The sequence below is a fragment of the Cobetia sp. 14N.309.X.WAT.E.A4 genome (assembly GCF_030397495.1).
GTDB classification, from domain to species: domain Bacteria; phylum Pseudomonadota; class Gammaproteobacteria; order Pseudomonadales; family Halomonadaceae; genus Cobetia; species Cobetia marina.
Map to the genome: position 1 here is coordinate 57672 of NZ_JAPNXT010000001.1, position 56680 is coordinate 114351.

Consider the following 56680-nt stretch of genomic DNA (forward strand, 5'->3'; position numbering starts at 1 on the left):
TCCTTGGCAGAACTGGTAAGGCTTCACGATCACTCAGGCCATCGTGAAGCGGAAATCGGGGAGAGAGGATTCGGCGCATGCAGGGGTGCGCTCACTGATCCTGGGCCGGCGCGGCATCGAAGGTGCTGGAGACGCGGCCATCATCGTCACGGGTGGTGTCATTGCCGGTGTCGAGAGTCTCGGCTTCCCGGGCGGCATCGCTCTTGCCCTTGCCGGGTTGCAGGGTACTGCGGACGCGGCCTTCCAGCTGGGCGGAATCCTGAGAGAGGTCAGCGCTGAAGCGGTCACTCTCGACGCGTTGACCATTCTGGGTGATCACCACCGGCACGTCACTCCAGGCACGGTTCTGCTCACGACTGTAATGCAGCACGTCGGTGTCCAGTGTCCAGGCGTCCGAAGGCTGGCGCAGCCTGGCATTGCCCTCGAGGGTGAAGGTGTCGCCGCCGGCACTCAACACGCCACTGTCACCCGTGGCGTACCAGCGACGGTCTTCGCTGTCGTTGGTCCGGATCTTCGGTGCCTGCGCACGCGTCACGTCATCGCCTGGCGTGTGTTCGATGTGCGGGGAGGTCATCGACTGGATCGACACTCCCCGCGCATCGAAGCGCGTCATGTCAGCCCCCTCGAGATAGTAATCCGGCTCATCACTGCTGGCGTCGACATCCACTGTCGACTCCAGACTGTTGCGCTGCTCGATCAGGGCCATGACGCCGCCGACCAGCAGGAGCAGCAGCATCAGCCACAGGCGCGGAGAGGGACGGGGCAGACGTGGCATCAGGCGCGCGACTCCTGCAGATAGGTATCCAGCACCGAGGCCCAGTGGCCCTGTGCCTTGAGCAGCAGATCACAGATCTCGCGCACGGCACCATCACCGCCCTGACGCGTGGTCACCCAATTGGCTTCACTCATCACATAGGGCATGGCGTTGGGAACGCTGACCCCCAGACCGACGCGACGAATGGCTTCGCGATCCGGCAGGTCATCTCCGCAGTAGGCCACGTCATCCAGCGCGATATCGTGCTCGCGACACAGGTTGGTCAGCGCGACCAGCTTGTCCTCGCGGCCCTGAATGACGTCCTGGATACCCAGCTCCTTGGCGCGACGTTCCACCATCGGCGAGCTGCGACCCGTGATCAAGGCGACCCGGATACCGCTGCGCAGGATCAGCTTGAGGCCGTGGCCATCCTGGACATGGAAGCTCTTGGTTTCCACGCCATTGGCATCGTAGTGCAGCCGGTTGTCCGTCAGCACGCCGTCCACATCCAGCGCCAGCAGGCGCACGCGACGTGAGCGGTCGATGATGTCCTGGGGGTAGTCCTCCGCCAGGGAAGTGATGTCATTCATGGTCTTTCTCCTCGCATTCCGTGCATGCGTGACGCATTCCTGTAGGCGACGACCGCCAACGGCTGCGTGCTGCCCTCGCCAGACTCACGGGACTGTCGTGCAGAGACAGCAATCCCGCGGGGGAGTTCAGATCACGCCGCTGGCCAGCAGGCCGTGCATGTGGATGGCGCCGATCGGGTGCTCATCCTCGTCACAGACTACCAGAACGCTGATGCGGTTTTCTTCCATGATGCGCACCGCCTCGGCGGCCAGCATGCTGGAGCGGATGGTCTTGCCACCGCGCGTCATGACGTCATCGACCTTGAGCGCACGCAGATCGCCGTGCTGGTCCAGGGTGCGGCGCAGATCCCCATCGGTATAGACGCCGACCAGATGCTCGTCCTCGTCGATCACGCAGGTGAACCCCATGCCCTGGCGGGTGATCTCGAGCAGCGCATCGCGCAGCGGGCTGCCCAGCGCCACGCGTGGCAGGGCATCGCCTTGATGCATGACGTCCTGGACGCGCAGCAGCAGTCGCCGCCCCAGACTGCCACCGGGATGAGAGAGTGCGAACTCCTCGGCGGTGAAGCCGCGGGCTTCCAGCAGTGCCACGGCCAGCGCATCCCCCATCACCAGTGCGGCGGTCGTGGAGGCCGTCGGTGCCAGATTCAGCGGACAGGCCTCCTGGGCGACGCTGGTGTCCAGGTGTGCGTCTGCATCACGCGCGAGCGTCGAGCCGGGCTTGCCGGTCATCGAGACCAGCGGCGTCCCCATGCGCTTGAGCAGTGGCAGCAGGGCGGTGACTTCGGCGGTTTCACCGGAATTGGACAGTGCCAGCACCGTGTCCGACGAGGTGATCATGCCGAGATCCCCATGGCTGGCTTCGCCGGGATGCACGAAGAACGCCGGCGTGCCGGTGCTGGCCAGAGTCGCCGCGATCTTGCTGGCGATATGGCCGGATTTCCCCATGCCGGTGACGATCACCCGACCCTTGGTCGCCATCATCAGCTGGCAGGCACGATCGAACTCTGCATCCAGCTGGTGCTCCAGTGCCGCGATGGCGGCGCCCTCGATCGCGAAGGTGCGTCGGGCGCTGGCGCGGAAATCCGCCTGCATGGCGGCGTGATCGCGGCCGCTGGAGGGCGAATCATCGGCAGTGGAAGACATGTCGGAGGTGGCGGGCTGGATTCTGGAGGACTTGGTCATGTTCAGATTGTTGCCTGTGTGTGGCCAGGACTCAAGGTACGTGAGAGAGGCGTCACTCACGCGCTGCAACGCCTCGGGCGTGATGCTGACACGGGGCGGATGGCCTGATCGTTCCGGCCTGTCCGCCCACAGGCGTCAGCGAGTCAGGCTGATGGCAAGCCAGGCCGTGTAGCCGAGGTAGCAGGCCAGCAGCACCAGCCCCGGACCACGGCCGATGCGGCCGCGACGCTGCCAGATGAGCAGGGCGGCCAGCATCAGGGTCAGACCGAGCATCACCGGGTAGTCGCGACTGATGGCGCTGCCATCCACCGGCCCCGGTGCCAGCAGGCCCGGTACCGGCAGGACGGCCAGGATGTTGAAGAGGTTGGAGCCGATGACGTTGCCGATGGCGATGTCGTGATGGCGCTTGAGTGCGCTGGCCACGCTGGCCGCGAGCTCCGGCAGGCTGGTGCCGATGGCGATGACGGTCAGGCCGATGATCAGTTCGGGGACGCCGAGTGCCTGGGCGATATCGGTGGCGCCCCAGACCAGCGCGCGTGAGCTGGCGATCAACACCGCCAGACCGAAGAGCAGCCAGAAGATGGCGCGTCCGGCGCTCATCTCAGGGACGTCATCCTGACTCTCGGCGTCACTCGGCGAGTCGACCTTGAACAGCCAGACAAGCGTGAACACCAGCAGTGCCAGCAGCAGGATGCCATCCAGACGCTCGAGCCCGCTGTTGGAGAGGGCATAGCCCCCCAGTGCCGTCGCGGCCAGCAGCAGCGGCAGTTCACGGCGCACCAGGCCGAAATGCACTGGGATGGGAGCGATGAGCGCCGTGACGCCCAGCACCAGACCGATGTTGGCGATGTTGGACCCCAGAGCATTGCCGGTGGCGATGTCGGGGGTGCCGTCAAGTGAGGCCATGATCGAGACCACGATCTCCGGCGCCGAAGTGCCGATGGAGACGATGGTCATCCCGATGAGCAGCTTGCTCATGCCAGCTCGCCATGCGGTAGCGGCGGCGCCTTCGACGAAGCGATCGGCGCTCCAGACAAGACCTATCAGGCCAAGGATGACAGCGAGGATGGGATATAGCATCGGAACTCTCGGGGCAGGAGGCAGGGCAGCGGCTTGTCGCCAGTGACCGCGCCATTAAACGCATCCCCCCAAGGCATTGCAAGGCAAGGGATCGCATCTGCGGGATGCGATGGACCCTGCAACGGACTGGTAGTGAGGGGGCGGGTTCGGATACGATGTTCGCTAACTAACTTGATTCCCGAATGACGTGATCCATGAACTCCAAGATTCGGACTCGCGGCACAGTGCCAGGCGACGGATTGCCCATGGCCAGTGTCGTGACTCCCTCACAGCGGATGCTTCTATGACTGAATTACCCGGTCAGGCTGCTACAGCGACCGCTGCGGCCGGCGCTGATGCATCGCCATCCTCTCGCCGTGGCTCCGCTGACATCGACCTCGACGACGCATTGATTCGTGTCGAAGGCCTGCGCTTCACCCGTGGAGAGCGCGAGATCTTCTCCGGGATAGACCTGAAGATTCCGCGTGGCAAGATCACCGCCATCATGGGGCCCTCCGGTACCGGCAAGACGACGCTGCTCAAGCTGATCGGGGGGCAGTTGACCCCGTCCGCCGGGCGTGTGGATATCGCCGGTCACCATGTGCATGCCCTGTCGCGGCGCGAACTGTTCCGCATGCGGCGTCGCATGGGCATGCTGTTCCAGAGTGGTGCGCTGTTCTCGGATCTCAGCGTGTTCGAGAACGTGGCCTTCCCGTTGCGGGTCCATACCAATCTCCCCGAGGCGATGATCCGCGACATCGTGCTGATCAAGCTCGAGTCCGTCGGGCTGCGTGGGGCGCGTGAACTGATGCCCGCCGAGCTCTCCGGTGGCATGACGCGGCGTGTCGCGCTGGCACGCGCCATCGCACTGGATCCGGACCTGATCATGTACGACGAGCCCTTTGCCGGTCAGGACCCCATCTCGATGGGCGTGCTGGTCAATCTGATCCGCCGCCTCAACGATGCGCTGGGCATGACGGCGGTGGTGGTCTCCCACGATATCAAGGAGACGCTGACCATCGCCGATTACGTCTATGTGATCGCCGATGGCAAGGTCATGGCGCAGGGCACGCCACAAGCCCTGAACGCCGAGGCGGACCCGCGCGTGGCCCAGTTCATCCACGGCAAGCCGGATGGACCGGTGCCGTTCCACTATCCCGCGCCGGATTTCGCCGGCGACATTCTCGATGGCAGAGAAGCGGTCAGTGGCACTTCACAGAGAGGGCAATCAGCATGAGCGGTCTGAATCGTGGCCCGCTGGGGGCCATCACCTCGCTGGGGCGCAGCACCATCGAGGTGATCTCTGCCATCGGCCGCGCCGGCATGCTGTTGGCGCAGGCGGGCGTCGGCCTGCCATCCCGTGAGGGGTTCTCCCTCTGGGTGCGTCAGATGCACTTCGTCGGCGTACTGTCACTGGCGATCGTGCTGGTGTCGGGGTTGTTCATCGGCATGGTGCTGGCCCTGCAGGGCTATACCATTCTGGTCGGGTTCGGTGCTGAGGAGGCGCTTGGCCAGATGGTGTCGCTGTCGCTGCTGCGCGAGCTGGCCCCGGTCGTGGCGGCGCTGCTGTTCGCCGGGCGCGCCGGCTCTGCCCTGACGGCCGAGATCGGCCTGATGAAGGCGACCGAGCAGCTCACCAGCATGGAAATGATCGGCGTGGATCCCCTCAAGCGGATCGTCGCTCCGCGGCTGTGGGCCGGTTTCGTGTCCCTGCCGCTGTTGACCATCGGCTTCAGCGTCGTGGGGATTCTGGGTGGCAAGCTCGTGGGTGTCGATTGGCTCGGCATCTACGAAGGGGCCTACTGGAGCAGCATGCAATCGAATGTCGACTTCGTCGGGGATGTCATGAACGGCGTCGTCAAGTCACTGGTCTTCGGGCTGGTGGTGAGCTGGATCGCTGTCTTCCAGGGCTATGACCTGATCCCGACCTCGGAAGGCATTTCACGCGCGACCACACGTACTGTGGTTTATTCATCGCTGGCGGTGCTGGGACTCGATTTCGTCCTCACAGCCGTCATGTTTGGAGATATTGGATGAAACGTACCCGCATGGTCGAGTTCGGCGTGGGCCTGTTCGTACTTGCCGGTTTTCTGGGCATGGTGTTCCTCGGGCTGCGCGTCAGTGGCGTCACCTTCCAGCAGGCGGATGACACCTTCGTGCTCAATGCCAACTTTTCAGGGATAGGAAGCCTCAAGCCGCGGTCCAAGGTGACCATGGCGGGCGTGGCGATCGGCAGTGTCGAGAAGATCGAGCTGGATCCCAAGTGGTTTGACGCCCGTGTCACGATGAAGCTGGACAGCAGCCTCAAGGGCAAGTTGAGCAAGGACACCACGGCTGCCATCCTGACCTCCGGTCTGCTGGGCGAGCAATATGTCGGCCTGACCACCGGGGGGGATCCGGAAACGCTGGAGGATGGCGACACCATCCGGGATACCCAGTCGGCACTGGTACTGGAAGAGTTGATTCAGCAGTTCGTCTCCAATTTCTCGAAGAGCTGACGCAGACCTGACTCGCCGTTGGCGCGATGCACATTTTCAAGGAGCAAATCCGATGACCCATATCCTCAAGCAGCTGATTCGCCCACTGAGCGTATTGAGCCTGTCTGCCATGATGGCGATGAGCCCGCTGGCCTCTGCCGCTTCCCAGGAGCCGGACGTGCTGCTGCGTGATACCGTCGAAGGCCTGACCACCAAGATCGACAGCCGCGAAAGCTATTACAAGGATCACGTCGACGAGCTGGAAGCGCTGGTCGACAACTCCCTCGAGCCGGTCGTGGATTACCGCTACATCGCGGCAAGCGTGATGGGCAAGTACTTCAAGGGTGCCTCTCCGGAACAGCGTACCGAATTCTCCAAGGTCTTCCATGACACCCTGATCGGTACCTACGCGAAGGGCCTGGTGAGCTTTGACTACGCCAAGCTCGAAGTGAAGGACAGTGAAGGCGAGCGTCGTTATGAAGATCAGGACACCGTCTACATGGACGTGATCGACACCAAGGGCAAGGTGTACCCGGTGGCCTATTCCATGCGTCTGCGCAATGACGAGTGGAAAGTGGTCAACGTGATCGTCAATGGCGTCAATCTGGGCCTGACCTTCCGCAATCAGTTCGACCAGGCCATGCGTGACAATGGCCGTGATATCGATGCCGTCATCAAGGGCTGGCAGCCGGATGTCGACCTGGAAAAGGACAGCGGGGAGAGCGCGGGCGACAGCGACAGCTGAGCCTGACCACTGGCGATATGACCATGAAAACACTCTTCGATGATGATGACGTGACCCTGAGTGCCGGCGATGGCTGCCTGACGCTGAGCGGTCAGCCGGATTTCGATCACGCCTCCGAGCTCGCCGAAGTGGGCTGCAAGTGGCTCGGGCAGCATGCAGAGGGTATCGAGATCGATCTCTGTGGCGTCGGTGGCGCAAGCACCGCCACGTTGAGTGTCCTGCTGGAGTGGCAGCGTCATCTGGCGCGCCATTCGGGGCATGTCACGCATCTGCGTCTATCGCCTGCGCTCAAGCGTCTGGCCTCCGTCTCTGGCCTCGATGTCCTGTTGCCGGGACTGGAGGTCACGGATCAGGCGTCGGATTCGGCGCCTCGCCCTGAGGTCGATGCTGTCTGATCGTGCTCCGGCCAGGCTGCCCAGCAGCTCGATCACCACCACTGCGCGCGGGAACGTGGGAGGCAGGAGGCTGCCGCCAATCGCGTTCCCGCGCGCTTTTGATTACCATGTGCGGTCATATCGCCCAGGTCGAAGCGCAGCGTAATGTGCCTGGCCCGGACATGCACCGCGAAGGAGTCATCGCCCGTCATGCAACCGAATGATGTCAAGGCCCTGCTCGAGGCTCGAATCGAGAACGTCGATTTTCATATCCAGGGTGAAGGATGCAACTTCCAGGTCGTCGCCGTGGGCGAGGTCTTCGCTGACCTCAGTCGCGTCAAGGCCCAGCAGTTGGTCTACGCCGCACTCAATGACGAGATTCGCTCTGGCGCGCTTCACGCCATCAGCATTCGTACCTATACCCCGGCGCAGTACGATGCTGCCGTCGGCAACGCCCAGAGCTGATCGGAACATTTCATGGACAAGCTGATTATCACCGGCAACGGGCCGGTCAACGGGGAAGTCTGGGCCAGTGGTGCCAAGAATTCGGCCCTGCCCATCCTGGCAGCGACACTGCTGTCCGAAGGTCCCGTGACCATCAGCAATCTGCCGCACCTGCAAGACATCACCACCAGCCTGGAATTGCTCGGGCGCATGGGAGTCGAGCCGGTGATGGGCGACAACATGACCGTGCAGCTGGACGGCTCCAAGGTCGAGCACTGTCATGCGCCCTACGAGCTGGTCAAGAAGATGCGCGCCTCGATCCTGGTGCTGGGCCCGCTGCTGGCGCACTTCGGCAGTGCCGAAGTCTCGTTGCCGGGCGGTTGCGCCATCGGCTCGCGCCCGGTGGATCTGCACATCCGTGGCCTGGAAGCCATGGGCGCGGAGATCTCGGTCGAGAACGGCTACATCCGTGCCAAGGCGCCGGGTGGCCGCCTCAAGGGCGCTCGCATCGTCTTTGACGTGGTGACCGTCACGGGTACCGAGAATCTGCTGATGGCCGCGACCCTGGCCGATGGGCGTACCGTGCTGGAGAACGCGGCACGCGAGCCGGAAGTCGTCGATCTGGCCGAATGCCTGATCGCCATGGGCGCCAGGATCACCGGCCACGGCACCGATACCATCGTCATCGAAGGGGTCGAGAGACTGCACGGTTGCGAATACTCCGTGATGCCTGATCGCATCGAGACCGGTACCTTCCTGGTCGCGGCAGCGGCCTCGCGTGGCAAGGTGCGCGTCACCCGCACGCGCGCCGATACCCTCGATGCGGTGCTTGCCAAGCTGGAAGAAGCCGGTGCCACCATCACCACGGGGGATGACTGGATCGAGCTGGACATGCAGGGCAAGCGTCCGAAGGCGGTCAATATCCGTACGGCGCCGTATCCGGCATTCCCCACGGACATGCAGGCCCAGTTCGTGGCGCTGAATGCCGTGGCCGAAGGCACCGGTACCGTGATCGAGACCATCTTCGAGAACCGCTTCATGCACGTGCAGGAGCTCAACCGCATGGGCGCGCACATCGCCCTGGAAGGCAACACGGCGGTGGTGACCGGTACCGAGCGCCTGTCGGGCGCCCCGGTGATGGCCACGGACCTGCGTGCCTCGGCCTCGCTGGTGATCGCGGCCATCGTCGCCGATGGCGAAACCATGGTGGATCGCATCTACCACATCGATCGTGGTTATGAATGCATCGAGGAGAAGCTCTCCGGGCTGGGCGTGATCATCCGCCGCTCCGCCGGTTGAGCCGAGTCCTGCCTCCATGCGCTGCCGGCCATCGCAGGTCGGCAGCGTCTGCTGAATTCTTACGCACAAGCACGGGCGAATACCCCATGAGCAAGCAACTGGTCGTCGCCCTTTCCAAGGGGCGTATCCTCAAGGAAACCCTGCCGCTGCTGGCGGATGCCGGGATCGAACCGCTGGAAGATCTGGACAAGAGCCGCAAGCTGCTCTTCGATACCAATCTGCCTGACGTCAAGCTGGTCATCATTCGCGCCACCGATGTGCCGACCTATGTGCAGCTGGGAGCGGCTGATCTGGGCATCGCCGGCAAGGACGTGCTGCTCGAGCATGGCGCCGAAGGTCTCTATGAGCCTCTGGATCTGGAGATCGCGGCCTGCCGTCTGATGACGGCCGGGGTCGTCGGTCAGCAGCAGCAGGGCGCGCGACGTCGCGTCGCCACCAAGTTCGTCGATGTCGCGCGTCGCTACTACGCGGAACAGGGCATCCAGGCTGAAGTCATCAAGCTGTATGGCGCGATGGAGCTGGCCCCGTTGATGAATCTGGCCGATGAGATCGTCGATATCGTCGATACCGGCAATACCCTGCGTGCCAATGGCATGGAGCCGCGTGAGCTGATCACCGACATCAGCACGCGTCTGGTGGTCAACAAGGCCGCCATGACCATGAAGCATGATCGCCTCAAGCCGTTGATCGACCGCCTGCGTCAGGCGGTGGAAGCACGTCGCGACGCATGAATGACCAGGTCCCGGCCTCGTGTCACGCGGCGGGACTCGTCAGCAACGACATCACTCAAGATCGCAGAGACGATCTGGCAGCAGCGCCCGTCCGGCTCAGCCCTCACTGCCAATGACATGACAAGAGGTTCGCATGGATACCCTGATCAACCGGCTCGATAGCCGCGATACCGATTTCACTGCCCGCCTGGATGCATTGCTGGCCTGGGAGGGGGTGTCCGATGCCGAGGTACAGCATCGTGTCACCGACATCCTTTCGCGCGTCAAGCAGGAAGGCGATGCCGCGCTGGTGGAGTTTTCCAATCGCTTCGACCGTCTGAGTGTCTCCAGCATGTCGGAGCTGGTGATCGACGCCGAACGTCTGGCAAAGGCCTACGCCGATCTGCCGGGGGATCAGCGCGAGGCACTGGCGGTCGCGGCGGAGCGTGTGCGCGTCTATCACGAGCATCAGAAGCCGGAAAGCTGGTCCTTCAAGGATGAGCATGGCAGCTTGCTGGGGCAGAAGGTCACGCCGCTGGATCGCGCTGGCATCTATGTCCCGGGAGGCAAGGCCGCCTATCCCTCTTCCGTGCTGATGAATGCGATCCCCGCGCATGTCGCCGGTGTGCGCGAGATCATCATGGTCGTGCCGACCCCCGATGGCGTGGTCAATGAACTGGTGCTGGCCGCGGCTCACCTGGCGGGTATCGATCGGGTCTTCACCATCGGCGGCGCCCAGGCCGTCGCGGCACTGGCCTATGGCACCGAGACGGTGCCGCGCGTCGACAAGATCGTCGGTCCCGGCAACATCTATGTGGCCACTGCCAAGCGGGCGGTGTTCGGTCAGGTCGGCATCGACATGATCGCCGGACCGTCCGAGATTCTGGTGGTCAGCGATGGCGTGACCGATCCGGACTGGCTGGCGATGGACCTGTTCTCGCAGGCCGAGCATGACGAGGATGCCCAGGCGATCCTGATCAGCTGGGATGATGAGCACCTCGCTGCGGTCGAGGCGTCAATCGAACGTCTCGCGCCGACCATGGAGCGTGCCGAGATCATCAAGACCTCGCTGCGCGAGCGTGGCGCCCTGATTCGCGTCAGCGGGCCCGAGCAGGCGCTGGAACTGACCAACCGTATCGCGCCGGAGCACCTGGAGCTGTCGGTGGCGGATCCGGAAGCATGGGTCGAAGGTGTCCGCCATGCGGGCGCCATCTTCATGGGCTCCCACACCTCCGAGGCACTGGGCGATTACTGTGCCGGCCCGAATCACGTGCTGCCGACGTCCGGTACCGCGCGCTTCTCCTCGCCGCTGGGGGTCTATGACTTCCAGAAGCGCTCCTCGCTGATCCAGTGCTCGGCCGAAGGTGCCTCCATCCTCGGGCGTACCGCATCGGTGCTGGCGCGGGGTGAGTCGCTGACCGCTCACGCCCGCAGTGCCGAGAATCGCATCATCGAGTGAGCATGGTGAAGTTCATGAGCATGGTGTAGTTCATGAGCATGAAAAAGCCCGCCACGGTTTCCGTGGCGGGCTTTTCTGGTTCTGGTTCTGGCTCTGGTTCTTGCGTGAAAGCCGTTTGCCAGTCCGGCGGCCATTGTCAGCCGGGGGATGAGACGCCCGGAGCTGCGGCGGCAGGAGAGGGCGTGCTGTCGGGAATCGGCCGTTCACCGACCTTGACGCTGACCTCCATGGGCTTGCCATCCCGCAACAGATTGAGTTGCAGGGTGTCGCCCGGCTTGACCGCAGCGATGTCGGCCATGGCAAGGCGCGCATCGATCAGGCGCTTGCCGGCGACTGCCGTCAGGATGTCACCGGGACGCAGGCCGGCCTGCGCCGCGGGGCCATCCCGCAGCACGGCGGCGACCACCACGCCTTGCGGAGCGCTCAAGCCGAAGGAGTGCGCCAGCGACGGCGTCAGCTCCTGGACTTCCAGGCCCAGCCAGCCGCGAATCACCCGGCCGTGATCGACCAGTGATTCGAGGATGTCACGTGCCAGGTTGGCGGGGATGGCGAAACCGATGCCCTGCGAGCCACCGGAGCGGGAGTAGATGGCAGTATTGATGCCGACCAGTGAGCCATCGGTATTGATCAACGCTCCACCGGAGTTGCCGGGATTGATCGCGGCATCGGTCTGGATGAAGTCCTCGTAGGCATTCAGGCCAAGATGGTTGCGTCCGGTGGCCGAGATGATGCCCATGGTGACGGTCTGACCGACTCCGAAGGGGTTGCCGATGGCCAGCGAGACATCCCCGACGTGGACCTGGGTCGAGTCGGCGATCGCCACCGTCGGCAGATCTTCAAGATCGATCTTCAGCGCCGCGAGATCGGATTCGGGGTCGACCCCGACCACCTTGGCCAGTGTCTCGCGGCCATCACGCAGGGCGACCTGTATCTGGTCCGCGCCCTGAATGACATGGTTGTTGGTCAGGATATAGCCGTCGCTCGAGAGAATGACGCCGGAGCCCAGGCTCGACAGCATGCGCTGGCTGCGCAAGGCATTTTCCCCGTAGAACTGGTTGAAGAAGGGGTCGGACATCAGCGGGTGCTTGCTGTCGTCCTCGATCTTGCGCGAGGAGTAGATGTTGACGACGGCGGGGGCAGCGGCGTCCACGGCGGTCTGGTAGCTGGCCGGCCCGCTGTTGCGCTGCAGTGGCGGCGCTTCGCGTAGTACCGGATTGGCGGATTCCTCGCGCTGTTCGGCGGAGAGGGTCAAGGCGGGAGATGGCAACACCTGCTGATCTCGAGAGACGATCGCGCCGCCCTGTTGGCCGCCCTGTTGGCCAACCTCGGGCGCCGGCTCGGAATGTCCAAGTTCAGGGAAGCGATCCAGCACCACGATGGCAAGCAATACCCCGGTGACCACTGGCCAGAGAAGGGGGAGCAATGAACTGCGAAGGGGGCGTCGCGTCTGAGGCATCAGGAGTCCTGGTGAATGATCCGTGGTCCTGCCGGGCCGTCAGCTTTCCTGAGGGCAACCGCCGTGGGGCGGTCGCCATCCGCAGGGTTGCTGCTGGCAGGCGGAGGGTGAAGAGGAAGATTGATGACGTGCTCAAGACGTGTCACCCATGTCTCGGTACCCGGCGAAGGTGCCATGCGCTTACATGGTGAGGCTGCGCCGTTACAATGGCAGCCAGTGTAACACTCGATGAATCTGACTGCTGGAGGCTCAATGGCTGATCGTGACGTGCTGGTCGAGGCGCTGGATGGCTGTCTGGAGGCGCAGGCCTTCAAGGATTACACCGTCAATGGACTTCAGGTCGAGGGGCGGCGCGAGGTCCGCAGAGTGCTGACGGGCGTTACCGCCAATCAGGCGCTGCTGGATGAAGCCGTGGCATGGCAGGCGGATATGGTGCTGGTGCATCACGGCTATTTCTGGAAGAACGAACCCGCTCGGATCACGGGCATGAAGCGCCGTCGTCTCAAGACACTGCTGGCGAACGACATCAATCTGGCGGCGTATCACCTGCCGCTGGATGCCCATCCGACGCTGGGCAACAATGTCCAGCTGGCCGAGCGCCTGGGGTTGGTCAGTGAAGGATGCCTGGATGGCGTCCCCGGGCGTGGACTGGTGCATGTCGGGCGTCTCGCAGATGAGCTTGCGGCAGGCGGTGAGCTGGAAAGTGCCGCGTTGGGGGCCGAGTTCAGTCGCCGTCTGGGGCGAGAGGTGCTCGTGATCGCCGGGCATGATCGGCCGATCAAGCGCATTGCCTGGTGCACGGGAGGGGCGCAGGACTATATCGGTCTGGCCATCGAGGCGGGAGTCGATGCCTTCCTCTCCGGTGAGATCTCGGAGCGGACCACGCACAGTGCGCGCGAAGAGGGGGTGACCTACCTGGCGGCAGGGCATCATGCGACCGAGCGCGATGGGGTTCGGGCGCTGGGCGAGTGGCTGGCGGCCGAGCATGGCGTCGAGCATCGCTTCGTGGATATCGACAACCCTGCTTGAGTCAGCTCATGGTCGCCCTGTGACGGCCTGAGTGATCCTTGCCAACGACAACGGCCACCCCTGGAAGGTGGCCGTTGTCGTGTCCAATGGCCGTGAGGGAACTCACGGCAGAAGGAGGTTGCTCAGATGCGCGGCGGGTTGGCGCTCTGCGCTTCGCCTTCCGCGGGTTGTGGCTTGAGACCGAAATCCTCTGACAGCGTGCCGCGATTGTCGGCATAGTCACGTGGCAGGTCGACCTTCTCGCCCATGTCTTCTTCAAGCGTGGTGTCAGTATCCAGCAGGCGGCGCTTGAGCTGGCTGTCATCGCACAGTGAAGAGGCACCGCTGGCCAGGTGCTGGCGCAGCTCGTTGCCGGCACGTTGGATCTGATCCGTCAGATCACTGGCCTTGGAGAAATGATCATTCAGGGCGTCACGGAACTGGGTCAGTTCCAGCTCACGCTCCGCCAGCTTCTGGCGGGTCTTCTGATTGCGGGCCACGTTGGCATTCAGGAGGTGGTAGCACAAGGCGCCGATACCGATGCCAGCCAGAAAACAGGCGATGGCCAGGATCCAGTCAATATTGCTCTCGTTCACGTCGCTCTCCTTGTGTCACGACTGCGGTGATCTTCACCGCCGGGGCAGGCCATCACGATGATGTGCTGCCAATGTCCAGACTCTTGCAGTGTGTCCAGCGACGCTGGCCATGAGGCAAAGAGTGCCTGTATTTCAAAAGCGTACGCACTCCATTATATCGATGGGTTGGCGCGTCACGTCAATTCGTCATGAGAGAGACCTTGGTCGCCCCGAAGCAAGGGCGCCATTCGCCATCGAGGCGCGTCATGTCACTGAAGGGCCTGGGAAGCAGGACTTCCCGTCGGGTGTGGTGGGTAAAGTTGCACTCAGGGCGTATAATGCCGCGCAATTTCGTTCTTGCCTGATTGTCAGCCATGCTGGCGCAGGCGTGACCTCGTTTCACTTCGCGCCAGATGCAGCCCAGTGCTGAATCTGGCCTGCACCGGGTTTCTCCATGCCAGCACCTACGCCCCTCGAGAAGTACCAGGCAGACCTCAAGCGTGATGACTTTGCCTACGATGCCGCCCAGGAAGATGCCGTTCGTCACCTGCAGCGCCTTTATGACGATCTGGTGCGTACTCCGCGCCAGACGCCTGACAAGGTCGAGGATGTCACGGGCAATGGCGGGCTTGGCTCCAAGGTGCGTCGATTGTTCGGCAAGCCGTCGCGGCCGGCCGCCGTCGACAGGACCCCGGACATCATGGGGCTGTATTTCTGGGGTGGCGTGGGGCGCGGCAAGACCTATCTCGTCGATACCTTCTACGAGAGCCTGCCCTTCGCGGACAAGATGCGGACGCACTTCCACCGCTTCATGCAGCGCGTCCACAACGAGCTTGGCCATTACAAGGGCGAGAAGAACCCGCTGACGCTGGTGGCGGCCAAGTTTGCCGTGGAAGCGCGCGTGATCTGCTTTGACGAATTCTTCGTCAAGGACATCACCGATGCCATGATTCTCGCCACCCTGTTCGAGGAGCTGTTCAAGCAGGGCGTGGTACTGGTCGCGACCTCGAACATCGTGCCGGATGATCTCTACAAGGATGGCCTGCAGCGTGCGCGCTTCCTGCCGGCTATCGACCTGGTCAAGCGTCATTGCACCGTGGTCAATGTGGATTCGGGTATCGATTATCGCCTGCGCGCTCTGGAGCATGCCGAGCTGTTCCACAGTCCGCTGGGTGACGAGAGCGGTGCCAGACTGGCGCGTGAGTTCCGCTCCATTGCCGGAGCCGAAGGTCATGCCGATGAAGGCTTGAGCATCAATCACCGCGTGCTGCATGCCTTGCGTCGCCACGAGGATGTGGTGTGGTTCCATTTCGATGAGCTGTGCGATGGCCCGCGCAGCCAGAATGACTACATCGAGCTTGCGCGCGAGTTCCATACCGTGCTGGTGTCGGAGGTGCCGCAGATGGGGCGTGACAGCGATGATCAGGTGCGCCGCTTCATCAATATGGTCGATGAGTTCTATGACCGTGGCGTCAAGCTGCTGATGAGTGCCGAGACACCGGTCGAGCAGCTCTACACCGGCGGCAACCTCGACTTCGAATTCGAGCGCACCCTGTCACGCCTGCAGGAAATGCAGTCGCGTGAATACCTGGCGCTGCCTCACAAGCCATGAGGCGATGTCGGAAGACGAAATAGCCTTTGTGGTGCGGGCGTCTGGCATGTACAATGCGCGCTCGCTCGAATTGTTGTCCGGTCCACGAGTCGTCCTGGGTCAATCACCCTTGATGGGCGTGGGCAGTCTGGAGTCGAGTCGGCGGTGACCGCGCAAGCGGCCTGCCACTGACTGCCAGGCGTCGGACAACCAAGAAAAATAGGGATTGGTCGCGCACTCAAGTGCAAGACCCGACTATAGGTGATTCATCCATGAAGACGTTTACTGCCAAGCCGCAGTCCGTCCAGCGTGACTGGTTCGTCGTCGACGCAGCCGGCAAGACGCTGGGCCGTATGGCTACCGAAATTGCTCGTCGCCTGCGCGGCAAGCATAAAGCCGAGTACACTCCGCACGTTGACACTGGCGACTACATCGTCGTCATCAACGCCGAGAAAGTCGCTGTGACTGGTCGCAAGGCAGAAGCCAAGACCTACTACCGTCACACCGGTTACCCGGGCGGCCTGCGCTCCATGAACTTCAACCAGATGATCGAGCACAAGCCTGAGCGCGTGATCGAGCTGGCGGTGAAGGGCATGCTGCCGAAGGGCCCGCTGGGTCGTGCCATGCAGTCCAAGCTGAAAGTCTATGCTGGCGCCGAGCATCCGCACGCTGCGCAGCAGCCGCAAGAACTGAACATCTGAGGGAAGCATCGCCATGACACAGCAGCACTACGGTACCGGGCGCCGCAAGACTTCTACCGCGCGCGTCTTCCTGAAGCCGGGCACCGGCAAAATCACCGTCAACCAGCGTGACCTGAACGACTACTTCGGTCGTGTGACAGGTCGCATGGTTGTTCGCCAGCCGCTCGAGCTGACCGAAACTACCGAACAGTTCGACGTCTACGTCACTGTCGCCGGTGGTGGTGGTTCCGCTCAAGCTGGCGCCATCCGTCACGGCATCACTCGTGCCCTGATGGCTTACAACGAGGACTTCCGTCCGGCACTGCGTGCCGCCGGCTACGTCACTCGTGATGCTCGTGAAGTCGAGCGTAAGAAAGTCGGCCTGCGCAAGGCCCGTCGTCGTCCGCAGTTCTCCAAGCGTTAAGAGAACAGGCGTCGACCACAAGAACGTCCAGTACCCGAAAGGGTGCTGGGCGTTTTTTTTGCGATCTTGATAGGGGCGTCAAGCGCATGGCGCGAGCGCAATTGAAGAAAGCCGCTTCTGGTAAAGTGATTTTCTTGAGTTGTGAGCGGTGGGTTCTTGCCCTTTAATACAGTCAAGCGTCAAGTGCCCGGCAAGGGAATGGTCTGGCAGCATGCGGTGGTGTTCGGGAGACAATAACAATATGGCTAATCGAGGTGTGAATCGAGGGCGGCGCCGCTTCCTCGTCAGTGCGACCAGTGTCGTGGGGGCGATAGGCGCCGTTGGCATCGCGACGCCCTTTCTGGCTTCCTGGCAGCCGAGCGCACGGGCAAGAGCGGCAGGTGCACCTGTCACGGCGGATATCTCGCGCCTGGCACCGGGTCAGCAGATGACCATCGAGTGGCGCGGCAAGCCGGTATGGGTGGTGCGTCGCACCCCCGAGATGATTGATGACATCCGGGCCATCCCGCACGCCGAGTTGCAGGACCCCGAATCACGCCGTCCCCAGCAGCCAGCCTATGTGGATGCTGTCCTGCGCTCCATCAAGCCTGAGTACGTGGTACTGGTGGGAATCTGCACCCATCTGGGCTGCTCGCCGGGTTATCGACCCGAGATGGGGGCCGCGGATCTTGGCGCTGACTGGCCGGGTGGCTATCTGTGTGCCTGTCATGGCTCGAAATTCGATCTCGCGGGTCGCGTGTTCACCGGAGTGCCGGCACCCTCGAATCTCGAGGTGCCGCCGCATCATTATGAAAGCGAGCAGGTGCTGGTGATCGGCGTCGATGAGGAGGCTGTGTGATGGGGAATCCAGAACGTGCCAAGGCGTCGCGAGGCATCATGCGCTGGATCGATGATCGCTTTCCGGCCACCCAGATGCTGCAGGACCATCTGACAGGCTACTACGCGCCCAGAAACTTCAATTTCTTCTATTTCTTCGGCTCGCTGGCGCTGCTGGTGCTGGTCAATCAGATCATTACCGGTATCTGGTTGACCATGAGCTATACCCCGACCGCCGAAGGGGCCTTTGCCTCGATCGAATACATCATGCGCGATGTGGAATATGGCTGGCTGATCCGTTACATGCATTCCACGGGGGCGTCCGCATTCTTCGTCGTCATCTATCTGCACATGTTCCGGGGGCTTATCTACGGCTCCTACCGAGCGCCGCGTGAGCTGGTGTGGATCTTCGGCATGTGCATCTATCTGGCGTTGATGGCCGAGGCCTTCATGGGGTATCTGCTGCCCTGGGGGCAGATGTCCTACTGGGGGGCGCAGGTGATCATCTCGCTGTTCACGGCGATCCCGGTCATCGGAGCGGATCTGGCGCAGATGATCCGTGGCGACTACCTGGTGTCCGGCATTACCTTGAATCGCTTCTTTGCCCTGCATGTCATCGCCTTGCCACTGGTCATCGTCGGGCTGGTGGTGCTGCATCTGGTGGCGCTGCATGAGGTGGGGTCGAACAATCCGGATGGCATCGAGATCAAGAACAGGAAGGATGAGGCGGGCCAGCCGTTGGATGGCATTCCGTTCCATCCCTACTACACGGTGAAGGACCTGGTGGGTGTCGGTGTGTTCCTGTTCGTGTTCTGTGCCGTGATCTTCTACTTCCCGGAAGGGGGTGGCTACTTCCTCGAGACGCCCAATTTCGAACCGGCCAACTCGTTGAAGACACCTGAGCATATTGCCCCTGTCTGGTACTTCACGCCGTTCTACGCGATGTTGCGGGCCGTGAACTATCCCTTGTTCGGGGTCGATGCCAAGTTCTGGGGCGTGGTGGTGATGGGGTTGGCGATCGCCATCCTGTTCGTGTTGCCATGGCTTGATCGTTCTCCTGTGCGCTCCATCCGTTACAAGGGCTGGCTATCGCGTATCGCGATACTCGTGTTCGTGGTCAGCTTCGTGACCTTGGGGGTGCTTGGCGTGATGCCGCCGACGTTCGAGCGCACGATCATCGCGCAGATCGCGACGGTGGCGTACTTCGCCTTCTTCATACTGATGCCGCTGTATACGCGATTCGAGAAGACGCGAGCGGTGCCGGACAGGGTGACAGGCCGATGAGCGGGCAAAAGGGTGGGTCAAGGGACTGGCTGAGGCATGTACTGGCTGCAGGCGTGGTGGTGGCCGGCCTGCTGGGGGCGGGAGCTGTCAGCGCGGCAGGGGGCGAGGCAGTGCGTGAGTCTATGCAGCCGGATCTGTATGACAAGCCCTCGTTGCAGCGCGGCATGCAGCTCTACACCAATTATTGCCTCGGCTGTCACAGCCTGCAGTATCAGCGCTATTCGCGTGCCGCAGAGGACCTGGAGATGCCCGAAGATCTGGTCGAGCGATATCTGATTTTCTCGCCAGAACTCAAGATCAATGACACCATGCGCATCGGGATGAAGGCTGAGGACGCCGCGAGCTGGTTCGGTACGCCGCCACCGGATCTGTCTCTCGAGGCGCGTCTGCGCGGGACGGACTGGATCTACTCCTACCTGAAGAGCTTCTATCGCGATCCCGAGCGCCCCTGGGGTGTCAACAATGCTGTCTATCCGCTGGTGGCGATGCCCAATGTGCTGGAGACATTGCAGGGCGTTCAGGAAAAGGTCTGCGCCCAGAGCGACCTGGTGCCTCCGGGCGCGGAGCTGAACCCGGCAACGGGGCACTATGACTCCTGCGACGTGCTGGAGATCACCTCGCCGGGCAGCATGACAGCAGAGGAATTCGACCAGGCCGTGTGGGATCTGACCAACTTTCTGGCCTATGTGGGCGAACCATCGCGACTCAAGGCTGAGAGCATGGCCCCCAAGGTGTTAATATTCATCCTGATCTTTACTCTGCTGGCATATCTTCTCAAGAAGGAATACTGGCGCGACATTCATTGATGGCTCCCGGAGTGGCGCTCATTGATAATGGCGTGCAGGCAGTGACGGGCGCACGGCTGATCGGTCGTGCGCCCGCTTGCGTCGCTTGCGGGTGACGCAAGGTTGACCCTCTGGGCGCGTCACGCAGTTGATGAGGCGCCCAGAGGAAACTTATTCCCGTTCGTCAGGCCAAAAGCTGACGCGGGCATGGCTCGAACAGATGCGAGGACAGTTTCATGGGTGTTGTGGCCAAGCGTTCATCGATGACCTTCTACTCCGGTGGTGACGACCACTTCAGCCACCGTGTACGGATCGTGCTGGCCGAGAAGGGTGTAGCAGTCGATGTCATTGATGTAGATGATGACAACCGTCCGGCCGAGCTGGCTGATCTGAACCCGTACAACAGTGTGCCGACGTTGCTGGACCGTGACCTGGTCCTCTACGAGTCCAAGGTGATGATGGAGTACCTGGACGAGCGCTTCCCGCATCCGCCGCTGTTGCCGGTGTATCCGGTGGCGCGCGCCCAGAGCCGTCTGTGGATGCACCGCATCGAGCGCGAGTGGGTGCCGATGATGGAAACCATCCAGAACGGCACCAAGAAGGAAGCCGACAAGGCGCGCAAGGAATTGCGCGAGAGCCTGATCGGAATCGCGCCGATCTTCGATGACATGCCGTTCTTCATGAGCGACGAGTTCTCTCTGGTCGACACGTGCATCGCCCCGATTCTGTGGCGTCTGCCGACATTGAACATCGAGCTGCCGGAGAAGCAGGTCAAGCCGCTGCTGAACTACATGGAGCGTCTGTTCGATCGTGATGCCTTCAAGGCGTCTCTCTCCGAGGCAGAGCGCGAGATGCGTATCTGATTCGCTTGAGCAATCCCGAAAGGGGTGCTTGAGTCGCTGGAACCCACCCCGGGGTGGGTTCCGGGCTCGGATCATGAGGCGGGGAGGGGCCGAGGTCAGGTGTCTCGACCGTCACGTGGTGTCAGTGCCCGCAAGCTGTAGCTCGGCGTCTCAGGACGTCGGTCATCGTGACATCCATTGCAGTTCAAGAGGTTCTCTCATGCTTTCCAGTCGCCCTTATCTGGCACGTGCGCTCTACGAGTGGCTGCTGGATAACGACAATACGCCGTACATCGTGGTGGATGCCGAGCAGGATGGCGTTCAGGTGCCGCGTCAACACGTGCAGAATGGCCAGATCGTGCTGAACATCGCGCCGGGTGCCGTGCGTGATCTGCTCATCGCCAATGAGGGTGTCAGCTTCAATGCCCGTTTCGGTGGTCAGCCGATGCACGTCAGCGTGCCGACACCGGCGCTGGTGGCGCTGTACTCTCGCGAGAATGGCGTTGGCATGGTGTTCGGGCATGAGCCTGTCATGCCGGGTGCGGATGACCTGGCCTTCGGTGAGGCAGCCTCGGATGAGGCGACCTCCGGTGAGGAGGCTCAGGCGCCTTCACGTCCGACTCTGGCCAGTGTCGGTGGTGCCAGCAGCGCTGCTGATGATGAGCAGAGTGAGGAGGCGTCACGGGGTGATGCGGCGGCCGATGAGGTCGCGAGTGCCGAGGAGCAGGAGGGCGGCAGCATCTCCTCTTCCGATGAGGATGGCGGCGATGATCAGCCGAAGCCTCCCCGCAAGGGGCGTCCGTCGCTGCGAGTCATCAAGTAAGTGGACACTCCTCTTCAGTCCTCTTGGGCTGATAACGACGACGCCCCACAGGCCAGGCCTGTGGGGCGTCGTCGTTTTCACCCATACGTCAGAGAGTGCGGTCTACGTCAATCAAGATACTCGAAGACCTTGGCGATACGCTGGATGCCACCGACTTCCGAGACCTTGCTGACGATCTGGTCGGCCTCCGAGCGGGTCACGATGCCCATCAGGTAGACGCTGGCATTCTCGGTCAGCACCATGATGCGCCCGGAATCGATGTTGGCATCGGCCGCGAGAGTCGCCTTGACGCGGGTGGTCAGCCAGGTGTCCTGGACGCGCTGGCTGGTAGGCGCATTGGCGCTGACTTCCAGGGCGTTGTGTACCTGGCGTACGCGACGGACATCCTTGGCGACTTCCGCGGCGCGTTGCTTGAGCTCATCGCTGGGCACTTGCCCGGTCAGCAGGACCATGCCGTTGTAGGCATTCACGTTGACATGGGCGTCATTGAAGCGCGCATCGATCTTGCCGAGATTGACTTCGATCTTGGTCTCGATGCTCTCGTCTTCCACTTGAGCGCCCAGAGTGCGATCACCGTAGTCCTCGTCAATGGGACCACTGTGAGTCAGGTCGGCCACGGTGGTACAGCCCGCAAGGGATAGAAAGCCGGCGGTGGCCATGAGGGAAAGCAGGTACTTTGGCGTCATGCCGTAATCTCCTGGTGAGCGCCGTGTGTCGCAAGGCGTTATTCGTTGCTGCCGAACAGCTGGTGATCGATCAGATCACACAGGCAATGAATGGCCAGCAGATGGACTTCTTGAATGCGCGCGGTGGAGGTCGCCGGTACGCGGATCTCGCAATCTTCGCTGCCCAGCAGGGAAGCCATGTCGCCACCGTCACGACCGGTCAGTGCCACCACGCGCATGTCGCGGTCATGGGCCGCCTGGATGGCCTGTACCACGTTGGCGGAGTTGCCGCTGGTGGAAATGGCCAGCAGGATGTCGCCGGGCTGGCCCAGGGCGCGAATCTGCTTGGAGAACACCTCGTTGTAGCTGTAATCGTTGGCGATGGACGTCAACGTCGAGGTGTCGGTGGTCAGGGCGATGGCCGGCAGGCTCGGGCGTTCACGCTCGAAGCGATTGAGCAGCTCTGACGAGAAGTGCTGGCTGTCACCGGCGCTGCCGCCGTTGCCGCAGGCCAGAATCTTGCCGTCATTGACCAGGCTCTGGACCATCATCTGACTCGCCGCTTCGATGAAGGGCGGCAGCACTTCACTGGCGTATGTCTTGGTGTCGATGCTGGCGTTGAAGTGGCCGAGAATACGAGATTGGAAATCCATGATGGCTCTTGGTCGTTGGCTTCAGAACGCTTCGAATGCGTGGCGTATCCAGTGAATGGCGAGAGGGGGAGGACCCTCCACGCCGACCACGTCGAAGCGGCAGGAACATGATAGCCCGTGATGGGCCAGATAAAAACGCGCGGCCTTGATCAGCCGGCGTTGCTTGGTGGCGGTCACGCTTTCCAGTGCGCTGCCGAACCGGGAGCTGGCGCGGTAACGCACTTCGATGAACACCAGGGTGTCACCATCACGCATGATCAAGTCGATCTCGCCGCCCTTGGCATGCGAATTGCGCGTGACAGGCACGAGACCTCTGGCTGACAGCCATTTCTCGACCTCGGCTTCGACCACGGCGCCGCGCGCTCTCGCGCGACGCTGTGGTGGCTCCTGCCCGGTCGTTCCAGGGCGCGCCATGTCAGGGCGTGTAGGCTTCGACGGTGCGGCTGCTGGCGCCTTTCAGCGGCGGGCGTGGTACGCCGCCTCTGAACTCCGCCCACGGCAGCGTGCGTTCGATGCGTCCATCATGACGCGGGAATAGACTGCCGGTCGCTCCGAAGAGTTCCCCGCCGGCACCGGCCAGCATCAGCGGAACGCGCTGTGCCAGGCGATAGGCATCGACGCCCATGGCATTGAGCTTGAGCATGCGCGGAGAGGCATCCGACAGGGCGCGATAGGTATCGGCTTCCGGCAGAGTGGCCTTGCCGCCGGAGGAGGCCTGCGGCACTTCCCAGGGGATGTCGACGAAATTGACGCCATTGAGGTCGCCATCCTGAGCGGGCTGGGGGGAGCCTTCATAAAGGTGTGAGGTGCCGTAGATCGGCAGGTTGCCCGCGTAGTAGAAGTCCAGCATCGGCGGCACCTGACGAGCGTAGCTTGGCAGCGCCAGCAGGAAGATCATGTCGATGTTGCCGGAGTGGGCGCGGCCATACTTGCTGCCGGATTTCTTGGCGGATTTCATGCGCGCCTGATCCTGGCTGGAGACGGAAAGCAGATCCTTGACCGCTTCACTGACCGGGCTCTTGGGGTTGTAGCGCTCGATGGAAACGATGTCGCCACCTTCCTGCTCGAAGCGATCACGGAAGGCGCTGTAGACGCGCTGACCCCAGGCATTGTCGGGAATCATGGCCGCGGCACCACGATGACCGTCAAGTGAGGCGCGCAGTGCGACCTGGCGCGCTTCGTCTTCGGCGGACAGGCCGTACTGGAAGAGATTGTCGGCCTGATTGCGCTCATGGGTGCCGTAATTGAGGGCCAGGGTCGGCAGCGGCAGACTGCTCTGGGTCTCGAGCTGGCTGACCAGCTGCTTGTCCAGCGGGCCGAGCACGACCTGAGCCCCCTCCATGGTCGCGCGGGCATACAATGTCTTGAGATCGGCGCTTGAGGTATCGAAGAAGCTCAGCTGTGGCGTGGCTTCGGCATTGTCGATGGCGCTGCGATGGCGTGCCTCGATGCCTTCACGAATTGCCTGCGCGATACGCTTGAGTGGGCCGGACTGCGGAAGGAAGACCGCGATCTTGCGAACTTCCTGGCCGGAGAGCTCGCGCAGATCGAGGATGCCCTGCGGCATCTGGCGTGCGGCCGGATGCTGCGGATTGGCATCCGCCCAGTCGTTGATGGCGGAAAACATCTGGTCGATGTTGCCGCCGAAGCGCCGCTGCAGACGCAGCAGGTCCGTCCAGCCGCTGGCAATGGCGTTGGCGCTGGCCAGCTCGCCGAGCTGGCTGGGAGACAGGCGCGTGAGCTGTTCCCACAGGGTATCATTGATGCTGAGGTCATCAGTGTCCGCCTGCAGGGCAATCAGCGTCTGGGCACTGGCCAGAGGTTCGCCGACCATGCCGAGCGCCAGTCCGCGACGCTTGCGCAGCGTGCGCTGATCGTCGCTGGACATCGTGATGTCGTCTTCCAGCACGGACGTGGCGAGTATCGTGTTCCAGCCATCCTGCTGCTCGAGGGCGATGCGCGACAGCAACAGGGCCCATTGCACGCGTTGCTGGGGTTCCAGACTCGCGGGGTCGATGTCCGAGGTGATGGTGATCGCCTGCGCGTTGTCGCCGCTGCGTGCTAGGATATCGGCGGCCTGCAGTCGGGTGCCGGCGGCCTGTTGGCCCTGTTGTTGCTCCGCTTGAGCCAGCAGCGCGTCCGCCCCCGGTCCGCTGGGACGGGAGGACTGCCCGGCACACCCGGCCAGCAGCAGTGCCGCGATGGCCATGCCGGCCAGTCCGCGCAGGCTGGTGCGTGGGAGGCGCAAGCTCTTGTGCCGAATGGTTGACGCAGTGCGCAGCACGTTGTCAGGCGCACGATTCCATGTCTGGCCCATGTACGACGGTCCCTTGGCTGATGGGCGAGGAGGCCGTGGCCCGCGTCGCCGCTGCTGTAATGACGGATGAATACTGCAATGACGAATGAGACGGGTCTCGGAGTGGCTGCTCGTGCGGGCATGTCTGCCGCAGGTGGTCAGGCCACTCAGCTGTCTCTGACGTCCATATCTACCACTGAGTTCAACGAGTCGAAGCATTGAATGTCTGAGTCTTCTGAAGGCGTATTGTACGTGGTCGCCACGCCGATTGGTAACCTCGATGACCTCAGCCCACGTGCCGCGCGGGTGCTGGGCGAAGTGGATCTGATCGCGGCTGAGGACACCCGCCACAGTGCCCGTCTGCTGCGCCATCTGGGGCTGGAAGTCCCCATGATGTCACTGCATGACCACAATGAGCGCGGGCGGGTCGATCAGCTGTGCCAGGCCCTGGAGGCGGGGCGGCGTGTCGCGCTGGTCTCCGACGCCGGGACGCCGCTGATCTCTGATCCCGGCTTCATCGTGGTGCGGGCGCTGCGGGAGCGCGGCTTCAAGGTAGTCCCGCTTCCCGGCCCCTGCGCGTTGATTACCGCGCTCAGCGCTGCTGGCCTGCCGACGGATCGCTTCACCTTCGAGGGGTTTCTCGCTCACAAGGGTGGACCACGTCAGGCGCGCCTCACGGCACTGCGTGAGGATAGCGCGACGCATGTGCTTTATGAGTCGCCTCACCGTATCCAGGCGTTGTTGAAGGATATCCACGACGTTCTCGGGGCGCGCCGAGTCGTGTTGGCACGTGAGCTGACCAAGACCTTCGAGACCTTCCTGGACGGGACGGCTGCTGAGCTGCTGGCGATGATGGAGGCGGATGGCGATCAGACGCGCGGTGAATTCGTGGTCATGATCGAGGGGGCTCCGGCAAGTGAGGGCGACGAGGCTGCCAGCGTCGAGGGTGATGCGCTTCTCAAGGTGCTGTGGGAAGAGGGGGTCGGCGTCAAGCAGATGGCGGCGATTGCCACTCGTCTGGTCGGCGGGCGCAAGAAGGCCTGGTATGCCAAGGCACAAGCCCTGAAGGATGCGGCGGAACCACGAGAAGCGTAAGCGAGAGGTGTTTTCCAAGTGCTTGGCATATCTGGCTTTTCGGCGTTCCTCCGAGCCAGGTGCACTGCAGCGCCAGCTTGTGGAAACGATGTGACACTGATAGTCTTGCGCGCTTGGGAGATGGCCAGACAGTCGCCGCCAGCGTGAGCTGGGGGAGGAAAGTCCGGGCTCCATAGGGCAAGGTGCCAGATAACGTCTGGGCGGCGTGAGCCGACGGCAAGTGCAGCAGAGAGAAGACCGCCTACGTCAGCTTCGGCTGGCCGGTAAGGGTGAAAGGGTGCGGTAAGAGCGCACCGCGCGTCTGGTAACAGTTCGCGGCGAGGTAAACCCCACCTGGAGCAAGACCAAATAGGCCCCCTATGCTGCTGCCCGCAGTGGGGGCGGGTTGGTTGCTTGAGCCCTGAAGTGATTCAGGGCCTAGATGAATGACTGTCCACGACAAGACCCGGCTTATCGGCCGTCTCCCGCCTAATATTGAAGATGTCAGCCCTGTGATGCGAAACGCGCAGTTCAGGGCTGACATGTGACACCGCATGACCGGCGCCGTCCGCTCCGTGCTCCGTGGCTGGCCATTTGCAATGGCGGCGGACATGAAGTCGTGACCGGCGCCGGTTGTCGATTGTGCCATCGATAATCATGCGAATGTCTCTGCTTTCCTGCGGTCTACCGCCAGACGACTGGCGTCCGCCTTTACTGCCCGCAACGCGTGCCAAGGTCCCGAATTTCGTCATGTCCAAGCCCAGCGCTCCCTCCGTTCCCGAATCAGCCGCTGCCATGTCAGCCGCCGAATCCGAAGCTGCGGATCGCTTCGCGCATGTCAGTGTCATGCTCGATGGCGCGGTGGATGGGCTGATTCAGGACGTCTCCGGTGTCTATTTCGACGGTACTTTCGGGCGCGGCGGTCACTCACGCCTGATCCTGTCGCGTCTCGATGACGGTGGACGTCTGATCGCCTGTGATCGCGACCCCCAGGCATTGGCGGAAGCCGCCACCATCGAGGATTCTCGTTTTTCCATTCACGCCGGTGAATTTGCCCGCCTGGGCGAATATGCCGAGCGGGAAGGCGTGCATGGTCAGCTCGATGGCATTCTGCTGGATATCGGCGTGTCCTCGCCGCAGCTGGACGATGCCGAGCGTGGCTTCAGCTTCATGAATGATGGTCCGCTGGACATGCGCATGGACCCCACCAGTGGCGAGAGTGCCGCTGAGTGGTTGTCACGTGCCAGTGCCGAGGACATGGCGTGGGTCTTCAAGACCTACGGTGAGGAGCGCTATGCCAAGCGTCTTGCACGTGCGGTGGTCGAGCGTCGCGCCGAGCGTCCCATCACGCGGACCGGTGACTTCGCCAGCCTGATCAAGGACGCGCATCCCAACTGGGAGAAGCACAAGCACCCGGCGACGCGTGTCTTCCAGGCGATCCGCATCCATGTCAACGGCGAGCTGGATGAGTTGACCCGCGCCCTGGATGCTGGCCTGGAAGCCCTGAAACCGGGGGGAAGGCTGGTGGTGATCAGCTTCCATTCGCTGGAAGACCGCATCGTCAAACGCTTCATGCGCGACAAGGCGCGTGGCGATCAGGCGCCGCGTGGCATGCCCATTCGCGAAGATCAGCTCAACAAGCGCCTCAAGCTGGTCGGCAAGGCTCAGAAGGCCTCCGAAAGCGAGGTGCAGGCGAACGTACGCTCACGCAGTGCCGTGATGCGCATCGCCGAGAAGCTGAAATAACGCCCGGTTCGTGGCGTGTATCGTGGTCATCCCAGCGCCTGCCTTTTGGCAGGCGCGCTCGCAAGGGGACGCAGCGTTGTGCGACATGTGTGTCGGTGCCTCGCAACGCTTAACGACCAACGCCACAAGCTGACATAATGCGCCGGTCGTCGCCTGATGGTACCGCTGGTCATCACGAGTGATGAGTGGCCGGCATGTTGCGGCGATGAACAGGGCAAGCCGTCAGCCATCGGGTGTTGCATGCCTGACACGCATGGATTGACGGGTCGTCCCGCAGGGATAAATCGTGGTGCAGATCACCGCGTTCAGAGTGATAAGGGAGTCAGCATGGCGGGACGCAAGCAGCAGGGCAGCTGGAGAGGGAACTGGCCGATCAGGTTCCAGATGCGTTGGCGTCATCTGTGCTTCGTGGTGCTGATGATCTGCCTGCTGGGATCCGCCGCTGCTGTCGTCGTTAGCTCCCATCTCTCGCGCGGCCAATACGCGCAACTCCAGAAGCTCGAGGCGGCGCGTGATGATGCGCGTGCTCGCTGGGGGCGTCTGCTGCTTGAGGAAAGTGCCTGGTCCGCCCCTGCGCGTATCGAGAGCATCAGTACCGAGCGTCTCGAGATGCGCGTACCGGATGTCCATGATGTCGAGGTCATTCGCTGATGGCCACACGTCGACCTCCTTCCTCGGACCCCAAGGCCCCTCGCTCCCGCGGCGCACGCACTGCGCCACCCGGCGCGGCCAGTCGCGGCAAGACGGCTGGTTCTGCCGCCGCCGGGGCACGCAAGAGTGCGCGTGGGCCCATGGGGTCCGCCCGCTATCGCATCATGCTGGGTATCGTGTTCGCAGGGCTCCTGGCCCTGGTGGGGCGTATCGGCTATCTGCAGCTCTTCGATCAGCAGTTCCTTCAGGATCAAGGGGATGCGCGCACCCTGCGCGTCGACAGCATCAACGCGCACCGTGGCATGATCACCGATCGCAGTGGCGAGCCGCTGGCCATCTCGACGCCGGTCATCACGCTGTGGGCGGACCCGCGTCTGGTGCCGGATGATCCGGTGCGCCTGTCACTGCTGGCACGCGCGCTCGGCCAGCAGCCTGACGACCTGATCCGCCGTGTGCGCCAATATCGTGATGCCGGCAAGGGCTTCATGTACATCAAGCGTCAGATGACCCCTCCTCAGGCGCAACCCGCCATCGACCTGGATGTTCCGGGTGTCCACCACAAGCAGGAATACAAGCGTTACTACCCCTCGGGCGAGGTCTCCGCACAGCTGGTCGGCGTGACCAATGTCGATGACAAGGGCCAGGAGGGGCTTGAGCTTGCCTACAATTCCTACCTCTCCGGTACGCCGGGCAAGCGTCGCGTGCTCAAGGACCGCAAGGGACGCCTGGTGCGTGACCTGCATCTGATCAGCGAAGCCAAGCCTGGTGGTGATTTGACCCTCTCCATCGACCTGCGTCTTCAGTACATGGCCTACCGTGAGCTGAAGGCCGCCGTGGCCGAGCACCGTGCCGACGGTGGCACCCTGGTGATGATGGACGCGCGCACGGGAGAAGTGCTGGCGATGGTCAATCAGAAGTCCTACAACCCCAACAATCGTGCGGGGCTTGACCCAGCCGGTCTACGCAACCGTGCGATCACCGATGCCTTCGAGCCGGGCTCGGTCATGAAGCCTCTGGCGATGAGTGCAGGTCTGGCCTCCGGCAAGTATCAGCCGGACTCGGTGATCGACACTACGCCGGGTTACATGCGGGTCGACCGCTTCACGATTCGCGATTTCCGCAATTACGGCAAGCTCGACATGGCCGGCATTCTCTATCACTCCTCCAACATCGGCATGAGCCGCATGGCGCTGAGCCTCGAGGATGACGCGGTATGGAATCGCTATTATGAGCTGGGTCTGGGGCAGGCGCCGGGTACCGGCTTCCCGGGCGAGACGACGGGCGTTCTGCCGGCCCCGACCAACTGGTCGCGCAGCAAGCGGGCCTCCATGTCCTACGGGTACGGGATCAGTGTCTCGGCCTTGCAGCTGGCCAGCGCCTACACCGCGCTGGCCAATGATGGTCGCCGGCTGGCGCCGTCGCTGCTCAAGGTGAATACCCCGCCGGTGGGGGATCAGATCATCTCGCCCGAGAATTCCCATGCCCTGCTCGGGATGATGGAGAAGATCGTCCAGCCCAATGGTCCCGCCAAGCGTGCCGTGGTCGAGGGCTACCGTATCGCGGGCAAGACGGGTACGGTGCGTAAGGTGACCTCCGGTGGCTATCAGAAGACGGCCTATCGCTCCTTGTTCGCCGGCATTGCGCCGGTGTCCGACCCGCGTATCGTGACCGTGGTGATGATCGAGAATCCCAAGGGCGAGGAATACTACGGGGGCCTAGTCGCGGCTCCGGTGTTTGGTCGCGTGGTCGGCAAGGCGCTGCGTCTTCTGGATGTGCCACCTGACAGCGCCGTCGGCGAGTGAGCGGTGACATCTGCCGCCATGCATGTCGGAGACGGCGCGTGACATCCATTTCTTTCGTGTAGCGAATACGTCCCAGCTTCAGCAACAAGGAAGGTCTTCCAGCATGACTTCATCGCAAGATCTGGCCGAGCAGGCCTCGGCAGAGCCGCTGGGCGAATTTCTGGCACGGCCACTGGCGACAGCCAGCGAGCTGCTTGGCGCGCTCATGGCGCTGTGGCCCGGCGTGTTCAGCGATAGTCGCCTGACCGCACTCGTGATGGCGCAAGACGACTGGCATCTGACGATCGACAGTCGCCACGTGACGCCGGGGTCGCTGTTCATCGCGGTACCCGGTATCGGCAGCGATGGTCGCGATTACATTGCCTCCGCCCTCGAGAAGGGCGCAGCGCTGGTAGTGGCACAGCAGTCTTCCGAGGGGGAAGCCTCGCCTGAGTCTCACGCAGACGAGCGTGTCGTCTGGCTCGAGGGGCTCGGCGCGCAACTCGGCGAGCTGGGACGACAGGCCTTTGGCGTGCCGGAGTCACTGACGCTGGTCGGCGTGACCGGCACCAACGGCAAGTCCTCCGTGACCCATTACATTGCCGAGTTTGCCGAGGCGCTCGGCATCCCCTCCGGCATGATCGGCACGCTGGGGATCGGCCGCCCTGGCGCGCTGGTCGCCGGCGAGCGCACCACGCCGGATGCACTCGCCGTCCAGGCGGCGCTCAAGGGCCTGAGCATGGCCGGTGCGGAACTGGTCGCGATGGAAGTCTCTTCCCATGCGCTGGACCAGGACCGTGTCAACGGCTGCCGCTTCACGGTGGCGGGCTATACCAATCTGTCGCGTGATCATCTGGATTACCACGGCAGCATGGCGGCATATGCCGCGTCCAAGGCCAAGCTCTTCAAGCGACCGGAACTCAAGCTTGCGGTGCTCAATGCCGATGATGCGCTGGCGCGCCTGATGCTGGCCGGCATGCAGCGCGGTGTGCGCGTGTTGGCGATGGGGCGTGACGAGGTGGCCACCCTGCGCGTGCTGGACGTCTTCCCCGAGCCGCTGGGGCAGGTGGCCGTGATCGCGACGCCTGACGGTGAGCGTGAGCTCGGCCTCAATCTGATGGGGCGCTTCAACCTCGACAATGCCTTGCTGGCGATGCTGATCCTGCATGGTCTCGGCCATTCGCTGGCGGACCTGTTCGCGGCGGCACCGCGTCTGACGCCGGTGCCGGGACGCATGCAGCGCCTGACCCGCGAGGGCGCGCCCGTGGTGGTGGTGGACTATGCCCACACCCCGGAGGCGGTCGAGACCGCGCTGACGGCACTGCGTGCCCATCTGCCGGCGCGTGATGATGCGCGCCTGTGGTGCGTACTCGGCTGTGGCGGTGATCGCGATACCGGCAAGCGCCCGCTGATGGCGACGGCCGCCGAGCAGGGCGCCGATCGCGTCGTCATTACCGATGACAATCCGCGCAGTGAAGAGGCCGCTGTCATTCGTCAGCAGATGATGGATGGCATCCAGGCCCGGGAGCGCGCCCGGGAAATCGCCGGGCGCGCCGAGGCCATTGCCCAGGTCATCCGTGATGCAGGCGAACATGACGTGATTCTCATCGCCGGCAAGGGCCACGAGGATTACCAGGAAGTGGCGGGCGAGCGTCTGCCGTTCTCGGATGTCGCACATGCGGTGGCGGCGCTCGAGCGTCGTGCGCTCTCCACTCAGGAAGGTCTGGAGAGCGACGCATGAGTGCGTCAGTGCAGTCTCCTGGGCTGGAGTGCTTCGATGAGGTGGCTCAGCTGCTCTCGGCTCGGCTGCCTTCGGCGCTGGTCGGCCGGTCATTGGGGGCCATCGAGACGGATACCCGCAAGCTGTCCAGCCAGCGGTCGCCGCTTTTCGTGGCGCTGAAGGGCGAGCGTTTCGATGCCCATGACTTCCTGGCTCAGGCTCGTGACAATGGCGCGATCGCGGCGCTGGTCGAGCATCCGGTGGATGACCCGTTGCCGCAGATCGTGGTGCCTGACACGCGGCTCGCCTTCGGTCTGCTGGCGGCGGCACGTCGGCGAGCCTGGGGGCGGCCGTTGATCGCCGTGACCGGCAACAGCGGCAAGACCAGCGTCAAGGGACTGGTGCATGCCATCCTGGTGCGTGATGCCGCGCGCTTCGACGCCGAGAGCCTTGCCACACAGGGCAACCTCAACAATGACTATGGTCTGCCGATGACGCTGCTGCGCCTGAACGATGCGCATCAGCATGGCGTCGTCGAGCTGGGCGCCAATCATCTCGGTGAGATCGCCTGGACCACCGCGCTGGCACGTCCACAGGTGGCGGTCATCACCAATGTCACCGGTGCTCACGTCGGGGAATTCGGTGGCATGGGGCAGATCGCCCAGGCCAAGGGCGAGATTCTTGCCGGACTCAGTCCGCTGGGGGGGCGCCGTCCGGTGGCGGTACTCAATCGTGATGATGTCTATTTCACGCTCTGGCAGGCGCTGGCAGTGACGGGGCAGGCGGTGGATATCATCGACTTCAGCGTCGCGGACCTGGCGGAGAGTTCGGCACGCCTGCAGGCACGCAAGCTAGGCGCGGATGAGCTCGGGCGTTATGCTTTCGAACTGACGTTTGACGGCCACTCGCTGGGGCGGGTCCAGCTTGCCCTGCTGGGACGGCACAATGTCGCCAATGCGTTGGCGGCAGTCGCTGCCTGTCTGGCGCTGGGCGTGGACAGCCAGCTGGTCATCGAGGGGCTCGAGAGCGCCGAGAGCGTTCCGGGTCGCCTGGGGGTCGTGGAAGGACAAAATGGGGCTCGTCTGCTCGATGACAGCTACAACGCCAACCCTGGGGCCATGCTGGCCGCGCTGGAGCTGTTGGCGAGCCTTCCTGCTCCGCGCTGGTGCCTGATGGGCGCCATGGGCGAGCTGGGCGAGGACGCCGAGCGGCTGCACGCCGAGGTGGGCGCCTACGCCCGCAAGCTCGGTATCGATTTCGTTGCCACCTGTGGTGAAAAGGCCAGAGCGACTGCCGAGGCCTTCGGCGCAGGTGGCATGCATTTCAAGGAGCGGGCGGAGCTTGAAGCTTACGCCCGTACCCATCTACCCACCGGGGCCAGTGTTCTGGTCAAGGGGTCTCGTAGCGCAGGCATGGAACATGTCGTTGCCGCGCTCAAGGTCGACGCATCAAGGTGAATGTGAGTCATGCTGCTGCTGCTTGCTGAGTTTCTGGCCCAATTCAATGGCGCCTTTACGGTTTTCAATTATCTGACCCTGCGTGTGGTGCTGGCCACGCTGACGGCCTTGTTGCTGTGCCTGTGGCTCGGCCCCTGGGTCATCCGCAAGCTGGTGGATGGCCAGATCGGCCAGGCCGTGCGTGATGATGGCCCTCAGTCCCACCTGTCCAAGGCCGGTACGCCGACCATGGGCGGCGTGATGATCCTGCTGTCGATGGCCGTCTCGACCCTGCTGTGGGGCGACCTGACCAATCTGTACGTCTGGGTGGTGCTGGCGGTCACATTGGGCTTCGGTGCGGTCGGCTGGGTGGATGACTACCGCAAGGTGGTGGAGAAGAATCCCCGTGGCCTGCCGGCGCGCTGGAAGTATTTCTGGCAGTCGGTGGTGGGCATCGGGGCGGCCGTGGTGCTGTACCTGACGGCTTCCACGCCTGCCGAGACAGCACTGCTGGTGCCGTTCTTCAAGGATGTCGTCGTCCCGCTGGGCATCTTCTACATGGTGCTGACCTATTTCGTGATCGTCGGCAGCTCCAATGCCGTCAATCTGACCGATGGCCTCGATGGGCTGGCGATCATGCCGACCGTGCTGGTGGCCATGGGGCTTGCGATCTTCGCCTACGCCTCGGGCAACCTGAAGTTCGCGGAGTATCTGCACATTCCGTTCATTGCCGGTTCCGGCGAGCTGGCGGTGTTCTGTGCCACCATCGCGGGCGCCGGCCTGGGTTTTCTGTGGTTCAACACCTATCCCGCCCAGGTCTTCATGGGCGATGTGGGCGCCTTGGCTCTCGGTGCGGCACTGGGCGTGGTCGCGGTCATCGTGCGTCAGGAAATCGTGCTGTTCATCATGGGGGGCGTCTTCGTGATGGAGACCGTCTCGGTCATCCTGCAGGTCGGCTCCTACAAGCTGACCGGACGACGCATCTTCCGCATGGCGCCGCTGCATCACCACTTCGAACTCAAGGGCTGGCCGGAGCCGCGCGTCATCGTGCGCTTCTGGATCATCACCGTCGTGCTGGTGCTGCTTGGCCTGGCCACACTCAAGGTTCGCTGAGGACGCTTTCGCGATGACCCTCTCTGTCACCTCCCACGCACCGGCCTCGCCGGTGCCTGCCGAAGGACCGACCCTGGTGGTCGGTCTTGGTGTCTCCGGACAGGCGATCGCTCGCCATCTGAGTGATCGTGGCATCGATTTTGCCGTCGCCGATACCCGCAGTGCACCGCCGGGGCTCGAGAATCTGCGCGAGCATGCACCGCAGGCCGAGGTCCATCTCGGGCCGCTGGAAGCGCTGGATCTGTCACGCTTTGGTGAGGTGGTGCTCAGTCCGGGCATCGACCCGCGTCAGGCCGTATTTGACCCGGTACGCGAGCGCCTGGTCGGCGAGATCGCGCTGTTCGTGCGGGCACTCGATGAACGCCAGGCCCGGGATGCGCAGGGCAGGCGGCCGACGCTGATCGCCATCACCGGTTCAAACGCCAAGTCCACTGTCACCACGCTGGTGGCGAGGATGGCCGAGCGGGCAGGCCGTGACGTGGCGGTCGGTGGCAATCTGGGCACCGCCGCGCTGACGCTGCTGCGCGAGCAGCCCGATGCCGAACTGTATGTGCTGGAACTGTCATCCTTTCAGCTCGAGACCACGCCCGAGCTCAAGGCAGATGTCGCCTGCTTCCTGAACCTCTCCGAAGACCATCTCGATCGCCATGACGGCATGCGCGGCTATCAGGCCGCCAAGCGTGCCATCTTCCGCGGGGCGGGCCTGGCGGTCATCAATGCCGACGATGCCTGGAGCTGGCCGGCCGAGGAGGATGCAGTGGCGCGCGCAAGCTTCAGCGTACGCCTGGATGAGGGCGACTCTGGTGATGACGGCGAGGAGTTGAGTGAAGGGGCTGAATGGCGTCTGGCGGAGCAGGACGGCACGCTCATGCTGTGTCACGTGGCATCCGAAGGCCTGCATGGCGTGATGCCTGCCGCGCAGGTGCGTCTGGCCGGGCGTCACAATCAGGCCAACGCGCTGGCGGCGCTGGCGATGGGCACGGCGATCGGTCTCGCGCAGGAGGCCATGGTGGCCGAGCTCGAGCACTTCGCGGGGCTGCCGCACCGGGGCGAGCTGATCGCTGACGTGGCAGGCGTGCGCTGGATCAACGATTCCAAAGGCACCAACGTCGGCGCGACGCTGGCGGCGATCGCCGGCCTCGGTCCGACACTCGATGGCAAGCTGATTCTGCTGGCCGGTGGGCAGGGCAAGGGCGCGGACTTCACGCCATTGGCCGCGCCGCTGGCACGCTTCGCGCGTGAGGCGGTGCTTTTCGGACAGGATGCAGAACGCCTGTCGCTGGCGCTGGAGGATAGCCTTCGCGTCAGCCGGGTCGCGACGCTGGCGGAAGGCATGGCCCATGCTCAGCGAGTCGCTCGGCCGGGAGATTGCGTGCTGCTGTCACCTGCCTGCGCCAGTCTCGATCAGTTCCCCAATTACATGGTGCGCGGCGATGCGTTTCGTGACTGGGTGTCGGAGCATGTGATGGACGCGGGCAACGAGGGCGAAGCGGATGGGTGACAAGGCCAGTCGAGTGCGTCAGGCGATGAGTACCGAGCAGCAGCCAGTGGATGGCTGGCTGGTCTTCGCGGCATTGGCGATTCTGTGTATCGGCTGGGTGATGGTCACCTCGGCTTCCAGCGAGATCTCCAGCGAGCGCTTTGACGGCAACGCCTTCTACTACAGCATGCGTCACGGCATCTTCATTCTGATCGGGCTGGTGGCGGCCTATTGCACGCTGCGCATACCGATGTCGGCCTGGCAGCAACGCAGCTTCGCGATGCTGATGCTGGGGTTCGTGTTGCTGGTGGTCGTGCTGGTGGTCGGGCGTGAGATCAACGGCGCCAAGCGCTGGATTCCCTTGCCGGTGATCGGCGGGGTGCAGGCCTCCGAGGTCGCCAAGTTGTGCCTGATGATGTGGCTGGCGGGGTATCTGGATCGGCGTCTCGACAAGGTGCGCGCCAGTGTCGTCAATGGTCTCGTGCTGCCCTGCATGCCCTTGATGCTGATGATTCTCTTGTTGGCACTGGAGCCTGACTTCGGGTCCATCGTGGTGATGGGCGGTGCGGTGATGGGCATGCTGCTGCTGGCGGGGGTCGCCTGGTGGGGCTTCATCGTCCTGCTGGCAGCGGCCATCGGCGGTGGTTGGTCGCTGGCGATCGCCGAACCCTATCGCTGGGAGCGCCTGACCACCTATACCGACCCGTGGGCGAACATGTACGACAGCGGCTATCAGCTGACCCAGGCCCTGATCGCCTTCGGGCGAGGACACCTGAGCGGCATGGGGCTGGGCAACAGCGTGCAGAAACTCTTCTATCTGCCCGAAGCGCATACCGATTTCGTGTTCGCGGTACTGGCCGAGGAACTGGGATTGATCGGTGCCACGGCGGTGGTCGGGCTGTTCGCGCTCCTGATCTATCGGGCCTTCAAGATCGCCCGACGTGCCGAGCTTGCCGGCTTGCCGTTCAGCGCCTACCTCGGCTACGGTATCGCCCTCGTGCTGGGGGCCCAGGCCTTCATCAACATCGGGGTCGCCAGTGGATTGCTGCCGACGAAGGGGCTGACGTTGCCGCTGATGAGCTACGGGGGCTCCAGCTTGATCGTCAGCTGCATACAGATCGCCATTCTGATGCGAATCGATACGGAAGTTCGTCTGCTGACGCGCGGCAAGAGTCCCGCGCGGCGCAAGACCGGCAAGTCGCCCGAGACCACGCAAGGAGCCAAGGCATGACGTCATCTTCTTCTGCAGTGCCTGCGGCTGATGCCTCGCGCCCCGAGACCTCTGACGCCCCTGCTGACACGCCCTCTGCCGGCATCGTGCTGATGATGGCAGGAGGGACGGGGGGGCATGTGATACCGGCGTTGTCGCTGGCGCGTGCTCTCGCCAGCCAGGGTCATGAAATCCACTGGCTGGGCAGTCCGCGTGGCATCGAGAACCGACTGGTTCCGGAGGCGGGGTATCCGCTGCATCGAGTGGAAGTGGCTGGGCTGCGTGGCAAGGGGCTTGCCGGCTATGCGGCGATCCCGTTTCGCCTGACCCGCGCCGTTCTGCAGGCGCGACGCATCATCCGTGAACTCAAGCCGGTGCTGGTCGTCGGGCTGGGAGGCTTTGCCAGCGGTCCTGGCGGACTGGCGGCACGCCTGGAGGGCATTCCGCTGGTGATCCATGAGCAGAATGCCATCGCCGGACTGACCAACAAGGTGTTGGCCCGGATGGCAACGCGGGTCTACGCCGCCTTTCCCGGCGCCTTCCCTGCCGCCATCGCTGCGCAGGTGGTGGGCAATCCGGTGCGCGACGAGATCGCCGCCGTCGGTCAGACGGCAGACACCGAAGGCGCTTCCCGGGAGCAGGCCATGCGCGCGCGACCGCTTCACCTGCTGGTGATGGGGGGCTCGCTGGGTGCCCAGGCACTCAACGAGCAGCTGGCGCCGGCGCTGGCACTGTTGCCGGAGTCCTCGCGCCCCCTGGTGCGCCATCAGGCCGGGCGTGACAAGCAGGAGGCGACCGTTGCCGCCTATCAGGCCGCCAGTGTCACGGCCGAGGTCAGCGAGTTCATCACCGACATGGCCGAGGCCTATGCCTGGGCGGATCTGGTGGTGTGTCGCTCGGGTGCCTTGACGGTCGCTGAGCTTGCCGCCGCCGGACGACCTGCCATCTTCGTGCCGTTCCCGCATGCCGTGGATGATCACCAGACCGTCAATGCGGCGGTGATGGTCACGGCCGACGCGGCGCGTCTGATTCCCCAGAATACGCTGAATGCCCAGCGTCTCGCCGAGACGCTGGGGGAATTGCTGGATCCCAAGATACTCACTGGCATGGCCGCTCGCGCCCGCGAAAGTGCGGAACTCGACGCGGTAGCGACCATGCTGGCAGGCTGCATGGAGACTCGCCTTGAACGCTAGGAATTCTGATCGTGGTGTCGGCATGCGCCGCATCCGTCGCATCCACTTCGTCGGCATCGGCGGCGTGGGCATGTGTGGTATCGCTGAAGTACTGAGCAACATGGGGTATGAGGTCAGCGGCAGTGACCTCAAGGAGTCCACCGTGACGGCGCACCTGCGGGATTGTGGTGTGCGCGTGGCGATCGGTCATGCGGCTGTCAACGCGGAAGGCAGCGATGTGGTGGTGGTCTCGACGGCAGTGGATACCAGCAACCCGGAAGTGGCCTGGGCGCGTGACCATCGGGTGCCGGTGGTACGTCGTGCCGAGATGCTGGCGGAGCTGATGCGATTCCGTCAGGGGATCGCCATTGCCGGCACGCATGGCAAGACCACCACGACCAGCCTGACGGCCACGCTGCTCGCGGAGGGCGGCATGGACCCGACCTTCGTCATCGGTGGCAAGTTGACCAGCGCCGGCACGAATGCACGCCTGGGGGAAGGGGAATACCTCGTGGCCGAGGCGGATGAGTCCGACGCCTCCTTCCTGCACCTGCAGCCGCTGATCTCGGTGGTCACCAACATCGATGCCGACCACATGGCGACCTATGAGGGTGACTTCAATCGCCTCAAGGACACCTTCATCGAGTTCCTGCACAACCTGCCGTTCTACGGCCTGGCGGTGCTGTGTCTCGATGACGCCAATGTCCGCGAGCTGCTGCCGCGCGTGCAGCGCCAGTTCGTGACCTATGGCTTCAGCGAGGATGCCGATTATCGCATCAGCGACTTCCGCCAGGGCGGCGGTCAGCTGAGCTTCACTGCGCTGCGTCCGGAGGGGCATGCGCCACTGGAGATCACGCTGGCCATGCCGGGTGAGCACAACGCGCTCAACGCTCTGGCGGCCATCGCGATCGCCACCGATGTCGGCGTGAGCGATGACGCGATAGCGCGTGCGCTGGCCAGCTTCGCCGGTGTGGGTCGTCGCTTCCAGGTGCATGGTGAATTCGCGGCACCCAATGGCGAGCAGAGCGTGATGCTGGTCGATGACTATGGCCATCACCCGCGAGAAGTGGAAATGGTGATCCGTGCCGTGCGTGCCGGCTGGCCGGAGCGTCGGTTGGTGATGGCCTACCAGCCTCACCGTTACTCGCGCACCCATGATCTCTACGAGGATTTCGTGCGAGTGCTGTCCGAGGTCGATACCCTGCTGCTGCTGGATGTCTACAGCGCAGGAGAGGCGATGATTCCGGGGGCCGACGGCCGCTCTCTGGCCGGCTCGATTCGTCAGCGTGGGCAGGTGGATCCGCTGTTCGTCGAGCACAAGCGTGCGTTGCCGAGTCTGCTCAACAATGTGCTGCGCCCGGGCGATATTCTGATCACCCAGGGGGCGGGTGATGTCGGCGGCATCGCTCTGTCACTGGCCGGTGCGGATCTCAAGCTTTCCGAGGTGGTGCTATGACCGCGGTGAAGCCGGAAATGGCGACACGCTATGGTCGCGTCGTGGTGCTGTTCGGTGGCGTGAGTGCCGAGCGTGAGGTATCGCTGAAGAGTGGTGCGGCGGTGCTCGCGGCCCTGGAAGGAGCCGGCCTCGATGTGCAGGGGTACGACATGGCCCATGGCCTGGCCGGTCTGGAGGCACTGCGCGCAGACCGCGTCTTCATCGCCATGCATGGACGTGGTGGCGAGGATGGCACTCTGCAGGGGGCGCTTGAGCTTCTGGGCATTCCCTATACGGGGAGTGGCGTGCTGGCCTCCGCGCTGGGGATGGACAAGCTGCGCACCAAGAAGCTCTGGGATGTCGAAGGCTTGCCGACGCCACGCTCCTGTCGCCTGGCGGCGGACACTGACTGGCAGAATGTGCTCGAGACGCTCGGTACGCCGGTAGTGGTCAAGCCGGTGCACGAAGGCTCGACGCTGGGCATCCATATCGTCGAGGAGGCTGGCGCTCTCAAGGCCGCCTGGCAGGATGCCTGTCGTTTCGATGGTGTCGTCATGGCCGAGCAGTTCATCAAGGGGCCGGAATATACGGTCTCGGTGCTGGACGGCGAGGTGTTGCCGGCCATTCGCATCGAAGCGGACAGCGGTTTCTACGATTACGATGCCAAGTACCTGACCGATACCACTCGCTACCTGCTGCCCTGCGGTCTGGAGGCTGCGCGCGAAGCCGAACTGGCGACTCTCTCGCTCAAGGCATTCAACGTGCTGGGCTGCGAGGGCTGGGGTCGTGTCGATGTGATGGAAGATGCGGACGGCGCCTTCTGGCTGCTGGAAGTCAACACCTCGCCGGGCATGACCGATCACAGCCTCGTGCCACAGGCAGCCGCGCATGTGGGGCTGGATTTCACGGCGCTGGTATTGCGGATTCTCGACACGACGCTGACCGAGCGTCATGACGTCGCCGCGTCCGCCTGCCCACAGAGCGAACACTGACCCATGGCGGCGCGTAGCTCTGCAGGTGCACTGTTCGGCCTGGTGCTGGGAGCGGCACTGATGGTGGCGGGTGGCCAGGCATTGTGGACCTGGCTGGACCGCCCCATCGAGCGAGTCACCATCAAGGGTGACTTCGAACACGTGAGCGCCGCCTATCTCCAGCGCCATATCGCGCCGTTGATTCGCGGACAAAGCTGGCTCTCTGTCCCGCTGGGGGAAGTTCGGCGTCGCGCTCTGGCGATCGACTGGCTGAGTGAGGTGAGCATTTCGCGTCGCTGGCCGGATACACTCGAATTCGAGCTGTTCGAGCAGCAGCCGGTGGCCTACTGGAATGACGGTGAGTTGATCAACGTGAGAGGCGAGGCCTTCAAGGCAGCCCCTGTCACCCAGCTGGGAAATCTGCCGAATCTGGCAGGCCCCAAGGGTAGCGGTTCCGAGGTGCTGGCCGAGCTGGACGCGCTGCAGAGCCAGTTGGGCGGTCTGGGGCTCAATGTCTCCCAGTTGCGTCTCGAGCCACGTGGCGCCTGGCGTTTTCAGGTCAATGACAGCGTCTGGGTCATGCTGGGTCGCAATGACAGGGAGGCCCGTCTGGCTCGCTTCATGGCAGCCTGGCAGCGTCAATTGGGGGGGCAGGCGTCGCAGATTCGCTACATTGACCTCCGCTATCCCAACGGCGTAGCCGTGGCGTGGCATGGCGAGACGACAGCACTGGAAGAAAGCAACGGTTGAGGGAGAATCGGCGACACTTCAGAACGAAGGTCTTGAGGCGCTGATATTAGTGAAATGGAGTTATCTCCAGTTTCATTTCGGGACAATCCCGCCTATTCTAGCGGGGATTTGCGCCTCCTGGTATTTTCAGGCTGGTGTGCCGTTAGTGGTGACTTCTATACTATGAAGGCAAATTCATCTTCGGGTTAAACGGAGCGTTAACCTGACTGGGTGGTTTCTGGCATTCTTGCCGCCGCCGATCGCGCTATTTTTTTCATGACGAACCAGAATCAAGGAGCTGGCCCGACCTATGGCAGGACATTCCAAATCACAGGATATGGTGGTCGGGCTGGACATCGGAACCTCCAAGGTGGTCGCGATCGTGGGGCAACCGACCGACGATGGTGGCATCGAAATTGCGGGTATCGGTTCACATCCTTCACGCGGCATGAAGAAGGGTGTCGTCATCAATATCGAGTCGACCGTGCAATCGATCCAGCGCGCGGTGGAGGAAGCTGAATTGATGGCGGGCTGCGATATCCACTCGGTATACGTGGGGATTGCCGGCAGTCATATCAGCTCGATGAACTCCGATGGTGTGGTCGCGATCAAGGATCGTGAAGTGACACCGTCCGATATCGAACGAGTCATCGATTCGGCGCGTGCACGGGCAATCTCCGAGGGGCAGCGGATTCTCCATGTGCTGCCGCAGGAATATGCCATTGATCGTCAGGAAGGTATTCGTGAACCGCTCGGGATGTCCGGTGTGCGCCTTGAAGCGCGGGTGCATCTGGTCACGGCGGCGTTGAATGCCGTACAGAATATCGAGAAATGCGTTCGTCGTTGTGGTCTTGAAGTCGACGATATCATTCTCGAACAGCTCGCCTCGAGTCATGCGGTATTGACCGAGGATGAGCGCGAGCTGGGAGTCTGCATGGTGGATATCGGTGGCGGGACGACCGACATCGCGGTGTTCACCGAAGGTGCCATTCGTCATACGGCCGTGATTCCCATCGCGGGAGATCAGGTAACGAATGATATCGCGATGGCACTCCGTACGCCGACCCAGTACGCTGAAGAAATAAAGGTCAAGTATGCCTGTGCTCTGACACAGCTGGCGTCCAGCGACGAGACGATCAAGGTGCCCAGTGTCGGTGATCGACCGGCCCGTGATCTGTCCCGCCAGGCGTTGGCGGAAGTGGTCGAGCCCAGGTATGAGGAACTCTTCACCCTGGTCCGCGATGAGCTGCGTCGCAGTGGTTATGAAGATCTCGTGGCAGCGGGTGTGGTACTGACGGGCGGTACATCACGCATGGAAGGTGTGGTGGAACTGGCGGAGGAGATCTTCCACATGCCGGTTCGCATTGCCTGCCCGCAGAATGTGCGTGGACTGGCAGATGTGGTCCGTAATCCGATTTATTCCACGGGTGTGGGTTTGCTACATTACGGGATGAAACAGGAGCGGCATACGCCATCCTCGACTGCGGTCGCGGTGCGCAGGGAGGAATCTGCCGCACGACGCGTTCACGGCCATGAGCACGACACCTCCACGCTGGAGCGGATCAAGGGCTGGTTCAAGGGAAATTTCTGACAGGGATTACAGAAAGACTGTGATCCAGGAGACAGGGCATATGTTCGAACTGGTAGATAACGCACCCTCCAGCAGCGCGGTCATCAAGGTGATCGGTGTTGGTGGCGGCGGTGGTAACGCCGTCAATCACATGGTCGAGAGCAATATCGAAGGCGTCGAATTCATCTGCGCCAATACCGATGCTCAAGCGCTCAAGCGCGTGGCCGCCAAGACAGTCCTTCAGCTCGGCAGCGAGATCACCAAGGGTCTCGGCGCTGGCGCCAACCCGGAAGTGGGTCGTCAGGCGGCGATGGAAGATCGCGAGCGTATCGTCGAGCTGCTGCAAGGCGCCGACATGGTCTTCATCACCGCAGGCATGGGGGGTGGTACCGGTACCGGGGGCGCTCCTGTCGTGGCACAGGTAGCCAAGGAACTGGGCATCCTGACGGTCGCGGTCGTGACGCGTCCCTTTCCGTTCGAGGGGCCGCGTCGTCAGAAGGCGGCCGAGCAGGGCATGAAGGAGCTGTCCGAGCATGTCGATTCCCTGATCACCATCCCCAACGAGAAGCTGCTCTCGGTCCTCGGCAAGAGCGCCAGCCTGCTGAGTGCCTTCAGTGCGGCCAACGATGTACTGCTGGGCGCTGTCCAGGGCATCGCTGAGCTGATCACCAGCCCGGGCATTATCAACGTCGACTTTGCCGACGTGCGCACCGTCATGTCCGAGATGGGCATGGCCATGATGGGAACCGGTGATGCCGTCGGTGAGAACCGCGCTCGCGAGGCGGCCGAGAAGGCCATTCGCAGCCCGCTGCTTGAGGATATCGATCTTCACGGCGCGCGCGGCATCCTGGTCAACATCACGGCAGGCCCGGACCTCTCCATCGGTGAGTTCAACGATGTCGGTGCCACCGTGCAGGAGTTCGCTTCTCCGGACGCGACCATCGTGGTGGGTACCTCCATCGACATGGACATGAGCGACGAGCTGCGTGTCACCGTCGTGGCGGCGGGTCTCGATGGCCGTGTCGAGAAGCCGGCTGCGCGTGAAACCGCACCGGCCAAGCGCACGGTGGAGAAGCCGGCTGATTATCGCAGCCTCCAGACGCCGACGGTCACCCGTCAGGCCAAGGAAGAGCAGCAGCAGGCCGCAGCCAAGAAGCCAGAACCGCGCAAGAATCGCGACATGGATGACTATCTCGACATTCCGGCCTTCCTGCGCCGTCAGGCGGATTGAGAGGTAAGCGCACGTCGACAGGGTGTCCATGACATCTTCTGGTGACAGCGCGGTCAGATAGAGGCGCTTTGCCTTTCTTCACCCACCCGGGGCGACCCGGGTGGGTGAAGTCGTTCTGGGAGGCGCGAAAAGGCATTGCAGGCGATTCAGATGGACGGCATGACAGTCAGGCTGAAGAGGAAAGGCAGGCATCCGCCACGGCGGTTGCCTGCGTAAGAGAGGGAGGAACCTGGCAGTTCTTGCACATTGATTATCGATTGATGTCGCTGAGAGTGAGAACTGTTTTGGGTTTGCGCGTTCATAGTCAACATGGCTCCAGTCAGCGTCTTGAAGGGTTGAATGGTGCCCCCGTGGCAATGTTGAATTTCCCTATCAGCGGTAGGTGACAATTTGTTGAATACCTGCTTTGCTGTTATCATGAACACTGTTTCCAAATTCAGGCTGACTGGCTATCTCCTATGATTCGACAAAAAACGCTTCAGAATACGATCCGCGCAACAGGCGTTGGTCTGCACTCCGGTGACAAGGTCTATCTGACCCTGCGCCCGGCTCCGGTCAACACGGGAATCGTCTTCGTGCGTACCGACCTCGAGCCGCATGCACACATCCGTGCCGATGCCACGGGCGTGCGTGACACCACCATGTGTACTGCCGTTTCCAACGGTCAGGACAAGGTGATGACTGTCGAGCACCTGATGTCCGCCTTCGCCGGTCTCGGGATCGACAACTGCTTCGTCGAGCTCTCCGCGCAGGAAGTGCCGATCATGGACGGCAGCGCCGGTCCGTTCGTCTTCCTTATCCAGTCCGCGGGTATCCAGGAGCAGTCCGCGCTCAAGAAGTTCATCCGCATCAAGCGCGAGATCGAAGTGCGTGATGGCGACAAGGTCGCGACCTTCCTGCCGCACAACGGCTTCAAGGTGTCCTTCACCATCGACTTCGATCACCCGGTGTTCGAGCAGCAGAAGCAGACCACCACGGTCGACTTCTCCACGACCTCCTTCGTCAAGGAAGTGTCTCGCGCTCGTACTTTCGGTTTCATGCGTGATCTTGAATTCCTGCGCTCCCAGAACCTCGCGCTGGGCGGCAGCCTCGACAACGCCATCGTGGTGGATGATTACCGCATCCTCAACGACGAAGGTCTGCGTTATGACGATGAGTTCGTCAAGCACAAGGTGCTGGATGCCATCGGCGACCTGTATCAGCTGGGCCACAGCCTGATCGGGGAATTCCGTGGCTACAAGTCAGGCCACGGCCTGAACAACCTGCTGTGCCGTGCCCTGCTCGAGAATGCAGACAGCTACGAGATCGTGACCTTCGACAATGCCGAAGCGATGCCGATTTCCTACGCCTCACCGGCACTTGCCGTCTGATCACGAGATGGTGACAAGCACGACCTGAAGAAAGTTGACTGTGACCTAGCCCGTCCAGCCTGATGTCAGACTTCGGTCCTTGCCAGCCGAAGCATGGAAACGATCACAAGCGCGCCGCCCTCATGGGCGGCGCGCTTGTTTGTCTTCATGAAATAGCGCCGGCGCGACGGTCGCCCGCAAGAGAGAGGGATGTCGCACCACCATCAATCGTCGCCAGACGGGGTGTCCTGCAGATCATCAGCATGTGCTGCCAGACGCTCAAGCGAGCGGCGCAGGTGTTCATCCCGGGTGTGGGAGGCACAGTCCAACAGATGCTCCGCTGCCGCAGCAGGGAGATGCCTGGGCTGTTGAGCCGGTACGAAGACAGGACGAACGGGGCGGACCTTGAAGTTGAGGCGCGTGAGTGCGGCAAGCTCGGGGATCTCGCGCAGGACGCTGATCAGCCTGCGCTGCTCATAACGTAGCCAGGTCAGCCAGGAGGCACGATTGGTGATCAGTGTCAGGGTTCCTTCGTGATAGCCCCCGACGAAGACCTGCTCCTGCATGTCCGTGGGCAGGGCCTCACGCAGATGCCACTGGGCCTGCTCCAGCATTCGCGCCTGGCGCATGACGTTGCCAAGCTGGCCCTTGCCGTTCAAGAGGCGCGCCGCGGGCTGGGCGCGGAAACGCTTAGCCTTTATACTCATGGGCTTGCATGCCGGTTCAGTGGTTTCCGGCAATCTATCATGAGCAGGAGTCCGGCAACAGCATGAGCCATGACGACGCCATAGCACGCTCGAGACCGTTGCCGGCTTCCGGTAGCGGCAGCGCGCGTCGCTGGTCGGTGCGCACGGCACCGCGCTGGCTGCTGGCCGGCCTGCTGATCAGCTGTCTGTTCCCCGCTGGCTTGAGCGCCGCGCAGGTCGAGCGCGTCAATCTGACCCTGGCCAGCATCCAATTGCTGGCGCCGGGCGTGATTCGCGCCGAGAGCCGCCGTCAGAGCCTGCGTTCACTGCGCCGACTCATCCGTCCCGGTGCTCAGAGAAGTCCCAATCTTTCGCGTCAACGACGCTTTGTCTCCTGTGCTCGCGTACTGCTGCGCGGATTGGCGAATGCCATGTCCGCGCGCGCACCACCTCTGGTGTCCTGAGAGAATCTGTCCGTCACCTGGCCCTCGGCGCCGGTGATGGTGATGTCGTTTCCTTTTCGCGTGTGCCGTTTGCCAGTTGCCATCTGCGGGATGCTTCTGGCGCGTGAAGCGCACGCGTATATCTCAAGATTCTAGAAGGCGTGCCCACCGGGCACGGACAGGGATAGATGATGCTGGGTAAATTTCTGACCAAGGTAGTGGGCTCCAAGAACGACCGTGAGGTGAAGCGACTGCGCAAGCGGGTCAATGCCGTCAATGCCCTCGAGGAAAGTCTCGAATCACTAGCGGATGAGGCGCTGACGGGCAAGACGGCTGAATTCCGTGAGCGCCTTGCGCAAGGCGAGAACCTCGACAAGCTGTTGCCGGAGGCCTTCGCCACCGTGCGTGAGGCCAGCAAGCGCATCATGGGCATGCGTCACTTCGATACCCAGATGGTAGGCGGCATCGCGCTGCATGAAGGGCGCATCGCCGAGATGAAGACAGGCGAAGGCAAGACGCTGGTGGGGACACTCGCCGTTTACCTGAATGCCCTGGCTGGTGAAGGCGTTCACGTGGTGACGGTCAATGATTACCTGGCCACGCGTGATGCCAACTGGATGCGTCCGCTGTATGAATTCCTCGGGCTGAGCGTGGGCGTCATCTTCTCCGGCCAGAACAACGAGGACAAGCGTGCCGCCTACCAGGCCGACATCACCTACGGCACCAACAATGAATACGGTTTCGATTACCTGCGCGACAACATGGCATTCGCGCTGGAAGACAAGGTCCAGCGCAAGCTGCACTACGCTATCATCGATGAGGTCGACTCCATCCTGATCGATGAGGCGCGCACGCCGCTGATCATTTCCGGTCCGGTGGAGGAGAATACCGACCTCTACAAGATCATCGATCGCATGGCGCGTGAGCTCGTGCAATGCACCGACGAAGAAGATCCGGAGAGTGGCGATTTCACTCTCGATGAGAAGCAGAAGCAGGTCGAGCTGACCGAGCAGGGCCATCAGAAGGTCGAGTCACTGCTGCGTGCCCAGGAATTGCTCGGCGAGGAAGACTCTCTTTACGCCGCCCAGAACCTGAGTCTGCTGCATCATGTGCACTCCGCGCTGCGTGCCCAGAAACTGTTCGTGCGGGACGTCGACTACATCGTCCACAACGGCGAGGTGGTGATCGTCGACGAGCATACCGGCCGCACCATGGTGGGTCGTCGTTGGTCCGAGGGTCTGCATCAGGCCGTCGAGGCCAAGGAAGGCGTGGCGATCCAGAAGGAAAGCCAGACGCTGGCCTCGACCACCTTCCAGAACTACTTCCGTCTCTACGAGAAGCTGGCCGGCATGACCGGTACCGCCGATACCGAGGCCTTCGAATTCCGTCAGATCTACAACCTCGACGTGATGGTGATCCCCACCAACAAGCCCATCGCGCGCAAGGACATGAATGATCTGGTCTATCTGACCGCGGAAGAGAAGTTCAACGCCATCATCGAGGATGCCCGCGAGAAGGTCGCCGAAGGCCGTCCGGTGCTGGTCGGTACGGCGTCAGTCGAGACCTCCGAACTGCTGTCCCAGATGATGCACAAGGCTGGCGTGAAGCATCACGTCCTGAATGCCAAGCAACACGTCAGTGAGGCTGCCATCATCGCCCAGGCGGGTCGTCCGGGCGCGGTGACCATCGCGACCAACATGGCGGGTCGTGGTACCGACATCATGCTGGGCGGCAACTGGGAAGCCGAGCTTGCCGAGCTGGAAGCGCCGACCGAAGAGCAGATCAACGAGATCAAGCATGGCTGGCAGGAGCGTCACGAGGCCGTGCTGGCAGCGGGCGGTCTGCACGTGATCGGCTCCGAGCGTCACGAATCGCGTCGTATCGACAATCAGCTGCGCGGTCGTGCCGGTCGCCAGGGTGACCCGGGCTCCACGCGCTTCTTCCTGTCGCTGGAAGACAGCCTGATGCGCCTGTTCGGCTCCGATCGCGTTCAGCGTTTGATGGGCGCGCTGGGGCTCGAGAAGGGCGAAGCCATCGAGCACAAGATGGTCTCCAATGCCGTCGAGCGCGCGCAGAAGAAGGTTGAGGGTCGCAACTTCGACGTGCGCAAGCAGCTGCTTGAGTACGATGATGTCGCCAACGATCAGCGCAGCGTGATCTACGAGCAGCGCAACGACATTCTGGAAGCCGACGAGATCGCCGAGAACATCGCCGGCATCCGCCGTGAAGTGCTGGACGACGCCATCTCCATGCGCGTGCCGCCGCAGAGCCTGCCGGAGCAGTGGGATCTTCCGGGGCTCGAGAATGACCTCAAGACGGACTTCAACCTCGACCTGCCGCTCGTGCAATGGGCGGAAGAGGATGAGCACTTCCATGAAGAGACTCTGCGTGAACGACTGCAGACGGCACACGAGGAACTCTATGCCGGCAAGGTAGAGGCTGTCGGTCCCGAGCTGATGCGCCGCTTCGAGAAGCAGGTCATGCTGCAGGTGCTCGATACGCGTTGGAAAGAGCATCTGCAGGCGATGGACAACCTGCGGCGCGGTATCCACCTGCGTGGCTACGCTCAGAAGAATCCCAAGCAGGAATACAAGCGCGAGGCGTTCGAACAGTTCCAGTCATTGCTGGTCAACATCAAGGCTGACGTGGTGCGCATTCTGAGTCACGTCCAGGTACGTCGTCAGGAAGAGGTCGACACGCTGGAAGAGGAGCGTCGTGCCAATCTCGAGCGCGAGCAGGCCAGTGCCGAGACGCGTCGCGTGGAAGATGACACCGTCAGCGATGAGAGCGTTCAGGCTGCCGAGGAGATCGTCGAGGCGCAGTACGGTGCGGCACCGCAGGCGCAGGGCGACAATGAGCCGATGCGCCGTGATGTCCCCAAGGTTGGCCGCAATGATCCGTGCCCCTGCGGTTCCGGCAAGAAGTACAAGCAGTGCCATGGCAAGCTGAGCTGAGATTTTCAGCGTTGAGCATAGCTTTTCAGTACTGAGTATCGAATGCATCGCGGAGCAGCACCGTCTGTCCCGCGATGCCGTGTAGTGACAGGACAACGCGACTGGAGACGTGAACGATGGCGGTAGGGCCTTCCACTTTCCCCGCAGACATGCCGGAAATTTCCGGCCTGCAGATCGGGGTTGCTGAAGCCGGTATCAAGAAGCCGGGGCGACGTGATCTGGTGATCATGGCGCTCGATGCAGGATCGCGTCTCGCGGGAACCTTCACGCGCAATGCCTTCTGTGCGGCACCGGTGCATGTCGCGCGTCGACATCTCAAGGCCGAGATCGATGGGCCGCGCTATCTGGTGATCAACACCGGCAACGCCAACGCGGGGACAGGTGAGCAGGGCATGACAGACGCGCTTGCTACCTGTGAGTTCCTGGCCGATGTCGCGGGTTGTGGTGCACAGGCCGTTCTGCCGTTCTCCACCGGCGTGATCGGTGAGCCCTTGCCGATGGATCGTCTGACCGGCGCACTGCCGACGGCCTTTGCGGCATTGGGCAAGGGAGGTTGGTCCGACGCGGCACACGGCATCATGACCACCGATACCCGGCCCAAGGGCAGCTGGCGTAGCGTGACGCTGGCCAATGGCGAGTGTGTCACCATTGCCGGGGTTTCCAAGGGCTCTGGCATGATCTGCCCCAACATGGCGACCATGCTGGGCTTCGTGGCCACTGACGCGGATCTCGCCATCGATCAGTCTGCGCTGGATGAGATGCTGCGCCGGGTCGTGGTCAGAAGCTTCAACAGCATCACGGTGGATTCCGATACCTCGACCAATGATGCGTGCATGCTGGCTGTCACGGCCAGGGCCGCTCGGGTCGAGGGTGAGGATCTGGTCGCCTTCGAGGCTGCGCTGGCCGACGTCATGCTCGAGCTGGCGCAGGCCATCATCCGTGATGGTGAAGGGGCGACCAAGTTCGTCACCCTCGAGGTGGAGGAAGCGCGCTCCGTGGAAGAGGCGCGTGCGGTCGGCTTCACCGTGGCTCACTCGCCACTGGTCAAGACGGCTCTCTACGCCAGTGATGCCAACTGGGGACGAATTCTGGCGGCCGTCGGACGGGCGCCGTTGGAAAATCTTGAGGTTGACGGCGTTGCGATCACGCTCAATGGCGTGAGCATCGTCGAGCAGGGCGGACGAGCCGCCAGCTATACCGAGGCTGCCGGCAGTGCTGCCATGGCCGAGGAAGAGCTGGTGATCGGTATCCGCCTGGGGCGTGGCCAGCAGAAGGCGCGTATCTGGACATCGGATCTGTCCCACGATTACGTCTCGATCAATGCCGATTATCGTAGCTGATGCCTGAGGGCAGAGGCTTACGCTGAAACGGTAATGCAACATCTCCCGCAGGCTTCGCCTCATCAGGGTGGAGTCGGATGTACAACGCGAGTCAAAGGTACAGGCATCATGCCGAAGCGAAGGGTTCACGTGGCGGCTGCCGCCATCTTAAACGAACAGGGCCAGGTCCTGATTGCACGCCGTCCCTCGACGGTGGATCAGGGCGGCTTATGGGAGTTTCCGGGTGGCAAGCTGGCGCCCTACGAAACCGGTCTGGAAGCGCTCAAGCGTGAGCTGTGCGAAGAGCTGGGGGTCGAGATCACGCGTGCTCAGCCGCTGATCCGCATTCATCACGAATATCCGGACAAGCATATCCTGCTGGATGTGTGGGAAACGCGTCAGTTCAATGGCGAGCCCTTCGGCCGCGAAGGGCAGGCAGTGCGTTGGGTCGAGATCGAGGACCTTTACAAATACGCCTTCCCGGCTGCGAATCTGCCGATTCTGCGCGCGGTCTCGCTGCCACGCGAGTATCTGATCACGCCGGAAGAGGCTGATGAGGGAATCTTCGAGACACGCTTGATCCGTGCATTGGATGAAGATGGCGTGCGCCTGGTACAGCTGCGTGCCAAGGAACTCGATGAGGCGGCGTACATTGCCCGGGCCGAGAAGGCGCTGGCGATCTGTCATGCACGTGGTGCGCGTCTGTTGCTCAATGCCGAGCCTTCCATGCTCGACAAGGTCGATGCGGACGGTATCCACCTGACCAGCGTGCGTCTGGCGGAGCTGGCAGAGAAGGGCGAGCGTCCGATCGCAGCCAACAAGTGGTTGTCCGCCTCGACGCATGATCAGGCACAGCTGGATCAGGCGGGACGGGTGACCTGTGATTTCGTCAGCCTTTCACCGCTGCGTGTCACGCCTTCCCATCCTGAGCGTGCGCCACTGGGGTGGCATGACTTCCAGGAGCTGGTCGAGCAGGCCTGCATGCCGGTCTATGCCCTTGGGGGGATGTCGCGCTATGACAGTGACCATGCGCGCGCCGTCGGCGCCCAGGGTATCGCATCGATCCGTGACTTCTGGAAGTGATGATCGCGCCTTGATGTCAGTTGCCTGAACGAAAAAGACCCTCGAGGCCAGCCTCGAGGGTCTTTTTTTGGCGAGCATCTTGAGCGTCGAGCTTGAGCCAGTCTGAACCAGCAGGGCTCTCTCGAGCGCTACTGCTGATTCAAGTCGCGCTCCATGCGTGCCACCATCTCGTCGATGCTGGTCTCGTCCATGGCCGGCTCGCCGGCGATGCTGTGGGACTCATCAGCCCAGGCGCCGAGGTCCAGCAGTTGGCAGCGCTTGCTGCAGAAGGGGCGGAATTCGCTGGCGGTGCTCCATGCCACGGGGGTTCGACATTGCGGGCAGGCAACGGACAAGGGCGCCTTATGGGGCTGTGAGGACGCGGAGTCAGACATCGGGAAGCTCCTGAAATGATGCATTGGAGGCGGCCAGCGAGCGATAGCGGACATCCATGGCCGCGACCTGCTCACGCAAGCTCGCCTGATTGCCGTTATTGTCGATGACATCGTCGGCCTTGGCCAGTCGTGTCTCGCGTGACAGCTGTGCCGCGAGGATGGCGCGTACCTGCGCTTCGCTGACACCATCGCGGCTCAGCGTGCGCGCCAGCTGAACATCCTGGCTGACATCCACCACCAGGGTGCGTGAGACGAGGCTGTCCTGGCCGGACTCGAACAGCAGGGGAGAGACCAGCAGGCGGTAGGGGCTGGTTATGGCCGCCAGGTGTTGCACGATGCGCTCCCGGATACGCGGATGGGTGCAGCGCTCCAGCCATTGACGCTCCTCGGGGGCAGCAAAGATCCGCTCGCGCAGCGCGGCGCGATCAAGCTCGCCCTGCGCCGTGACGATCGACTCGCCGAAGTGGGCGATGATCTCGGCCAGTGCGGTTTCGCCGGGACGCACGATCTCGCGCGAGACATCATCGGCGTCCACCCACTGGATGCCGAGCTCTCCGAACATCCGTGCCACACTGGATTTTCCGCTTCCAATACCACCCGTCACCCCGATGATGGGGCCTTGATTGAGCGCAGTCGTCATCAGGCACCTATCACGCTGAGGTAGAGGCTCATCAGCGGGGTGCCGAACAATAGCGCAATCCAGCCTGCCACGGCCAGATAAGGGCCGAATGGCATGGGGGCTCCCCGCAGGCGCGGCACCAGCAGTTGCAACAGGATGCCGAGTACTGCGCCGAGTCCCGCAGAGAGGATCAACAGCAGTGGCAACCACTGCCAGCCCAGCCAGGCGCCCAGTGCCGCCAACAGCTTGAAATCGCCATAGCCCATGCCTTCCTTGCCAGTCACCAGCTTGAACAGCCAGTAGAAGCTCCACAGCACCAGATAGCCGGCCATGGCACCAATCACGGCACTGGGCAGCATCAATGGCTGGAAAAGCAGTTGGTAGGCGAGACCGGCCCACAGCAACGGTAGCGTGATGGCATCAGGCAACAGCTGGGTGCGAAAATCGATCACTGACAACACCAGCAGTGTCAGACAGGCGCCGAAGATCCACAGGCTCTGTGCTTCCAGGCCGTAGATCAACGCGATGGAAGCGCCGAGCGCGCCACCGGCGAGCTCCACCAGTGGATACTGTGCACTGATACGGGTATTGCAGCTCGCGCAGCGGCCGCGGCGTTTCAGCCAGCCGATGACAGGGAGATTGTCATGCCATTTGATTGGGGTGTCGCAGCCAGGGCAGCGCGAGGCAGGCACCAACAGATTGAAGCGTGGCGACGCTTCCGGCTCCAGTTCCAGCGCTTCACGTGCTTCTGCACGCCACTGACGCATCATCATCACCGGCAGGCGTGTGATCACTACATTCAGAAAACTGCCGATCAACAGGCCGAAAATCCCCGCGAGGCAGGCCTGAAGAGCGGGGGAGAGGGAGGCGAGAGAATCCACGGAACATCCTTGTCAGAAAAGCTGGACTGGAAATGAGGCGGCCGCGCCCCTTCGGGTGTCGCGGCCGCCTGTCATGATGAAGCATCTGACCGTGAAGTATCAGATAGCGTTGCCGAGTTCGAAGATCGGCAGATACATCGACACCACCAGCCCGCCAACCAGAGTGCCCAGCACCACGATGATCAGGGGTTCCAGCAGTGAGGTCAGGGCATCGACCTTGTTGTCGACGTCCTCTTCATAGAAGTCGGCCACCTTGTTGAGCATGGCATCTAGAGAGCCGGCTTCTTCTCCGATGGCCACCATCTGCACCGCAAGTGTGGGAAACAGCTGAGTATTGCGCATGGCAAAGTTGAGCTGCTGACCCGTGGAGACATCCTCCTTGATCTGGGCGATGGCGCGTTCATAGACCTTGTTGCCGGAAGCGCCTGCAGCAGTATCCAGTGATTCTACCAGCGGCACGCCAGCCTGAAAGGTGGTGGCGAGAGTGCGTGAATAACGTGCCACGGATGACTTGTCGAGAATATCACCCAGCACCGGAATCTTGAGCATGAAGCGATGCATGGCATAGGCGAACTTGTCGGAGCGCTTCATGCCTTGAGCGACAAGTATGGCTGCCAGAATCACGGCGCCCAAAGCGATGTACCAATAATTCTGGGCGTACTCTGACAAAGTGATGGTCAGTTGAGTAAAAGCGGGTAGTTCAGCACCAAAGCCCTGGAACAGGCTTTCGAATTGGGGAACGACCTTGATCAACAGAATCGCCGTTACCCCGATACCCACACCAATGACGGCGATGGGGTAGTAGAGCGCTTTTTTCACGCGAGCCTTGAGGGAATCGATCTTCTCCTTGTAGGTCGCGACGCGGTCCAGCATCTTGTCGAGGGCACCCGCCTGCTCACCTGCGGCGACCAGGTTGGAGAAGAGATTGTCAAAATGTTGCGGGTGCTTGCGTAGTGCTTCCGAGAAGCTGGCGCCCGCACCGACCTGATTCATCAGATCTTCCACCAGGTGTCGCATGCCCGGGCTTTTCATGCTCTCGGCGACGATACCGAAGGCTTGCAGAACGGGGACACCGGCGCGAATCATCGTTGCCATCTGGCGGGCAAACATGGTGACATCCTTGCCGCTGACTTTCTTGCTGCCACCGAACAGGGCGGATTTCTTGCGCAAACGCTTGACGACGATACCCTGGCCGACCAGCGTATTCTTCACCTGGTCGACATTGGCGGACATCAGCTCGCCCTTGACCTTTTCACCACGCGAATTCTTGCCCGTCCATTGCCAGGTTTCTATGCCCGCCTTCTTCTTGTCTTTCTTGGCAGTTCTGATCGTCGCCATGTCGGTTGTCATTCCCTGATGAATGAGAGTCCCCGTCTTGACTCGCGAGACTCATGTTACACGTGAGCAGGCCAGTGGCTGCTCCTTCCCTTTGCCGCGATTTACACTGCTGGCAGTCAGTGCATGAGTGACCTGCTCATCGCGGTGGGAGGTAATCCACGTTCAATGTGCCTGATGACTGAGCAAAAGTCAGCGCTGGTGAAGATTGTTCACATCGGCGCTGTCAACGCTCCAGCATGTTGTCATCAATCCTTGGTGATACGGTTGACTTCTTCCAGCGACGTCATGCCCGCCATGACCTTGCGCAGGCCGCTGCGACGTAGATCCGACAACCCTTCCTTGCGCGCCTGGTCCGCCAGTTCTATCGCGGTGCCTTCCCGCATGATCAAGCGGCTCATCTCATCAGAGATGGGCATCACTTCATAGATGCCGACGCGTCCCTTGTAGCCCAGCGTGCATTGGCTGCAACCCGTCGGGCGATAGATGGTGGCATTTTCCAGATCTTCCGCACTGAAGCCATTTTCTGCGCTGAAGCCCATCGAGGCCATGGCTTCCTGGGGGATCTCGGCAGGTTGGCGACAGTGGGGACACAGACGCCGCGCCAGACGTTGCGCGATGATCAAGGAAACCGAGCTTGCGATGTTGAAGGGCGCGATCCCCATGTTGCTGAGGCGCGTCAACGTTTCAGGGGCAGAATTGGTATGCAGGGTCGAGAGCACCAGGTGGCCTGTCTGCGCGGCCTTGACGGCAATTTCGGCGGTTTCCTTGTCCCGAATCTCCCCGACCATCACCACGTCGGGATCCTGGCGCAGGAAGGCGCGCAGTGCCGAGGCAAAGTCGAGCCCTATCTTGGGTAATACGTTGACCTGATTGACGCCCTCCACCTTGAGCTCGACCGGGTCTTCCGCGGTCGAGATATTGCGCTCAGGCGTGTTGAGGATGTTCAAGCCGGTATACAGGGTAACGGTCTTGCCGCTACCGGTAGGGCCGGTGACAAGGATCATGCCCTGAGGCTCGCCAAGTGTCTTCTCGAACATGGCACGCTGTTCCGGCTCGAAGCCCAGTGCCTCGATGCCCATCTTGGCGGAACTGGGGTCAAGAATACGCAGTACCAACTTCTCCCCGTAAACAGTTGGCAAGGTGTTGACACGGAAATCGATGGAGCGTGACTTGGAAAGTCGCAATTTGATGGCGCCATCCTGAGGCAGGCGACGCTCGGAGATATCCATGCGCGACATCACCTTCAAGCGCGCCGAGATACGATTGCGCATGTTGAAGGGCGGGCGAGTATTCTCGACCAGCATGCCGTCGATACGAAAGC

54 protein-coding genes and 1 other RNA gene (1 of these 55 running past the window's edge) are annotated in these 56680 nt (G+C 62.5%); 39 read left to right on the forward strand and 16 right to left on the reverse strand.

Annotated features, from left to right (window positions below):
- Positions 1-91 precede the first annotated feature (91 nt).
- The 4 genes from lptC to OW493_RS00265 all read right to left on the reverse strand — a co-directional run bounded on the left by lptC (position 92) and on the right by OW493_RS00265 (position 3609).
- Positions 92-775: an LPS export ABC transporter periplasmic protein LptC gene (gene lptC / locus OW493_RS00250; RefSeq protein WP_279855189.1), complete on the reverse strand. Its 684-nt coding sequence runs from the start codon at positions 773-775 to the stop codon at positions 92-94.
- The gene (locus tag OW493_RS00255; protein WP_077371591.1) at positions 775-1344 is read right to left on the reverse strand and encodes an HAD hydrolase family protein; all 570 of its coding nucleotides are present in this window, start codon (positions 1342-1344) and stop codon (positions 775-777) included. Before OW493_RS00255 ends, lptC begins: the two co-directional genes overlap by 1 nt.
- A gap of 126 nt (positions 1345-1470) precedes the next feature.
- On the reverse strand, positions 1471-2439 hold the full coding sequence (locus tag OW493_RS00260; RefSeq protein ID WP_218015045.1) for a KpsF/GutQ family sugar-phosphate isomerase: 969 nt from the start codon (positions 2437-2439) through the stop codon (positions 1471-1473).
- Positions 2440-2664: 225 nt separating this feature from the next.
- Positions 2665-3609, reverse strand: a complete 945-nt coding sequence (locus OW493_RS00265) for a calcium/sodium antiporter (RefSeq protein ID WP_084209224.1) — start codon at positions 3607-3609, stop codon at positions 2665-2667.
- 283 nt (positions 3610-3892) lie between these two features.
- On the opposite strand from OW493_RS00265, the gene OW493_RS00270 reads away from it, so the two are divergent.
- The 9 genes from OW493_RS00270 to hisD all read left to right on the forward strand — a co-directional run bounded on the left by OW493_RS00270 (position 3893) and on the right by hisD (position 11096).
- The gene (locus tag OW493_RS00270) at positions 3893-4825 is read left to right on the forward strand and encodes an ATP-binding cassette domain-containing protein (RefSeq protein WP_289862747.1); all 933 of its coding nucleotides are present in this window, start codon (positions 3893-3895) and stop codon (positions 4823-4825) included.
- The gene (gene mlaE / locus OW493_RS00275; RefSeq protein WP_077371600.1) at positions 4822-5625 is read left to right on the forward strand and encodes a lipid asymmetry maintenance ABC transporter permease subunit MlaE; all 804 of its coding nucleotides are present in this window, start codon (positions 4822-4824) and stop codon (positions 5623-5625) included. The genes OW493_RS00270 and mlaE overlap by 4 nt, the downstream gene beginning before the upstream one ends.
- The gene (gene mlaD, locus OW493_RS00280; protein ID WP_077371603.1) at positions 5622-6086 is read left to right on the forward strand and encodes an outer membrane lipid asymmetry maintenance protein MlaD; all 465 of its coding nucleotides are present in this window, start codon (positions 5622-5624) and stop codon (positions 6084-6086) included. The genes mlaE and mlaD overlap by 4 nt, the downstream gene beginning before the upstream one ends.
- Positions 6087-6138: 52 nt before the next feature.
- Positions 6139-6810 (forward strand): ABC transporter substrate-binding protein, encoded by a 672-nt coding sequence (locus OW493_RS00285; protein WP_084209223.1) that lies wholly within the window; start codon positions 6139-6141, stop codon positions 6808-6810.
- A 23-nt stretch (positions 6811-6833) separates the two neighbouring features.
- Positions 6834-7205 carry an STAS domain-containing protein gene (locus OW493_RS00290; protein WP_065392617.1) on the forward strand — a complete coding sequence of 124 codons (372 nt, stop codon included), beginning with the start codon at positions 6834-6836 and terminating at the stop codon, positions 7203-7205.
- Between the two features lie 189 nt (positions 7206-7394).
- Positions 7395-7649 (forward strand): BolA/IbaG family iron-sulfur metabolism protein, encoded by a 255-nt coding sequence (locus OW493_RS00295; protein ID WP_077371613.1) that lies wholly within the window; start codon positions 7395-7397, stop codon positions 7647-7649.
- A 12-nt stretch (positions 7650-7661) separates the two neighbouring features.
- A complete protein-coding gene (gene murA / locus OW493_RS00300; RefSeq protein WP_077371616.1) occupies positions 7662-8927 on the forward strand; it encodes a UDP-N-acetylglucosamine 1-carboxyvinyltransferase in 1266 nt (421 codons plus the stop codon).
- 86 nt (positions 8928-9013) lie between these two features.
- Positions 9014-9658: an ATP phosphoribosyltransferase gene (gene hisG / locus OW493_RS00305; protein ID WP_077371619.1), complete on the forward strand. Its 645-nt coding sequence runs from the start codon at positions 9014-9016 to the stop codon at positions 9656-9658.
- 133 nt (positions 9659-9791) lie between these two features.
- Complete coding sequence (gene hisD / locus OW493_RS00310) at positions 9792-11096, forward strand: histidinol dehydrogenase (protein ID WP_289862754.1); 1305 nt, start codon at positions 9792-9794, stop codon at positions 11094-11096.
- 136 nt (positions 11097-11232) lie between these two features.
- On the opposite strand, the gene OW493_RS00315 is transcribed toward hisD, so the two are convergent.
- Positions 11233-12552: a Do family serine endopeptidase gene (locus OW493_RS00315; protein WP_084209221.1), complete on the reverse strand. Its 1320-nt coding sequence runs from the start codon at positions 12550-12552 to the stop codon at positions 11233-11235.
- A 252-nt stretch (positions 12553-12804) separates the two neighbouring features.
- On the opposite strand from OW493_RS00315, the gene OW493_RS00320 reads away from it, so the two are divergent.
- Positions 12805-13581 carry a Nif3-like dinuclear metal center hexameric protein gene (locus tag OW493_RS00320; RefSeq protein ID WP_289862757.1) on the forward strand — a complete coding sequence of 259 codons (777 nt, stop codon included), beginning with the start codon at positions 12805-12807 and terminating at the stop codon, positions 13579-13581.
- Positions 13582-13703: 122 nt separating this feature from the next.
- Here OW493_RS00320 and OW493_RS00325 read toward each other — a convergent pair whose 3' ends face one another.
- Entirely contained in the window at positions 13704-14156 is a 453-nt protein-coding gene (locus OW493_RS00325) for a DUF1043 family protein (protein WP_077371632.1), read from the reverse strand.
- 433 nt (positions 14157-14589) lie between these two features.
- Here OW493_RS00325 and zapE point away from each other — a divergent pair, with 433 nt between their 5' ends.
- The 8 genes from zapE (at position 14590) to OW493_RS00365 (ending at position 21380) form a co-directional block, all read left to right on the forward strand.
- Positions 14590-15747, forward strand: a complete 1158-nt coding sequence (gene zapE, locus OW493_RS00330) for a cell division protein ZapE (protein WP_077371635.1) — start codon at positions 14590-14592, stop codon at positions 15745-15747.
- Positions 15748-15998: 251 nt separating this feature from the next.
- Positions 15999-16427, forward strand: coding sequence for a 50S ribosomal protein L13 (gene rplM / locus OW493_RS00335; protein WP_065392477.1), 429 nt, complete (start codon positions 15999-16001; stop codon positions 16425-16427).
- A gap of 13 nt (positions 16428-16440) precedes the next feature.
- Positions 16441-16830 carry a 30S ribosomal protein S9 gene (gene rpsI, locus OW493_RS00340; protein WP_043332522.1) on the forward strand — a complete coding sequence of 130 codons (390 nt, stop codon included), beginning with the start codon at positions 16441-16443 and terminating at the stop codon, positions 16828-16830.
- Positions 16831-17071: 241 nt separating this feature from the next.
- Complete coding sequence (gene petA / locus OW493_RS00345) at positions 17072-17668, forward strand: ubiquinol-cytochrome c reductase iron-sulfur subunit (protein ID WP_077371638.1); 597 nt, start codon at positions 17072-17074, stop codon at positions 17666-17668.
- Positions 17668-18930 carry a cytochrome bc complex cytochrome b subunit gene (locus OW493_RS00350; protein WP_289862761.1) on the forward strand — a complete coding sequence of 421 codons (1263 nt, stop codon included), beginning with the start codon at positions 17668-17670 and terminating at the stop codon, positions 18928-18930. Before petA ends, OW493_RS00350 begins: the two co-directional genes overlap by 1 nt.
- Positions 18927-19736 carry a cytochrome c1 gene (locus OW493_RS00355; RefSeq protein WP_289862763.1) on the forward strand — a complete coding sequence of 270 codons (810 nt, stop codon included), beginning with the start codon at positions 18927-18929 and terminating at the stop codon, positions 19734-19736. Before OW493_RS00350 ends, OW493_RS00355 begins: the two co-directional genes overlap by 4 nt.
- A 215-nt stretch (positions 19737-19951) precedes the next feature.
- A complete protein-coding gene (gene sspA / locus OW493_RS00360; protein WP_077371647.1) occupies positions 19952-20578 on the forward strand; it encodes a stringent starvation protein SspA in 627 nt (208 codons plus the stop codon).
- A gap of 199 nt (positions 20579-20777) precedes the next feature.
- Positions 20778-21380 carry a ClpXP protease specificity-enhancing factor gene (locus OW493_RS00365; RefSeq protein WP_289862766.1) on the forward strand — a complete coding sequence of 201 codons (603 nt, stop codon included), beginning with the start codon at positions 20778-20780 and terminating at the stop codon, positions 21378-21380.
- Positions 21381-21487: 107 nt separating this feature from the next.
- On the opposite strand, the gene OW493_RS00370 is transcribed toward OW493_RS00365, so the two are convergent.
- Genes OW493_RS00370 through OW493_RS00385 form a run of 4 tightly spaced genes read right to left on the reverse strand, consistent with a single transcriptional unit; the run spans position 21488 to position 25015 of the window.
- Complete coding sequence (locus OW493_RS00370) at positions 21488-22066, reverse strand: BON domain-containing protein (RefSeq protein WP_077371653.1); 579 nt, start codon at positions 22064-22066, stop codon at positions 21488-21490.
- A gap of 38 nt (positions 22067-22104) precedes the next feature.
- Positions 22105-22698, reverse strand: a complete 594-nt coding sequence (locus OW493_RS00375; RefSeq protein WP_043332512.1) for a phosphoheptose isomerase — start codon at positions 22696-22698, stop codon at positions 22105-22107.
- Positions 22699-22719: 21 nt separating this feature from the next.
- Positions 22720-23112 (reverse strand): YraN family protein, encoded by a 393-nt coding sequence (locus OW493_RS00380; protein ID WP_289862768.1) that lies wholly within the window; start codon positions 23110-23112, stop codon positions 22720-22722.
- A gap of 1 nt (position 23113) precedes the next feature.
- The gene (locus OW493_RS00385; RefSeq protein WP_289862770.1) at positions 23114-25015 is read right to left on the reverse strand and encodes a penicillin-binding protein activator; all 1902 of its coding nucleotides are present in this window, start codon (positions 25013-25015) and stop codon (positions 23114-23116) included.
- Between the two features lie 201 nt (positions 25016-25216).
- Between OW493_RS00385 and rsmI the strand changes: the two genes are divergently transcribed.
- The 17 genes from rsmI to lpxC all read left to right on the forward strand — a co-directional run bounded on the left by rsmI (position 25217) and on the right by lpxC (position 45683).
- Entirely contained in the window at positions 25217-26089 is an 873-nt protein-coding gene (rsmI, locus tag OW493_RS00390) for a 16S rRNA (cytidine(1402)-2'-O)-methyltransferase (protein ID WP_289862771.1), read from the forward strand.
- A gap of 116 nt (positions 26090-26205) precedes the next feature.
- Positions 26206-26558: RNase P RNA component class A (gene rnpB, locus OW493_RS00395), an RNA gene on the forward strand.
- Positions 26559-26863: 305 nt separating this feature from the next.
- Positions 26864-27814, forward strand: a complete 951-nt coding sequence (gene rsmH, locus OW493_RS00400; protein ID WP_077371665.1) for a 16S rRNA (cytosine(1402)-N(4))-methyltransferase RsmH — start codon at positions 26864-26866, stop codon at positions 27812-27814.
- 327 nt (positions 27815-28141) lie between these two features.
- Positions 28142-28465: a cell division protein FtsL gene (ftsL, locus tag OW493_RS00405; protein WP_077371668.1), complete on the forward strand. Its 324-nt coding sequence runs from the start codon at positions 28142-28144 to the stop codon at positions 28463-28465.
- Positions 28466-28605: 140 nt separating this feature from the next.
- Complete coding sequence (locus tag OW493_RS00410) at positions 28606-30267, forward strand: penicillin-binding protein 2 (RefSeq protein WP_077371671.1); 1662 nt, start codon at positions 28606-28608, stop codon at positions 30265-30267.
- 103 nt (positions 30268-30370) lie between these two features.
- Positions 30371-31987: a UDP-N-acetylmuramoyl-L-alanyl-D-glutamate--2,6-diaminopimelate ligase gene (locus OW493_RS00415; protein WP_289862773.1), complete on the forward strand. Its 1617-nt coding sequence runs from the start codon at positions 30371-30373 to the stop codon at positions 31985-31987.
- Positions 31984-33423, forward strand: coding sequence for a UDP-N-acetylmuramoyl-tripeptide--D-alanyl-D-alanine ligase (murF, locus tag OW493_RS00420; protein ID WP_289862775.1), 1440 nt, complete (start codon positions 31984-31986; stop codon positions 33421-33423). Before OW493_RS00415 ends, murF begins: the two co-directional genes overlap by 4 nt.
- Positions 33424-33432: 9 nt before the next feature.
- Positions 33433-34515 carry a phospho-N-acetylmuramoyl-pentapeptide-transferase gene (gene mraY / locus OW493_RS00425; protein WP_176502825.1) on the forward strand — a complete coding sequence of 361 codons (1083 nt, stop codon included), beginning with the start codon at positions 33433-33435 and terminating at the stop codon, positions 34513-34515.
- 13 nt (positions 34516-34528) lie between these two features.
- A complete protein-coding gene (gene murD / locus OW493_RS00430) occupies positions 34529-36016 on the forward strand; it encodes a UDP-N-acetylmuramoyl-L-alanine--D-glutamate ligase (protein ID WP_289862776.1) in 1488 nt (495 codons plus the stop codon).
- The gene (ftsW, locus tag OW493_RS00435) at positions 36009-37226 is read left to right on the forward strand and encodes a putative lipid II flippase FtsW (RefSeq protein WP_077371685.1); all 1218 of its coding nucleotides are present in this window, start codon (positions 36009-36011) and stop codon (positions 37224-37226) included. Before murD ends, ftsW begins: the two co-directional genes overlap by 8 nt.
- Positions 37227-37321: 95 nt before the next feature.
- Complete coding sequence (gene murG / locus OW493_RS00440; protein ID WP_289863232.1) at positions 37322-38398, forward strand: undecaprenyldiphospho-muramoylpentapeptide beta-N-acetylglucosaminyltransferase; 1077 nt, start codon at positions 37322-37324, stop codon at positions 38396-38398.
- A 22-nt stretch (positions 38399-38420) separates the two neighbouring features.
- Positions 38421-39833, forward strand: a complete 1413-nt coding sequence (gene murC, locus OW493_RS00445; RefSeq protein ID WP_289863233.1) for a UDP-N-acetylmuramate--L-alanine ligase — start codon at positions 38421-38423, stop codon at positions 39831-39833.
- Positions 39830-40804: a D-alanine--D-alanine ligase gene (locus OW493_RS00450; protein WP_240704185.1), complete on the forward strand. Its 975-nt coding sequence runs from the start codon at positions 39830-39832 to the stop codon at positions 40802-40804. Before murC ends, OW493_RS00450 begins: the two co-directional genes overlap by 4 nt.
- 3 nt (positions 40805-40807) lie before the next feature.
- Positions 40808-41533, forward strand: coding sequence for a cell division protein FtsQ/DivIB (locus OW493_RS00455; protein WP_077371691.1), 726 nt, complete (start codon positions 40808-40810; stop codon positions 41531-41533).
- A 289-nt stretch (positions 41534-41822) separates the two neighbouring features.
- Positions 41823-43103: a cell division protein FtsA gene (gene ftsA / locus OW493_RS00460; RefSeq protein WP_077371694.1), complete on the forward strand. Its 1281-nt coding sequence runs from the start codon at positions 41823-41825 to the stop codon at positions 43101-43103.
- A 40-nt stretch (positions 43104-43143) separates the two neighbouring features.
- A complete protein-coding gene (gene ftsZ / locus OW493_RS00465; protein ID WP_077371697.1) occupies positions 43144-44313 on the forward strand; it encodes a cell division protein FtsZ in 1170 nt (389 codons plus the stop codon).
- Between the two features lie 458 nt (positions 44314-44771).
- Positions 44772-45683 (forward strand): UDP-3-O-acyl-N-acetylglucosamine deacetylase, encoded by a 912-nt coding sequence (lpxC, locus tag OW493_RS00470; protein WP_065392615.1) that lies wholly within the window; start codon positions 44772-44774, stop codon positions 45681-45683.
- A 203-nt stretch (positions 45684-45886) separates the two neighbouring features.
- Here lpxC and OW493_RS00475 read toward each other — a convergent pair whose 3' ends face one another.
- Positions 45887-46369 carry a DciA family protein gene (locus tag OW493_RS00475; protein ID WP_077371700.1) on the reverse strand — a complete coding sequence of 161 codons (483 nt, stop codon included), beginning with the start codon at positions 46367-46369 and terminating at the stop codon, positions 45887-45889.
- A gap of 62 nt (positions 46370-46431) precedes the next feature.
- On the opposite strand from OW493_RS00475, the gene OW493_RS00480 reads away from it, so the two are divergent.
- The 4 genes from OW493_RS00480 (at position 46432) to OW493_RS00495 (ending at position 52147) form a co-directional block, all read left to right on the forward strand.
- Entirely contained in the window at positions 46432-46812 is a 381-nt protein-coding gene (locus tag OW493_RS00480) for a hypothetical protein (protein WP_289862778.1), read from the forward strand.
- Positions 46813-46982: 170 nt separating this feature from the next.
- Positions 46983-49745: a preprotein translocase subunit SecA gene (gene secA, locus OW493_RS00485; protein ID WP_289862779.1), complete on the forward strand. Its 2763-nt coding sequence runs from the start codon at positions 46983-46985 to the stop codon at positions 49743-49745.
- A gap of 116 nt (positions 49746-49861) precedes the next feature.
- On the forward strand, positions 49862-51085 hold the full coding sequence (gene argJ / locus OW493_RS00490) for a bifunctional glutamate N-acetyltransferase/amino-acid acetyltransferase ArgJ (RefSeq protein ID WP_289862781.1): 1224 nt from the start codon (positions 49862-49864) through the stop codon (positions 51083-51085).
- 108 nt (positions 51086-51193) lie between these two features.
- Positions 51194-52147 (forward strand): Nudix family hydrolase, encoded by a 954-nt coding sequence (locus OW493_RS00495; RefSeq protein ID WP_077371708.1) that lies wholly within the window; start codon positions 51194-51196, stop codon positions 52145-52147.
- A gap of 128 nt (positions 52148-52275) precedes the next feature.
- Here the strand turns inward: OW493_RS00495 and yacG are convergent, their stop codons facing one another.
- From yacG to pilB, 5 genes are all read right to left on the reverse strand, one after another.
- Positions 52276-52521, reverse strand: a complete 246-nt coding sequence (gene yacG / locus OW493_RS00500; RefSeq protein WP_289862784.1) for a DNA gyrase inhibitor YacG — start codon at positions 52519-52521, stop codon at positions 52276-52278.
- The gene (gene coaE / locus OW493_RS00505; RefSeq protein ID WP_289862786.1) at positions 52514-53161 is read right to left on the reverse strand and encodes a dephospho-CoA kinase; all 648 of its coding nucleotides are present in this window, start codon (positions 53159-53161) and stop codon (positions 52514-52516) included. Before coaE ends, yacG begins: the two co-directional genes overlap by 8 nt.
- Positions 53161-54021 (reverse strand): A24 family peptidase, encoded by an 861-nt coding sequence (locus OW493_RS00510; protein ID WP_084209205.1) that lies wholly within the window; start codon positions 54019-54021, stop codon positions 53161-53163. Before OW493_RS00510 ends, coaE begins: the two co-directional genes overlap by 1 nt.
- Before the next feature lie 99 nt (positions 54022-54120).
- Entirely contained in the window at positions 54121-55359 is a 1239-nt protein-coding gene (locus tag OW493_RS00515) for a type II secretion system F family protein (protein WP_289862788.1), read from the reverse strand.
- A gap of 245 nt (positions 55360-55604) precedes the next feature.
- Positions 55605-56680: the 3' portion of a type IV-A pilus assembly ATPase PilB gene (gene pilB / locus OW493_RS00520; protein WP_279855174.1), read on the reverse strand. Its footprint extends 661 nt past the window's final position; only the last 1076 of its 1737 coding nucleotides appear in the window; its start codon lies beyond the right edge, outside the window; it ends in the stop codon at positions 55605-55607.

Excerpts from the sequence above, each read along its gene's own strand:
- OW493_RS00475 (WP_077371700.1), bottom strand. The coding sequence starts at position 46,369 with ATGAGTATAAAGGCTAAGCGTTTCCGCGCCCAGCCCGCGGCGCGCCTC.
- OW493_RS00480 (WP_289862778.1), top strand. The coding sequence starts at position 46,432 with ATGAGCCATGACGACGCCATAGCACGCTCGAGACCGTTGCCGGCTTCC.
- OW493_RS00285 (WP_084209223.1), top strand. The coding sequence starts at position 6,139 with ATGACCCATATCCTCAAGCAGCTGATTCGCCCACTGAGCGTATTGAGC.
- OW493_RS00365 (WP_289862766.1), top strand. The coding sequence starts at position 20,778 with ATGCTTTCCAGTCGCCCTTATCTGGCACGTGCGCTCTACGAGTGGCTG.
- petA (WP_077371638.1), top strand. The coding sequence starts at position 17,072 with ATGGCTAATCGAGGTGTGAATCGAGGGCGGCGCCGCTTCCTCGTCAGT.
- mraY (WP_176502825.1), top strand. The coding sequence starts at position 33,433 with ATGCTGCTGCTGCTTGCTGAGTTTCTGGCCCAATTCAATGGCGCCTTT.
- OW493_RS00255 (WP_077371591.1), bottom strand. The coding sequence starts at position 1,344 with ATGAATGACATCACTTCCCTGGCGGAGGACTACCCCCAGGACATCATC.
- OW493_RS00270 (WP_289862747.1), top strand. The coding sequence starts at position 3,893 with ATGACTGAATTACCCGGTCAGGCTGCTACAGCGACCGCTGCGGCCGGC.
- argJ (WP_289862781.1), top strand. The coding sequence starts at position 49,862 with ATGGCGGTAGGGCCTTCCACTTTCCCCGCAGACATGCCGGAAATTTCC.
- murG (WP_289863232.1), top strand. The coding sequence starts at position 37,322 with ATGGCAGGAGGGACGGGGGGGCATGTGATACCGGCGTTGTCGCTGGCG.
- ftsA (WP_077371694.1), top strand. The coding sequence starts at position 41,823 with ATGGCAGGACATTCCAAATCACAGGATATGGTGGTCGGGCTGGACATC.
- OW493_RS00350 (WP_289862761.1), top strand. The coding sequence starts at position 17,668 with ATGGGGAATCCAGAACGTGCCAAGGCGTCGCGAGGCATCATGCGCTGG.
- OW493_RS00415 (WP_289862773.1), top strand. The coding sequence starts at position 30,371 with ATGACTTCATCGCAAGATCTGGCCGAGCAGGCCTCGGCAGAGCCGCTG.
- murF (WP_289862775.1), top strand. The coding sequence starts at position 31,984 with ATGAGTGCGTCAGTGCAGTCTCCTGGGCTGGAGTGCTTCGATGAGGTG.
- OW493_RS00265 (WP_084209224.1), bottom strand. The coding sequence starts at position 3,609 with ATGCTATATCCCATCCTCGCTGTCATCCTTGGCCTGATAGGTCTTGTC.
- OW493_RS00385 (WP_289862770.1), bottom strand. The coding sequence starts at position 25,015 with ATGGGCCAGACATGGAATCGTGCGCCTGACAACGTGCTGCGCACTGCG.
- OW493_RS00315 (WP_084209221.1), bottom strand. The coding sequence starts at position 12,552 with ATGCCTCAGACGCGACGCCCCCTTCGCAGTTCATTGCTCCCCCTTCTC.
- OW493_RS00375 (WP_043332512.1), bottom strand. The coding sequence starts at position 22,698 with ATGGATTTCCAATCTCGTATTCTCGGCCACTTCAACGCCAGCATCGAC.
- lpxC (WP_065392615.1), top strand. The coding sequence starts at position 44,772 with ATGATTCGACAAAAAACGCTTCAGAATACGATCCGCGCAACAGGCGTT.
- lptC (WP_279855189.1), bottom strand. The coding sequence starts at position 775 with ATGCCACGTCTGCCCCGTCCCTCTCCGCGCCTGTGGCTGATGCTGCTG.
- rpsI (WP_043332522.1), top strand. The coding sequence starts at position 16,441 with ATGACACAGCAGCACTACGGTACCGGGCGCCGCAAGACTTCTACCGCG.
- OW493_RS00290 (WP_065392617.1), top strand. The coding sequence starts at position 6,834 with ATGAAAACACTCTTCGATGATGATGACGTGACCCTGAGTGCCGGCGAT.
- OW493_RS00515 (WP_289862788.1), bottom strand. The coding sequence starts at position 55,359 with ATGGCGACGATCAGAACTGCCAAGAAAGACAAGAAGAAGGCGGGCATA.
- rsmH (WP_077371665.1), top strand. The coding sequence starts at position 26,864 with ATGTCAGCCGCCGAATCCGAAGCTGCGGATCGCTTCGCGCATGTCAGT.
- murD (WP_289862776.1), top strand. The coding sequence starts at position 34,529 with ATGACCCTCTCTGTCACCTCCCACGCACCGGCCTCGCCGGTGCCTGCC.
- OW493_RS00455 (WP_077371691.1), top strand. The coding sequence starts at position 40,808 with ATGGCGGCGCGTAGCTCTGCAGGTGCACTGTTCGGCCTGGTGCTGGGA.
- zapE (WP_077371635.1), top strand. The coding sequence starts at position 14,590 with ATGCCAGCACCTACGCCCCTCGAGAAGTACCAGGCAGACCTCAAGCGT.
- yacG (WP_289862784.1), bottom strand. The coding sequence starts at position 52,521 with ATGTCTGACTCCGCGTCCTCACAGCCCCATAAGGCGCCCTTGTCCGTT.
- sspA (WP_077371647.1), top strand. The coding sequence starts at position 19,952 with ATGGGTGTTGTGGCCAAGCGTTCATCGATGACCTTCTACTCCGGTGGT.
- OW493_RS00295 (WP_077371613.1), top strand. The coding sequence starts at position 7,395 with ATGCAACCGAATGATGTCAAGGCCCTGCTCGAGGCTCGAATCGAGAAC.
- OW493_RS00320 (WP_289862757.1), top strand. The coding sequence starts at position 12,805 with ATGGCTGATCGTGACGTGCTGGTCGAGGCGCTGGATGGCTGTCTGGAG.
- OW493_RS00260 (WP_218015045.1), bottom strand. The coding sequence starts at position 2,439 with ATGCAGGCGGATTTCCGCGCCAGCGCCCGACGCACCTTCGCGATCGAG.
- rsmI (WP_289862771.1), top strand. The coding sequence starts at position 25,217 with ATGTCTGAGTCTTCTGAAGGCGTATTGTACGTGGTCGCCACGCCGATT.
- OW493_RS00410 (WP_077371671.1), top strand. The coding sequence starts at position 28,606 with ATGGGGTCCGCCCGCTATCGCATCATGCTGGGTATCGTGTTCGCAGGG.
- secA (WP_289862779.1), top strand. The coding sequence starts at position 46,983 with ATGCTGGGTAAATTTCTGACCAAGGTAGTGGGCTCCAAGAACGACCGT.
- coaE (WP_289862786.1), bottom strand. The coding sequence starts at position 53,161 with ATGACGACTGCGCTCAATCAAGGCCCCATCATCGGGGTGACGGGTGGT.
- hisD (WP_289862754.1), top strand. The coding sequence starts at position 9,792 with ATGGATACCCTGATCAACCGGCTCGATAGCCGCGATACCGATTTCACT.
- OW493_RS00355 (WP_289862763.1), top strand. The coding sequence starts at position 18,927 with ATGAGCGGGCAAAAGGGTGGGTCAAGGGACTGGCTGAGGCATGTACTG.
- ftsZ (WP_077371697.1), top strand. The coding sequence starts at position 43,144 with ATGTTCGAACTGGTAGATAACGCACCCTCCAGCAGCGCGGTCATCAAG.
- OW493_RS00380 (WP_289862768.1), bottom strand. The coding sequence starts at position 23,112 with ATGGCGCGCCCTGGAACGACCGGGCAGGAGCCACCACAGCGTCGCGCG.
- rplM (WP_065392477.1), top strand. The coding sequence starts at position 15,999 with ATGAAGACGTTTACTGCCAAGCCGCAGTCCGTCCAGCGTGACTGGTTC.
- murC (WP_289863233.1), top strand. The coding sequence starts at position 38,421 with ATGCGCCGCATCCGTCGCATCCACTTCGTCGGCATCGGCGGCGTGGGC.
- hisG (WP_077371619.1), top strand. The coding sequence starts at position 9,014 with ATGAGCAAGCAACTGGTCGTCGCCCTTTCCAAGGGGCGTATCCTCAAG.
- OW493_RS00495 (WP_077371708.1), top strand. The coding sequence starts at position 51,194 with ATGCCGAAGCGAAGGGTTCACGTGGCGGCTGCCGCCATCTTAAACGAA.
- mlaE (WP_077371600.1), top strand. The coding sequence starts at position 4,822 with ATGAGCGGTCTGAATCGTGGCCCGCTGGGGGCCATCACCTCGCTGGGG.
- murA (WP_077371616.1), top strand. The coding sequence starts at position 7,662 with ATGGACAAGCTGATTATCACCGGCAACGGGCCGGTCAACGGGGAAGTC.
- mlaD (WP_077371603.1), top strand. The coding sequence starts at position 5,622 with ATGAAACGTACCCGCATGGTCGAGTTCGGCGTGGGCCTGTTCGTACTT.
- ftsW (WP_077371685.1), top strand. The coding sequence starts at position 36,009 with ATGGGTGACAAGGCCAGTCGAGTGCGTCAGGCGATGAGTACCGAGCAG.
- ftsL (WP_077371668.1), top strand. The coding sequence starts at position 28,142 with ATGGCGGGACGCAAGCAGCAGGGCAGCTGGAGAGGGAACTGGCCGATC.
- OW493_RS00450 (WP_240704185.1), top strand. The coding sequence starts at position 39,830 with ATGACCGCGGTGAAGCCGGAAATGGCGACACGCTATGGTCGCGTCGTG.
- OW493_RS00370 (WP_077371653.1), bottom strand. The coding sequence starts at position 22,066 with ATGACGCCAAAGTACCTGCTTTCCCTCATGGCCACCGCCGGCTTTCTA.